The sequence below is a fragment of the Serratia sp. CY32780 genome (assembly GCF_052169135.1).
In the GTDB taxonomy this organism is placed as follows: Bacteria; Pseudomonadota; Gammaproteobacteria; order Enterobacterales; family Enterobacteriaceae; genus Serratia; species Serratia sarumanii.
Map to the genome: position 1 here is coordinate 513,708 of NZ_JBJNLI010000002.1, position 57,671 is coordinate 571,378.

Annotated in this window: 48 protein-coding genes and 4 tRNA genes (2 of these 52 cut by a window edge); 17 read left to right on the forward strand and 35 right to left on the reverse strand. The window is 61.7% G+C overall.

What is annotated here, in order from left to right:
• The 9 genes from hflC to nnr all read right to left on the reverse strand — a co-directional run.
• A protein-coding gene (gene hflC, locus ACJ8HH_RS15985) for a protease modulator HflC (RefSeq protein WP_033648702.1) crosses the window boundary here: on the reverse strand, nt 1–345 show its beginning. It extends 660 nt beyond the left edge of the window; only the first 345 of its 1,005 coding nucleotides appear in the window; it begins with the start codon at nt 343–345; its stop codon lies beyond the left edge, outside the window.
• A 3-nt stretch (nt 346–348) separates the two neighbouring features.
• Nucleotides 349–1,599 (reverse strand): FtsH protease activity modulator HflK, encoded by a 1,251-nt coding sequence (hflK, locus tag ACJ8HH_RS15990; protein ID WP_033636782.1) that lies wholly within the window; start codon nt 1,597–1,599, stop codon nt 349–351.
• Between the two features lie 68 nt (nt 1,600–1,667).
• The gene (hflX, locus tag ACJ8HH_RS15995) at nt 1,668–2,948 is read right to left on the reverse strand and encodes a ribosome rescue GTPase HflX (protein ID WP_004933675.1); all 1,281 of its coding nucleotides are present in this window, start codon (nt 2,946–2,948) and stop codon (nt 1,668–1,670) included.
• Between the two features lie 98 nt (nt 2,949–3,046).
• Entirely contained in the window at nt 3,047–3,355 is a 309-nt protein-coding gene (gene hfq / locus ACJ8HH_RS16000) for an RNA chaperone Hfq (RefSeq protein ID WP_004933678.1), read from the reverse strand.
• Nucleotides 3,356–3,469: 114 nt separating this feature from the next.
• Nucleotides 3,470–4,411, reverse strand: coding sequence for a tRNA (adenosine(37)-N6)-dimethylallyltransferase MiaA (gene miaA / locus ACJ8HH_RS16005; RefSeq protein WP_004933679.1), 942 nt, complete (start codon nt 4,409–4,411; stop codon nt 3,470–3,472).
• Nucleotides 4,404–6,287 (reverse strand): DNA mismatch repair endonuclease MutL, encoded by a 1,884-nt coding sequence (gene mutL / locus ACJ8HH_RS16010; RefSeq protein ID WP_048321234.1) that lies wholly within the window; start codon nt 6,285–6,287, stop codon nt 4,404–4,406. The genes miaA and mutL overlap by 8 nt, the downstream gene beginning before the upstream one ends.
• 22 nt (nt 6,288–6,309) lie before the next feature.
• Nucleotides 6,310–8,142 (reverse strand): N-acetylmuramoyl-L-alanine amidase AmiB, encoded by a 1,833-nt coding sequence (gene amiB / locus ACJ8HH_RS16015; protein ID WP_060428805.1) that lies wholly within the window; start codon nt 8,140–8,142, stop codon nt 6,310–6,312.
• Between the two features lie 7 nt (nt 8,143–8,149).
• The gene (gene tsaE / locus ACJ8HH_RS16020; RefSeq protein ID WP_033648706.1) at nt 8,150–8,620 is read right to left on the reverse strand and encodes a tRNA (adenosine(37)-N6)-threonylcarbamoyltransferase complex ATPase subunit type 1 TsaE; all 471 of its coding nucleotides are present in this window, start codon (nt 8,618–8,620) and stop codon (nt 8,150–8,152) included.
• Nucleotides 8,621–8,630: 10 nt separating this feature from the next.
• Nucleotides 8,631–10,145 (reverse strand): bifunctional ADP-dependent NAD(P)H-hydrate dehydratase/NAD(P)H-hydrate epimerase, encoded by a 1,515-nt coding sequence (gene nnr / locus ACJ8HH_RS16025; RefSeq protein ID WP_060451787.1) that lies wholly within the window; start codon nt 10,143–10,145, stop codon nt 8,631–8,633.
• On the opposite strand from nnr, the gene queG reads away from it, so the two are divergent.
• Nucleotides 10,144–11,283 (forward strand): tRNA epoxyqueuosine(34) reductase QueG, encoded by a 1,140-nt coding sequence (gene queG, locus ACJ8HH_RS16030; RefSeq protein ID WP_033648708.1) that lies wholly within the window; start codon nt 10,144–10,146, stop codon nt 11,281–11,283. The genes nnr and queG overlap by 2 nt on opposite strands.
• Before the next feature lie 311 nt (nt 11,284–11,594).
• On the opposite strand, the gene ACJ8HH_RS16035 is transcribed toward queG, so the two are convergent.
• The 4 genes from ACJ8HH_RS16035 to orn form a co-directional block, all read right to left on the reverse strand.
• A tRNA-Gly gene (locus tag ACJ8HH_RS16035) sits at nt 11,595–11,670 on the reverse strand.
• Nucleotides 11,671–11,724: 54 nt separating this feature from the next.
• Nucleotides 11,725–11,800, reverse strand: a tRNA-Gly gene (locus ACJ8HH_RS16040).
• Between the two features lie 66 nt (nt 11,801–11,866).
• A tRNA-Gly gene (locus ACJ8HH_RS16045) sits at nt 11,867–11,942 on the reverse strand.
• A gap of 189 nt (nt 11,943–12,131) precedes the next feature.
• Nucleotides 12,132–12,677, reverse strand: coding sequence for an oligoribonuclease (orn, locus tag ACJ8HH_RS16050; RefSeq protein WP_033636776.1), 546 nt, complete (start codon nt 12,675–12,677; stop codon nt 12,132–12,134).
• A gap of 240 nt (nt 12,678–12,917) precedes the next feature.
• Here orn and rsgA point away from each other — a divergent pair, with 240 nt between their 5' ends.
• The 3 genes from rsgA (at nt 12,918) to mscM (ending at nt 18,298) form a co-directional block, all read left to right on the forward strand.
• Nucleotides 12,918–13,967, forward strand: coding sequence for a small ribosomal subunit biogenesis GTPase RsgA (gene rsgA / locus ACJ8HH_RS16055; protein WP_033638924.1), 1,050 nt, complete (start codon nt 12,918–12,920; stop codon nt 13,965–13,967).
• A 76-nt stretch (nt 13,968–14,043) separates the two neighbouring features.
• A complete protein-coding gene (gene asd / locus ACJ8HH_RS16060; RefSeq protein ID WP_060451786.1) occupies nt 14,044–14,937 on the forward strand; it encodes an archaetidylserine decarboxylase in 894 nt (297 codons plus the stop codon).
• A gap of 13 nt (nt 14,938–14,950) precedes the next feature.
• Complete coding sequence (gene mscM / locus ACJ8HH_RS16065) at nt 14,951–18,298, forward strand: miniconductance mechanosensitive channel MscM (protein WP_060436724.1); 3,348 nt, start codon at nt 14,951–14,953, stop codon at nt 18,296–18,298.
• Nucleotides 18,299–18,365: 67 nt separating this feature from the next.
• Here mscM and epmA read toward each other — a convergent pair whose 3' ends face one another.
• Nucleotides 18,366–19,343, reverse strand: a complete 978-nt coding sequence (epmA, locus tag ACJ8HH_RS16070) for an elongation factor P--(R)-beta-lysine ligase (protein WP_060451785.1) — start codon at nt 19,341–19,343, stop codon at nt 18,366–18,368.
• Between the two features lie 385 nt (nt 19,344–19,728).
• Between epmA and frdA the strand changes: the two genes are divergently transcribed.
• From frdA to blc, 5 genes are all read left to right on the forward strand, one after another.
• Nucleotides 19,729–21,525, forward strand: coding sequence for a fumarate reductase (quinol) flavoprotein subunit (frdA, locus tag ACJ8HH_RS16075; protein ID WP_033638926.1), 1,797 nt, complete (start codon nt 19,729–19,731; stop codon nt 21,523–21,525).
• On the forward strand, nt 21,518–22,252 hold the full coding sequence (locus tag ACJ8HH_RS16080) for a succinate dehydrogenase/fumarate reductase iron-sulfur subunit (RefSeq protein WP_033648713.1): 735 nt from the start codon (nt 21,518–21,520) through the stop codon (nt 22,250–22,252). Before frdA ends, ACJ8HH_RS16080 begins: the two co-directional genes overlap by 8 nt.
• 14 nt (nt 22,253–22,266) lie before the next feature.
• Nucleotides 22,267–22,659, forward strand: a complete 393-nt coding sequence (gene frdC / locus ACJ8HH_RS16085) for a fumarate reductase subunit FrdC (protein WP_004929673.1) — start codon at nt 22,267–22,269, stop codon at nt 22,657–22,659.
• A 12-nt stretch (nt 22,660–22,671) separates the two neighbouring features.
• On the forward strand, nt 22,672–23,031 hold the full coding sequence (gene frdD, locus ACJ8HH_RS16090) for a fumarate reductase subunit FrdD (protein WP_004929672.1): 360 nt from the start codon (nt 22,672–22,674) through the stop codon (nt 23,029–23,031).
• Nucleotides 23,032–23,115: 84 nt separating this feature from the next.
• Nucleotides 23,116–23,649, forward strand: a complete 534-nt coding sequence (gene blc, locus ACJ8HH_RS16095) for an outer membrane lipoprotein Blc (protein WP_049211895.1) — start codon at nt 23,116–23,118, stop codon at nt 23,647–23,649.
• Here blc and sugE read toward each other — a convergent pair.
• From sugE to efp, 4 genes are all read right to left on the reverse strand, one after another.
• Nucleotides 23,643–23,960: a quaternary ammonium compound efflux SMR transporter SugE gene (gene sugE / locus ACJ8HH_RS16100; protein ID WP_004929669.1), complete on the reverse strand. Its 318-nt coding sequence runs from the start codon at nt 23,958–23,960 to the stop codon at nt 23,643–23,645. The genes blc and sugE overlap by 7 nt on opposite strands.
• 192 nt (nt 23,961–24,152) lie before the next feature.
• A complete protein-coding gene (locus ACJ8HH_RS16105; protein ID WP_033636766.1) occupies nt 24,153–24,284 on the reverse strand; it encodes an entericidin A/B family lipoprotein in 132 nt (43 codons plus the stop codon).
• A 121-nt stretch (nt 24,285–24,405) separates the two neighbouring features.
• On the reverse strand, nt 24,406–24,537 hold the full coding sequence (locus tag ACJ8HH_RS16110) for an entericidin A/B family lipoprotein (RefSeq protein WP_019453400.1): 132 nt from the start codon (nt 24,535–24,537) through the stop codon (nt 24,406–24,408).
• Between the two features lie 70 nt (nt 24,538–24,607).
• Nucleotides 24,608–25,174 (reverse strand): elongation factor P, encoded by a 567-nt coding sequence (gene efp, locus ACJ8HH_RS16115; RefSeq protein WP_004929666.1) that lies wholly within the window; start codon nt 25,172–25,174, stop codon nt 24,608–24,610.
• Between the two features lie 42 nt (nt 25,175–25,216).
• Here efp and epmB point away from each other — a divergent pair, with 42 nt between their 5' ends.
• Nucleotides 25,217–26,245, forward strand: coding sequence for an EF-P beta-lysylation protein EpmB (epmB, locus tag ACJ8HH_RS16120; RefSeq protein WP_033636765.1), 1,029 nt, complete (start codon nt 25,217–25,219; stop codon nt 26,243–26,245).
• Between the two features lie 82 nt (nt 26,246–26,327).
• On the opposite strand, the gene ACJ8HH_RS16125 is transcribed toward epmB, so the two are convergent.
• From ACJ8HH_RS16125 to ACJ8HH_RS16145, 5 genes are all read right to left on the reverse strand, one after another.
• Complete coding sequence (locus ACJ8HH_RS16125) at nt 26,328–26,672, reverse strand: DUF4156 domain-containing protein (RefSeq protein ID WP_025305007.1); 345 nt, start codon at nt 26,670–26,672, stop codon at nt 26,328–26,330.
• Nucleotides 26,673–26,850: 178 nt separating this feature from the next.
• Nucleotides 26,851–28,470 carry a methyl-accepting chemotaxis protein gene (locus ACJ8HH_RS16130; protein ID WP_060451783.1) on the reverse strand — a complete coding sequence of 540 codons (1,620 nt, stop codon included), beginning with the start codon at nt 28,468–28,470 and terminating at the stop codon, nt 26,851–26,853.
• A 225-nt stretch (nt 28,471–28,695) separates the two neighbouring features.
• Nucleotides 28,696–30,342: a chaperonin GroEL gene (groL, locus tag ACJ8HH_RS16135; RefSeq protein WP_004929662.1), complete on the reverse strand. Its 1,647-nt coding sequence runs from the start codon at nt 30,340–30,342 to the stop codon at nt 28,696–28,698.
• A 44-nt stretch (nt 30,343–30,386) separates the two neighbouring features.
• Nucleotides 30,387–30,680, reverse strand: a complete 294-nt coding sequence (locus ACJ8HH_RS16140; protein WP_004929661.1) for a co-chaperone GroES — start codon at nt 30,678–30,680, stop codon at nt 30,387–30,389.
• Nucleotides 30,681–30,869: 189 nt separating this feature from the next.
• Complete coding sequence (locus ACJ8HH_RS16145; RefSeq protein WP_033636764.1) at nt 30,870–31,358, reverse strand: FxsA family protein; 489 nt, start codon at nt 31,356–31,358, stop codon at nt 30,870–30,872.
• A gap of 369 nt (nt 31,359–31,727) precedes the next feature.
• Between ACJ8HH_RS16145 and aspA the strand changes: the two genes are divergently transcribed.
• The 6 genes from aspA (at nt 31,728) to ACJ8HH_RS16175 (ending at nt 37,699) form a co-directional block, all read left to right on the forward strand.
• Complete coding sequence (aspA, locus tag ACJ8HH_RS16150; RefSeq protein ID WP_004929659.1) at nt 31,728–33,164, forward strand: aspartate ammonia-lyase; 1,437 nt, start codon at nt 31,728–31,730, stop codon at nt 33,162–33,164.
• A gap of 249 nt (nt 33,165–33,413) precedes the next feature.
• Nucleotides 33,414–34,715, forward strand: a complete 1,302-nt coding sequence (locus ACJ8HH_RS16155) for an anaerobic C4-dicarboxylate transporter (protein WP_060451782.1) — start codon at nt 33,414–33,416, stop codon at nt 34,713–34,715.
• A 109-nt stretch (nt 34,716–34,824) separates the two neighbouring features.
• Nucleotides 34,825–35,148, forward strand: coding sequence for a divalent cation tolerance protein CutA (gene cutA, locus ACJ8HH_RS16160; protein WP_004929657.1), 324 nt, complete (start codon nt 34,825–34,827; stop codon nt 35,146–35,148).
• Nucleotides 35,124–36,848: a protein-disulfide reductase DsbD gene (locus ACJ8HH_RS16165; RefSeq protein ID WP_039567876.1), complete on the forward strand. Its 1,725-nt coding sequence runs from the start codon at nt 35,124–35,126 to the stop codon at nt 36,846–36,848. Before cutA ends, ACJ8HH_RS16165 begins: the two co-directional genes overlap by 25 nt.
• Nucleotides 36,849–36,887: 39 nt before the next feature.
• Entirely contained in the window at nt 36,888–37,463 is a 576-nt protein-coding gene (gene dicD, locus ACJ8HH_RS16170) for a division control transcriptional repressor DicD (RefSeq protein WP_033636761.1), read from the forward strand.
• Nucleotides 37,464–37,623: 160 nt separating this feature from the next.
• A tRNA-Phe gene (locus ACJ8HH_RS16175) sits at nt 37,624–37,699 on the forward strand.
• Between the two features lie 391 nt (nt 37,700–38,090).
• Here the strand turns inward: ACJ8HH_RS16175 and ACJ8HH_RS16180 are convergent.
• The 10 genes from ACJ8HH_RS16180 to fes all read right to left on the reverse strand — a co-directional run bounded on the left by ACJ8HH_RS16180 (nt 38,091) and on the right by fes (nt 51,384).
• On the reverse strand, nt 38,091–38,471 hold the full coding sequence (locus ACJ8HH_RS16180; protein WP_043148258.1) for a hypothetical protein: 381 nt from the start codon (nt 38,469–38,471) through the stop codon (nt 38,091–38,093).
• A 158-nt stretch (nt 38,472–38,629) separates the two neighbouring features.
• A complete protein-coding gene (locus ACJ8HH_RS16185; protein WP_033649958.1) occupies nt 38,630–39,250 on the reverse strand; it encodes a DUF2238 domain-containing protein in 621 nt (206 codons plus the stop codon).
• 121 nt (nt 39,251–39,371) lie between these two features.
• Nucleotides 39,372–40,391, reverse strand: coding sequence for a 7-bladed beta-propeller protein YncE (gene yncE, locus ACJ8HH_RS16190; protein WP_371929208.1), 1,020 nt, complete (start codon nt 40,389–40,391; stop codon nt 39,372–39,374).
• 105 nt (nt 40,392–40,496) lie between these two features.
• Nucleotides 40,497–41,357 (reverse strand): isochorismatase, encoded by an 861-nt coding sequence (locus tag ACJ8HH_RS16195; RefSeq protein WP_004930014.1) that lies wholly within the window; start codon nt 41,355–41,357, stop codon nt 40,497–40,499.
• Nucleotides 41,358–41,360: 3 nt separating this feature from the next.
• Complete coding sequence (locus ACJ8HH_RS16200; RefSeq protein WP_060417702.1) at nt 41,361–42,989, reverse strand: (2,3-dihydroxybenzoyl)adenylate synthase; 1,629 nt, start codon at nt 42,987–42,989, stop codon at nt 41,361–41,363.
• A 7-nt stretch (nt 42,990–42,996) separates the two neighbouring features.
• The gene (locus ACJ8HH_RS16205) at nt 42,997–44,202 is read right to left on the reverse strand and encodes an isochorismate synthase (protein ID WP_060426547.1); all 1,206 of its coding nucleotides are present in this window, start codon (nt 44,200–44,202) and stop codon (nt 42,997–42,999) included.
• A 211-nt stretch (nt 44,203–44,413) separates the two neighbouring features.
• Nucleotides 44,414–45,670: an enterobactin transporter EntS gene (gene entS, locus ACJ8HH_RS16210; RefSeq protein WP_033649954.1), complete on the reverse strand. Its 1,257-nt coding sequence runs from the start codon at nt 45,668–45,670 to the stop codon at nt 44,414–44,416.
• Nucleotides 45,671–45,846: 176 nt separating this feature from the next.
• Nucleotides 45,847–49,791 (reverse strand): enterobactin synthase subunit F, encoded by a 3,945-nt coding sequence (locus ACJ8HH_RS16215; RefSeq protein WP_060451781.1) that lies wholly within the window; start codon nt 49,789–49,791, stop codon nt 45,847–45,849.
• A gap of 32 nt (nt 49,792–49,823) precedes the next feature.
• Nucleotides 49,824–50,030: an MbtH family protein gene (locus tag ACJ8HH_RS16220; protein ID WP_033636748.1), complete on the reverse strand. Its 207-nt coding sequence runs from the start codon at nt 50,028–50,030 to the stop codon at nt 49,824–49,826.
• Entirely contained in the window at nt 50,005–51,384 is a 1,380-nt protein-coding gene (fes, locus tag ACJ8HH_RS16225) for an enterochelin esterase (protein WP_072265093.1), read from the reverse strand. Before fes ends, ACJ8HH_RS16220 begins: the two co-directional genes overlap by 26 nt.
• A 284-nt stretch (nt 51,385–51,668) precedes the next feature.
• On the opposite strand from fes, the gene ACJ8HH_RS16230 reads away from it, so the two are divergent.
• Nucleotides 51,669–53,951 carry a TonB-dependent siderophore receptor gene (locus ACJ8HH_RS16230; RefSeq protein WP_033636747.1) on the forward strand — a complete coding sequence of 761 codons (2,283 nt, stop codon included), beginning with the start codon at nt 51,669–51,671 and terminating at the stop codon, nt 53,949–53,951.
• Between the two features lie 58 nt (nt 53,952–54,009).
• Here ACJ8HH_RS16230 and ACJ8HH_RS16235 read toward each other — a convergent pair whose 3' ends face one another.
• Both ACJ8HH_RS16235 and ACJ8HH_RS16240 read right to left on the reverse strand, forming a co-directional pair.
• On the reverse strand, nt 54,010–55,242 hold the full coding sequence (locus ACJ8HH_RS16235) for a YncE family protein (protein WP_033636746.1): 1,233 nt from the start codon (nt 55,240–55,242) through the stop codon (nt 54,010–54,012).
• Nucleotides 55,243–55,289: 47 nt separating this feature from the next.
• Nucleotides 55,290–57,671 carry the 3' portion of a condensation domain-containing protein gene (locus tag ACJ8HH_RS16240; RefSeq protein WP_060451780.1) on the reverse strand. 528 nt of this gene lie beyond the right edge of the window, so 2,382 of the gene's 2,910 nt are visible here — the last part of the coding sequence; the start codon falls outside the window, past its right edge; its stop codon occupies nt 55,290–55,292.

The following is a 57,671-nucleotide window of genomic DNA, read 5'->3' on the forward strand; positions in this document are numbered from 1 at the left end:
GGCCTGGGAGACGTCGCCACCGCCGGTCGCCAGGTAGTAACGGCTGAAGTCGCTGATGCGCCACTTCAGATAGGAGTCGACGATCAGGTCTTTCTTCTCGCTGGTCACGAAACGATCGGCCTGGTTGTCCATGGTCTGGATGCGCGCATCCAGGTTCTTCACGGTCTCAATGAACGGGATCTTGAGGTGCAGACCCGGCGCATACACCAGCGGCTTGTTTTCGCCGTCGCGCAGAACCTTGCCGAAGCGCAGCACGATGCCGCGCTGGCCTTCCTGCACCACGAACAGCGAAGCGTACAGCACCACCAGCACCGCGAGGACAATAACTACAAAAGACTTACGCATTGATTACTCTCTCCCTACGCGAGTGGTGTCGTCACGCTGCGCATTCGCCCGGCGCTGATCCATAATCGAACCGCCGCTGGTGCGCGGGGCGCTGCTGTTGGCAGCCGGCGCAGGATTCGGATTGAGGCGAATCAGGCTGGTATCCTTGTTGCCGCTCTCCGGCGCCGCGCCTTGGCCGCGCAGCATCTGATCCAGCGGCAGCACCATCAGGTTGTTGCCTTTGTCGCTCACCAACACCTTACGGGTATGGCCCAGCACTTTTTCCATGGTTTCGATATACAGACGCTCGCGGGTGATCTGCGGTGCGGACTTGTATTCCGGCAACAGCTTGGCAAAACGCGCCACCTCACCCTGGGCTTCCAGGACGGTACGGTCCTTATAAGCCTTGGAGTCTTCCAGCAGACGCTGCGCCTGGCCGTTCGCACGCGGCTGAACTTCGTTGGCGTAAGCTTCCGCCTCACGGATGTATTGCTGCTCGTTTTCACGCGCGGCGATCGCATCGTCGAACGACGCCTTCACCTCTTCCGGCGGACGCGCCGCCTGGAAGTTGACGTCCAGCAGCGTGATGCCCATGTTGTAAGGACGGATGGTCTCTTCCAGCATGCGCTGCGTATCGTTACGCACCACGGTACGGCCTTCGGTCAGGATGCGGTCCATCGAGTATTTGCCGATCACGCCGCGCAGGGCGCTGTCGGTCGCCTGGCTCAGGCTGTCGTCGGCATTGACGACGCTGAACAGGTACGCTTCCGGGTTGGTCACGCGGTACTGCACGTTCATTTCCACGCGCACCACGTTTTCATCGGAGGTCAGCATCACGCCGGACGCCGCCAGCTCGCGCACGGATTCCACGTTCACCGGACGCACGTCGTCGATGAAGGTCGGCTTCCAGTTCAGGCCCGGCTGCACCAGGTGGCTGAACTTGCCGAAACGCGTCACGACGCCGCGCTCGGCTTCCTTGATGGTGTAGAAGCCGCTGGCGGCCCAAATCACCACCACGGCCACCGCCGCGATACCGATAATGCGGCCGCTGAAGCCTGGACCAGAGGTGCCGGTGCCGCCGCTATTGCTGTTGGAGCCTTTGCCCCCGCCGAAACCGCTCAATTTCTTGCTCAGTTTGCGGAAGATATCGTCCAAATCAGGTGGCCCTTGATCACGACCGCCTTTGTTGTTACCGCCAGAGTTGCCGCCATTGTTATTGCTGCTCCCCCACGGGTCGCGGTCCTGTCCGTTATTACCGGGCTGATTCCACGCCATGTTTTAGCTCCATATTCTGTGATTGGGTACTTCAGGCTTTCGCGAAGCATAAATGTAACAGGATATGATCATACGATAAAGTCAATCAGGTCCTGTTCTTGCTTGCAGAGACGACGCCATTCGACGATCGGCATTCGCACCACCACGCCAATGCTGCCGTCTTCTTCGTTCCACTCTTTTTCAATCGCCTGAAGCTGGTAAAAACGGCTGCGAAGACGGCCTGCCCGTGGCGGTAAGCGCAATTCGTAATGCGCGATCTCCCCCGATAAGCGCTCCGTCAACGCCTGATACAGCAACGGAATTCCCTCTCCGCTGGCGGCGGACAGCCACACCCGGATCGGCAGGTTTTCGTCGTTGCGGTCGATACGCGGCACAAAATCGTCCAGCATATCTATTTTGTTCATCACTAACAGTGTAGGGATTTCATCCGAGTCTATCTCCGCCAGCACGGTGTTCACCGCTTCGATGTTCTCATCGACGCGCGGATCTGCGGCATCGATGACGTGCAGCAGCAGAGATGCCTGGCGCGTTTCCTGCAGCGTCGCCTTGAAGGCGGCCACCAGATCGTGCGGCAGGTGCCGGATAAAGCCTACGGTATCCGCCAACACGGTATCCCCCACGTCCGGCACGTCAATGCGCCGCAACGTAGGATCCAGGGTGGCAAATAGCTGGTCCGCCGCATACACCTCGGCAGACGTTATTCGATTAAACAGGGTGGATTTGCCGGCGTTGGTGTAGCCCACCAGCGATACGGTCGGCACATCGGCGCGGGTCCGCGCGCGTCGGCCTTGTTCACGCTGCTTTTCTACCCGCTCCAGGCGGCGCAGAATCAAGCTGATGCGATCGCGCAACAGGCGACGGTCGGTCTCAAGCTGGGTTTCCCCCGGCCCGCGCAGGCCAATCCCCCCTTTTTGCCGCTCCAGGTGCGTCCAACCGCGTACCAGACGCGTGGCGATGTGACGCAACTGCGCCAGCTCCACCTGCAGCTTACCTTCATGGGTGCGGGCACGCTGGGCGAAGATGTCTAAAATCAGCCCGGTGCGATCGATCACCCGGCATTCGCACAGGCGCTCGAGGTTTCTTTCCTGCGCCGGGGAAAGGGAATGATCAAACAGGACAACAGACGCGCCGCTGGCTTTCACCGCATCTGCAATTTCTTCGGCCTTTCCTTCGCCGACAAAGTACTTCGGATGCGGGGCTTTGCGGCTACCGGTCACCACTTGCAAAGCTTCGACACCGGCTGAGGAAACCAACGATTCGAACTCGTTGAGGTCTTCCGTATCTTTGTCTTGCGAGAAATAGATATGAACCAGTACGGCCTGCTCACCGGCTTCATAACGGTCAAACAAGCGTGCAACCTCTCAAACGGACACTCACCGTGAGTTTGGGGGACATAAACAGCCCGCGGCTGCTTATGCTCCCCGTCATGGTTGACTTGCAACGCGCTTTATTCAGCGTCATCGCTTTCCTGCTGCGGCTGTTGCTGCGCAGACGGATTGTTGCCATGGTGATAGTTGCTTGAACCGCCGCTCGGGTTGTTGCTGTGATGCGAGACCGGGCGAGACGGGACAACGGTAGAGATAGCGTGCTTGTACACCATCTGGCTAACCGTGTTCTTCAACAGGATGACAAACTGGTCAAAAGACTCAATCTGGCCTTGCAGCTTAATACCATTCACCAAATAAATAGAAACCGGAACACGTTCACGACGCAATGCGTTCAGGAACGGATCTTGCAAAGATTGCCCCTTAGCCATTCTATCTTTTCCTTATTTGCTTGTTGTTTGTAACTAAGAACCTGTCGGCTCTAAAATAAACGACGTAAAAAATTTGCGCGCTGAATACTCAGCAATTGTACACAATCACCCAACCTATGCACTAACAACCTGTGTCACCGAGTCCAAAGCCTCTCCCGGCTTTTCACTGTCCAACCAATGGACCGACTCCCAACCCCGTAACCAGGTCATCTGGCGTTTAGCCAACTGACGTGTTGCGCAAATACCACGATAAACCATCTCATCGTAACTAATTTCACCAGACAAGTATGACCACATCTGGCGGTAACCGACACAGCGAATGGAGGGCAAGTCCGTATGCAAATCACCCCGTGCGAAAAGTGCACGCGCTTCCGTCTCAAAACCCGCCGCCAACATTTGATGGTACCGTAGCTCGATGCGTTGATGGATCAACTCACGGCTGGTCGGCGCTATCGCAAATTGGTGAACTTGATACGGCAACGATTCACCCGAAATTTTAGTCAGTTCCGTTAAAGTTTTACCCGAAATAAAAAAAACTTCCAGTGCTCTGGACAGTCTCTGCGGATCATTCGGATGAATTCTCAATGCCGCGACCGGATCGATCGCCTGCAACTGCCGATGCAACGCCTCCCAGCCCTGCTCCGCCGCTTGCCGTTCGATGCGCTCGCGCACCGCGGGATCGGCGGACGGCAGCGGCGACAATCCTTCCAGCAACGCCTTGAAATACAACATGGTGCCACCGACCAGCAGCGGAATGCGCCCGGCGGCGGTGATGTCGGCCATCTCCTTCAGCGCGTCGGCGCGAAACTCCGCGGCCGAGTAGGCTTCGGCGGGATCGCGGATATCGATCAGCCGATGCGGCGCCTGCGCCAATTCTTCGGCGCTCGGCTTGGCGGTGCCGATATCCATGCCGCGGTAAATCAGCGCGGAATCGACGCTGATCAGTTCCACCGGCAGGCGTTCGCGCAGCGCGATCGCCAGCGCGGTCTTGCCCGAGGCGGTCGGCCCCATGATGAAAATAGCCGGGGGACGTGGTGTCATTTCAGTGTCAGTCATGCTTGAGGGCCGCCAGTGCGGCCTGTAAATCAACGGGTTGTAAAAGTCCGCTCGGTGGCGATTTGACCAGCTGCGGGCAAAGTCGTTCAACGTCGGTCAACAATTGTATCGCTTGCGAGGTGTTCCACTGTTCATGTTCGCTGCCAAGACGGCGAGCGAGCCAGGTGGCCAGCACCGCGGGCGACATCTCCTGATGTTCGGCCAGATAGCCTAACAGTTCGGGTATCAGTTTTTGTAAATTTTGTTGGCGTAATGGTAAAGGCACTGCGCGCAGCGTCACACGGCCATGATCCGTCTGCAGATCCAGCCCCATCGCCACGAGCAGCGCCTGATGCCGTGCAATGGCCGCCGCTTCGCGCTTCTCCAACGTCAGCTTAATCGGGATCAGCAGCGGCTGCGGCCGCAGCCCTTCCGCCGGCGGGTTGAGCTGCGCCTGGCGCAGCCAGCGTTCGGCTACCGCCAGATTGAGCAACGCCGGCTGCTGGCGCTGCTCAATCAGCGCGTAGCACGGCGGATGGATCATCAACACCCGGCCAAAACTGTGTTGGCCGCCCGCCAACGGCGTTTCCGCTGCGGCTTTCGCCGGCGGGAACAGCGGCGGCTTGCTCGAAACTTCCGGCGCGGCATCGGCCTGCGGCTCGGCGGCGGGCTGCATCAGTTTACCGTACAGCTCGCCTTCGCGTTTCTGGTAACCGCCCGCCGTTTGCCAACCCGGCTGCGGCGCCCGCTCGCGGGCGGTGCCGGCCGGTGGCGGCGTTTCACGGCGCGGCGCAGGCTGAGAAAAATGGTTGCCGCCGGCGGCGATGCGGTTCTCCGGCTGCCAGACCGGCGCGGGCGCTTCGTCAGGCGTTTCCGCCAGCGGCAGCGGCGGCGTCTGACCGGCCTGCTGCAGCACGGTGGTTACCGCCTGGTAGATAAAATCGTGCACCAGCCGCGCCTGATGGAAACGCACCTCGTGCTTGGCGGGATGAACGTTGACGTCCACCTGGTGCGGATCGACCTCCAGATACAGCACGTAAGCGGGCTGCTGATCGTCCTTCAGCTGATCCTGATAGGCCTGACGAATAGCGTGATTGATCAAGCGATCGCGCATCATGCGGCAGTTGACGTAGCAATACTGCATTTCACCCAGCTGGCGCGCCCCGGCCGGATCCGCCACCCAACCGCGGATGCTCAAATCGCCGTGCTGCCAGTCGATGTTCAGCGCATGCTGCAAGAACGCCGGGCCGCAGATGCTGCCCAAACGGCGTTCGTGCTGGCTCTCTTCTTTCGCCGCCCGGTATTGGCGGATCGGTTTGCCGTTGTGGCTGAGGTTGATCGCCACATCGAAACGCGCCAGCGCAATGCGCCGCACCACTTCATCGATATGGCCGAATTCGGTTTTTTCGGTGCGCATGAACTTGCGGCGCGCCGGCGTATTGTAAAACAGATCCAGCACTTCCAGCGTGCTCCCGACCGGGTGCGCGGCGGGTTTGACGGTCACCGCCTGCTCGCGCCCTTCGGCATAGGCTTGCCACGCCTCGCTTTGCTCGGCGGTGCGCGACGTCAGGGTCAAACGGGAAACCGAGCTGATACTGGCCAGCGCTTCGCCGCGGAAACCGAGGCTGACGATAGCCTCCAGATCGTCGAGCGTGCTGATTTTACTGGTGGCGTGCCGCGCCAGCGCCAACGCCAGATCGTCCTTGCCGATGCCGCAGCCGTTGTCGCGAATGCGGATCAGCTTGGCACCGCCGCGTTCAATATCGATATCGATGCGCGTTGCGCCGGCGTCCAGGCTGTTTTCCACCAGCTCCTTGACGACCGACGCGGGGCGTTCAACCACCTCTCCGGCGGCAATCTGGTTGGCAAGCTGCGGCGGTAACACCTGGATAGGCATGCTGGCTCCTGTAGCGATGGCGCTAGGCCTGCGGAATGGTCAGCGTCCGATCCAGCGGCGCGACGTCCGACTTCAGATTATTGACCCGTTTCAGATCGCCGACGCTGACCCCGTAGCGAGAAGCGATGGAGGAGAGCGTATCCCCGCGGGCCACTTTATGTTTAGACGTTTTCTTCACCGGCGTTTTCGCCTTGGCGACGGTGGTGGTGACGGCGGCGGCTTTCCCCGCCGGCACCTTCAGACGTTGCCCTACCCACACGCCGTCTTTTTTCAGTTTGTTCAGATCCCGCAGCGCCGCCATGGTGGTGCCGTAGCTGTCGGCGATGCCGGACAGCGTTTCCGCACGCTTCACCACGTGGATCCGGGTCTTGCCGCTTACGCTGCGGCTCGCGCCGGCCGAGCTGACGATAGGCTCAGGCTGGCGCACGTCTGGTGTTGAGGTGTTAACCGCCGCTGCGACGTCCAGCGGTCGGTTTTCCACCTTTGGGTCGGCTTGCAGCGGATGCGCCAGGAAGTAGCTGCGCAGGCCGTTATGAATGGCTCTGGCAATCTTCTCCTGATACGCGCTACTGCCCAGCAGCCGCTCCTCCGTGCTATTGCTGATAAATCCGGTTTCCACCAGCAGCGAGGGAATATCCGGCGAACGCAGCACGCCCAGGCTGGCGTGTTCCGGCCGGCGTTTATGCAACGATCCGACACTCTGCAACTGCTGCAGCACTTTCACCGCCACGTCGTATCCCACGCGCTGCGAGTGGCCGAACTGCAGATCCAGCACTGCCTGGCTCAGGTAAGGGTCAGCCTGGCTGTTGGCCAGCAGATCGCCGGCGCCGCCGAGCAGCTCGGACTGTTTCTCATGCTGTTCGAGCCAGCCGGCCATTTCGCTGTTGGCGCGGCGATTGGACAGCACCCAGACGGAGGCCCCGCTGGCGCTGCGGTTTGGCGCGGCGTCGGCGTGGATAGAGACCAGCACGTTGGCGCCCTGTTTACGCGCCACATCGGAGCGCCCCATCACCGAGATGAAATAGTCGCCGGTACGGGTCAGCACCGGTTTGAACTGCGGATCGGCGTCCAGCATCGCCTGCAGGCGGCGCGCGATGGCGATGGTGACATTCTTTTCTTTCAGCCCGCTCGGGCCAATGGCGCCCGGGTCCTGGCCGCCGTGGCCGGCGTCGATCGCTACCACCACCCGATCGCCGGAACCGGCGGAAACGCGGCTGCTGCGCGGCGTGACCTCTGTGGCGGTGCCTGCGACCACGGTCTGTTTATTGGTGAAGGGATTCGATCCTGTCGGCGCTTTGCGCAGCGGCGGCTCCGGCGCTTCACGCACCGCGACCGGCGCCTGGCGCGGTGGCTGGCTGACCGTGACCGGCGCCTGACGCGGCGGTGGATTGACCGCAACCGGCGCAGGCGTTTGCACCGGCGCTTTACGCACCACGGTATTGGCGCCGCCTTCGGCCGTAATGGTGAACACCACGGTATGCACGCCGCCGTTCTGGCGGGTGGCGACGCGGGTTTTGGCGCGCTGGGTCAGATCAAACACCAGGCGCACGCTCTGCGCGTCTTTCGGCGCGCTGGAACGAATGCTTTTCACCAGGTTTTGCCCGCTGAAATTGAGCGGAAGACCGCCGACCTTGCCCTTCTGGTTAACGTCCAGCACCACGCGTTCCGGGCCGTGCAGCGGGAAAAACGCATAGTCCGGCGGGCCATTGAAGCTCACCGACACCGTCGCTTCGCGTTGGGCGTTGGACACTTTGATATCGGACAGCGAGGACGCCGCCAGCGCGTTCAGCGCGCCGAGCGGCCCCAGCACGGCGATCAGCATGATGACCGCAAATTTTTTCAACACGTGCGTCATTGCAGCATCATCCCTGTGATCCATGAATGCGGTCTAACAGCTGGCTGCCGTATGCGGAAATCGCCTCGATCTTCGCCTCTCGCCCCTCGCCCTGATAGCTAAGATGCAGCGCCAGATCCGGCTCCGGCAGCACGCCGGTGCCCTGCTGCGGCCATTCGACCAGGCAGATGGCGTCTTGCGCGAAGTAATCGCGAATACCCATGAATTCAAGCTCTTCCGGATCGGCCAGGCGATACAGATCGAAGTGATACACCGCCAGCGGCTGCAAGGCATAGGGTTCCACCAGCGTGTAGGTCGGGCTTTTGACGTTGCCCTGATGCCCTAACGCCTGCAGGAAACCACGGCTGAAGGTGGTTTTACCGGCGCCCAGGTCGCCGTAGAGATAGATGACGCTGGCGCGATCGCAGGCCTGGGCCAAAGTGGTGCCCAAAGCGACAGTCGCTGCCTCGTCCGGCAGAGGTAAAACGAGTTCTTTCATTCGATAAAGTCTATTTTGCCCACTCAGGGTTAACGAAATGAAGGATGTCCGGCAGTAAATCGGTCGCCAACATGCCTCTTGTTCCTTGTCTTTCCGCTACGCGATCGCCGGCCGCGCCGTGTACGACGCAGCCCGCACAGGCGGCATCATACAGCGAGAGCTTTTGCGCCAGCAAACCGCCGATGATGCCCGACAGCACATCGCCCATGCCGCCGGAGGCCATGCCGGCGTTGCCGACGTCGGCGATCGCCATCTGCCCCTGCTCATCGGCGATCAGCGTACCGGCGCCTTTCAGCACCGCCACGCCACCGTAGCGCGCCGTCAGCTTGCGCACGGCAAGTAAGCGATCACTCTCGATGTCGGCAGTGCTGCAGCTCAACAGCCGAGCAGCCTCTCCAGGATGCGGAGTCATCACGCGATTCTGCCGTTTCTCGGGATTTAATGCCAGCAAGTTCAGCGCATCGGCGTCCCACAAGGCCGGTTTATCGCTGGTTTGCAGCACGTTCAGGGCGTTTTTGCCCCACTCAGCCTGTCCCAGACCCGGGCCAATCACCAGCACATCCGCCCATTGCATCGCCTGCCGCAGCGTCGCCTCGTCCAGCGCCTGCGCCATCAGCTCAGGCCGGGCCGCCAACAGCGGCGCGACATGCTCCATGTGAGTAAGCACTCGCACCAACCCAGCCCCACTGCGCAGCGCCGCCTCTGCCGCCATGCGAATGGCGCCGCCGAACCCGCGATCGCCGCCCACCAACAGCAGGCGGCCATGCTCGCCCTTATGGGCGCAGGGACGGCGCGGATGCAGCCAACGCGGCAACACCTCGGCGGTAAGCCGCTGAATCTGCTCCGGTTGCTTCGCCAACCAACCCGATAAGCCTAGCGCATTCTGATGAAGTTGCCCGACCCAGTCGCGCGCCTGGCCGGTCAGCAACCCCGGTTTGAGGCCGATGAACGTGACGGTGTGAGCGGCACGCACGACCGCGCCCGGCGCCGCGCCGCTCTCCGCCAGCAGGCCGGACGGGATGTCAAGAGCCACCACCGGTGCCGAATGGCGGTTGGCGGCCTCGATCAGCGCCTCGTAGGGCGCACGCGGCGCACTGCCCAGGCCGGTACCTAACAGGCCGTCGATGATGAGAGAAACAGACGCCGGCCAGCGGCTGCTCGCCGGCAGAATGTCGCCGCCTGCGGCTTGCCAGGCCTCGCGGGCCGCTGCGGCCTCCGGTGGCAAAGGCCGTGCGCCGTCGCAGGCGATCAGCGTCACCTGCACGCCCGCCGCCTTCGCCAGGCGCGCCACCACATAGCCGTCGCCGCCGTTGTTGCCGTGGCCGCACAGCACCAGCCAGTGGTCGCGGGAGGGGTACGCGTTGCGCGCCAGCGCGTAGGCCGCCTGACCGGCGCGCTGCATCAAATCGTAAAGAGAAATACCGAGCGAGGCCGCCGCTGCAGGTTCCGAGCGACGGATCCAATCCGCAGGCCAGACAGAGTGTGGTAAACTGTCAGCGTATGCTTTTTCACTGTGGCCCGTCATGACGCACCCCCTCGATCTCCATCAACTCGCCCAACATATCAAGCAATGGGGGCAATCGCTAGGATTCCAGCAGGTTGGCATCTGCGATACCGATTTGAGCCTTGAAGAGCCGAAGCTGCAGGCCTGGCTCGACAAACAGTACCACGGCGAAATGGAATGGATGGCGCGCCACGGCATGCTGCGCGCACGCCCTCACGAACTGTTGCCGGGCACGCTGCGAGTGATCAGCGTACGCATGAACTACCTGCCGGCCAAGGCGGCATTTGCCAGCACCTTGCAAAATCCGCAGCTGGGCTACGTCAGCCGCTATGCGCTGGGGCGCGACTATCACAAGCTGTTGCGCCAGCGCCTGAAAAAGTTGGGCGATCAGATCCAGGCCTACTGCGGCGAGTTGAATTTCCGCCCCTTTGTCGATTCTGCGCCGGTGATGGAACGCGCACTGGCCGCCAAGGCGGGCATCGGCTGGGTTGGTAAACACTCACTAATTCTCAACCGTGAAGCCGGGTCGTGGTTTTTCCTCGGCGAATTGCTGATCGATCTGCCGCTGCCGGTAGACCAGCCGCAGGAAGAGCAGTGCGGCCGCTGCGTCGCCTGCATCACCACCTGCCCGACCGGCGCCATCGTCGCCCCCTATACCGTAGACGCCCGGCGCTGCATCTCCTACCTGACCATCGAGCTGGAAGGCGCGATCCCGGAGGAGTTCCGCCCGCTGCTCGGCAACCGCATCTACGGCTGCGACGACTGCCAGCTGATCTGCCCGTGGAACCGCTTTTCGCAGCTTACCGACGAAGACGATTTCAGCCCGCGCGCCGCGCTGCATGCGCCGCAGCTGATCGATCTGTTCAACTGGACGGAGGAAAAATTCCTGCGCATCACCGAAGGCTCGGCGATACGCCGCATCGGCCACCTGCGCTGGCTGCGCAATATCGCCGTGGCGCTGGGCAATGCGCCCTACGAGGACGGCATAGTGCTCGCACTGCGCACCCGTTTGGGCCAAAACGCCATGCTGGACGAACATATCCACTGGGCGCTGGCGCAACAGCTCGCCCGCCGCGAAGCGCAGGGCATCGAGGTGCAAACGGCGCAGAAAAAACGGCTGATACGGGCTGTGGAAAAAGGTTTGCCAAGGGATGCCTGACGGCGTGCGCCATTCGGACGTAGCGCCGGAAGACTCACTCTGTGGATTTGTGCATAAAAATAAAAACACGTTGTCTTTCAACTGCAACAAAAAGAGCAAGTGATCGGCATAACGTTTTGGGATAAATAAATAAACTTATAAATCAAATAGATAAATATTTAATTTGTATGACGTTGATTTTTCAGGCAGGCGAGTTTATGTGCAGAGGCTGTGGATAACTCTGTTCACAACATTTTTACCAGGCGTGTAAAACGGGACAAAAACCCGCGCCGGATAAGGCGTTGGATTTGAGTTTGAAACGAAGAGAAAATTGGAGCGGGAAACGAGACTCGAACTCGCGACCCCGACCTTGGCAAGGTCGTGCTCTACCAACTGAGCTATTCCCGCATTGAGATGCTTTTGGCATCCGGCCACCAAACACTGGCGTGACCTTTGAATTTTTGGAGCGGGAAACGAGGCTCGAACTCGCGACCTCAACCTTGGCAAGGTTGCGCTCTACCAACTGAGCTATTCCCGCGTCGCATAGGTACTGCTTGATACTGCTTTATTTATTCATCATGCCGCATCGCGACATTGTTGAATTTGGAGCGGGAAACGAGACTCGAACTCGCGACCCCGACCTTGGCAAGGTCGTGCTCTACCAACTGAGCTATTCCCGCCCGGCGTATCGATGGTGGAACGTTACGAAATTCTTCATCGGTACGGGGTGCGCATTATACGAGAAATCCTTTTTGCCGCAAGCCCCTGAAAGCAAAAAAACGCGATTTTTGTTTGATTGCCGATTAAAGCGCCAGATTGGCGAATTAAGCGGCTAAAACCGGCGTTTTCCCCGCAGAGGCCCTCGCACCTTAGAGCTGGATGAAATGTTCGCGGTAATACGCCAGTTCGGCCACCGACTCACGAATGTCGTCCAGCGCCTGATGGGTGCCCTGCTTTTTAAAGCCGGCGAGAATTTCCGGCTTCCAGCGGCGCGCCAGCTCCTTCAGCGTGCTGACGTCCAGGTAGCGGTAATGGAAGTAGGCCTCCAGCTCCGGCATATAGCGGAACAGGAAACGGCGATCCTGGCCCACGCTGTTGCCGCAGATCGGCGATTTGCCGGCCGGCACCCACTGCTGCAGGAAGGCTATCGTTTCCAGCTCGGCGGCGCGATCGTCCTGGCGGCTGGCTTTCACCCGCTCCACCAGCCCGCTGCCGGTATGGGTGCGCACGTTCCACTCGTCCATCAGCGCCAGCTGTTCGTCGGACTGATGCACGGCGATCACCGGCCCTTCCGCCAGGATGTTCAGGTTGGCGTCGGTGACCAGCGTGGCGATCTCGATAATACGGTCACGCTCGGGATCCAGCCCGGTCATCTCCAAATCGATCCAAATCAGGTTATTTTCGTTTCCTGTCATGATGTTTCCTGCCTAAAAGCCGAGAGAAAAACGCTGTGCGGACGAGACGGCGGTCGCCGCCGGTGGCGACGCGCCGCAGCCGACGGCTAACAACGGTTATTTAATATAAAATAGCGTGTATCATAGTCTTTTTGGTCGCCCTGGGCGACATATACCCCGACGGGTTCAAGGCTGCGGCCGGGGAAGGCCCCAACCGCCGCCGTACGTGTAAAGGTATAAAATCGAGTCAAGTGAGGCGCAGTGAGTAAGAACAAACTGTCCAAAGGTCAGCAACGCCGCGTGCAGGCGAACCATCAGCGCCGTCTGAAGCGCGCTGATAACAAACCGGAACCGGATGATTCCCAACTGGGCGAGCCGCAGGAAGGCGTCGTCATCAGCCGTTTCGGCATGCACGCCGACGTTGAGGCGCCGGATGGCACTCAGCACCGCTGCAATATCCGCCGCACGCTGCGTTCGCTGGTCACCGGCGATCGCGTGGTGTGGCGCCCCGGCCTGGGCGCCCATGAAGGGGTGAAAGGCATCGTGGAAGCGGTGCACGAACGCACCTCGGTGCTGACGCGCCCGGACTTCTACGACGGCGTGAAGCCGATCGCCGCCAATATCAATCAGATCGTCATCGTGTCGGCGATCCTGCCCGAGCTGTCGCTGAACATCATCGATCGCTATCTGGTGGCCTGCGAAACGCTCGAAGTCGAGCCGCTGATCGTGCTCAACAAAATCGACCTGCTGGACGCCGAAGCGCGCAAGCTGGTCGACGGCATGATGGATATCTATCGCAAGATTGGCTACCGGGTGCTGGAAGTCTCCAGCCAGACGCGGGAAGGCATGGCGGAGTTCGAACAGGCGCTGGCCGGGCGCATCAGCATCTTCGCCGGCCAGTCCGGCGTCGGCAAATCCAGCCTGCTGAATGCGCTGCTGCCGCCGTCCGAAGAGCAAATTCTGGTAAATCAGGTTTCCGACGTATCGGGCCTCGGGCAACATACCACCACCGCCGCGCGGCTGTACCATTTCCAGCACGGCGGCGACGTGATCGACTCCCCGGGGGTACGCGAGTTTGGCCTGTGGCACCTGGAGCCGGAACAAATCACCCGCGGATTTGTCGAATTCCGTGATTATTTAGGCGGTTGCAAATTCCGCGACTGCCGCCACGATACCGATCCCGGCTGCGCTATCCGCGCGGCGATGGAGAAAGGCGATATCGCGGAAGAGCGTTTCGACAACTATCACCGCATTCTGGAAAGCATGGCGCAGGTGAAGGTTCGCAAGAACTTCACGGACGCCGCAGACTGACACTGACGGGCGGGCATTGACGACGGCGAGGCCCTCGTTACAATGCGCGCCCTTTACCCTGATTCACGAGGTTAACGTGCTGGATAGCATCAAGATTAAATTGCAATATTGGCTACCGAAGCTGGCGCTGACCCGCCTGGCGGGCTGGGGCGCCGACAAACGGGCCGGCTGGCTGACCCAACTGGTGATCAAGGCCTTCGCCCGCTTCTACCGCGTGGACATGCAGGAAGCGCAAAATCCGGACCTGGCGTCTTACGCCACCTTCAACGACTTCTTCGTGCGCCCGCTGCGCGAAGGCGCACGCCCAATCATCGCCGACGCCAACTGGCTGGCGCTGCCCGCCGATGGCGCCATCAGCCAGCTCGGCCCGATCCGCGACGATCAAATCTTCCAGGCCAAAGGCCATCACTACAGCCTGGAAGCGCTGCTGGCCGGCAACTACCTGCTGGCCGAACCGTTCCGCAACGGCCTGTTCGCCACGACCTATCTGGCGCCGCGCGATTACCACCGCGTGCACATGCCATGCGCCGGCGTGCTGCGCGAAATGATCTATGTGCCGGGCGATCTGTTCTCGGTCAACCCGCTCACCGCCGCCAACGTGCCTAACCTGTTCGCGCGCAACGAGCGCGTGATCTGCGTGTTCGACACCGACATCGGGCCGATGGTGCAAATTCTGGTCGGCGCCACCATTGTCGGCAGCATCGAAACCGTTTGGGCCGGCACCGTCACGCCGCCGCGCGAAGGCATCATCAAACGCTGGACCTACCCGGCCGCCGGTGAAGAGAGCGCCATCGCGCTGGAAAAAGGCGCCGAGATGGGCCGCTTTAAGCTTGGCTCCACGGTGATCAATCTGTTTACCGCAGGTAGCGTGCAGCTCGCGCCGCAGTTGCAAAACGGCACCGTCACCCGCATGGGTGAGGCGTTCGCCGAAATACCGGCCGCCGCTGAAACACCACAGACCCCGCTCTAAAGGAATCGACGCCGTGCGCCTGATCATCACGCTTTTGCTCGGTTGCCTGCTGTGGCAACCGGCGCTGGCCGCTCCCCTGCCGACCGAGACCCAGCTCAAGCAAGAGCTGAAGCAGGCGGAAAGCAGCAAAAACGCGCCGAATCAGGCGGAGACCACCGAGGCGCTGCAAAGCGCACTCAACTGGCTGGCGGAGCGTAAAGAGTCGCAGACTCGCTCCGAGCAGTATCAGAGGGTGATCGACGATTTCCCGAAGATGACGCAGGAACTGCGCCGCCAGCTGGTGCTGGAAAGCAACAAGATCCTGCCGAACGGCGACGATCTGCCGGCCGCCGAGTTGGAACAGCAGATCCTGCAAACCAGCAGTCTGCTGCTGGAACAGGCGCGCCTGCTGCAGCAAGAGCAGGATCGCACACGGGAAATCAGCGATTCACTCGGCCAGCTGCCGCAGCAGCAGACCGACGCCCGCCGTGCGCTGACGGAAGTGCAGCGCCGCCTGCAGGCGCAGCCCGCCAACCCGACCACGCCGTACGCGCAGGCCGCCCTGGCCCTGCTGCAGACCGAAGCCGCGGCGCGCAAGGCCAAAGTGGACGAGCTGGAACTGGCGCAGCTGTCGGCCAACAACCGGCAGGAGCTGGCGCGCATGCGCGCCGAAGTCTATAAAAAGCGCCACGAGAAAATAGACGTTCAGCTGCAGGCGCTGCGCAACAACCTCAACGCCCAGCGCCAACGCGAAGCGGAACAGGCGCTGGAAAAAACCGAGCTGCTGGCCGAGCAGAACGGCGATTTGCCAAAAAGCATCAGCCAACAGCTGCAGATCAACCGCGAACTGTCCGCCGCGCTGAACAGCCAGGCGCAGCGCATGGATCTGATTTCATCGCAGCAACGGCAGGCGGCGGCGCAGACGCTGCAGGTGCGCCAGGCGCTGAGCACCATCATCGAGCAGGCCCAGTGGCTCGGTTCGTCGTCGGCGCTGGGGGAAACCCTGCGCGCCCAGGTGGCGACGCTGCCGGAAATGCCCAAGCCGCAACAGCTGGACGGCGACATGGCCCAGCTGCGCGTGCAGCGCCTGCAGTTTGAAACTCAGCTGGAAAAACTGTCGCAGCGCGAATTCAAGCGCGACGACGGCAGCGCGCTGACCAACCAGGAGCAGCGCATCGTCGATGCCCAGCTGCGCACCCAGCGCGAGCTGCTGAACTCGTTGTTGTCCGGTTGCGACACCCAAATCCTCGAGCTGACCAAGCTGAAGGTGGCCAACACTCAGTTGATCGAAGCGTTGAACGAAATTCGCGACGCCACCCACCGCTATCTGTTCTGGGTGCCGGACGTCAATCCGATCAACTTCTCTTATCCGCTCAACGTGGCGCACGATCTGACGCGCGTTCTGTCGCTGGACACGCTGTCGCAGCTCGGCGGCGCCTTCATGATGATGGTGACCAGCCGCGAAACGCTGATCCCGATCTTCGGCGCCCTGCTGCTGGTGATTTTCAGCATCAGTTCGCGCAAGCACTACCACGCCTTCCTCGAGCGCGCCAGCAGCCGCGTCGGCAAGGTGACGCAGGACGAATTCTTCCTGACGGTGCGCACCGTGTTCTGGTCGATTCTGGTGGCGATGCCGCTGCCGGTGCTGTGGGCCGCGCTCGGCTACGGCCTGCAGAGCGCCTGGAACTACCCGGTGGCGGAAGCGATCGGCAAAGGGGTGACCGCCACGCTGCCGATCCTGTGGATCTGCATGATCTGCGCCGCCTTCGCCCACCCGCAAGGGTTGTTCATCGTGCACTTCCGCTGGCCGGCGAAGCAGGTTTCGCGCGCCATGCGCTACTACAAGATGTCGATCTGGCTGATCGTGCCGCTGATCATGGCGCTGATCACCTTCGATAGCCTGAAAGAGCGCGAGTTCGCCAACACGCTGGGGCGGCTGTGCTTCATTCTGCTGTGTCTGGCGCTGGCGCTGGTCACCCACAGCCTCAAGCGCGCCGGCATCCCGCTGTATCTGGATAAAAACGGCTCCGGCGACAACATGCTCAACAGCGCCTTCTGGGGGCTGCTGCTGTCGGCGCCGCTGCTGGCGGCGCTGGCGTCGAGCGTCGGTTATCTCACCACCGCGCAGGCGCTGCTGGCGCGCCTGGAAACCTCGGTGGCGATCTGGTTCCTGCTGCTGGTCGTCTACCACATCATCCGCCGCTGGATGCTGATCCAACGGCGACGCATCGCCTTCGACCGCGCCAAACAGCGCCGCGCGGACATTCTGGCCCAGCGCGCCCGCGGCGAAGACGAAACCTCGCATACCCCGAACAGCACCGAAGGTTCGGTGGATATGGACTACTCAGAGATAGACCTGGATACCATCAGCGCCCAGTCGCTGCGGCTGGTGCGTTCGATCCTGACGCTGATCGCGCTGGTGTCGGTGATCGTTTTGTGGTCGGAGATCCACTCCGCCTTCAGCTTCCTGGAAAATATCTCGCTGTGGGACGTGACCTCGACGGTCAACGGCGTGGAAACCGCCCATCCGATCACCCTCGGAGCAGTGCTGATCGCCATTCTGGTATTGATCATCACCATGCAGCTGGTGCGCAACCTGCCGGCGCTGCTGGAACTGGCGGTGCTGCAGCACCTGGATCTGTCGCCGGGCACCGGTTACGCCATCACCACCATCACCAAATACCTGCTGTTGCTGTTCGGTGCCATTCTCAGCTTTTCCTGGATCGGCATCGAATGGTCGAAACTGCAGTGGGTGGTCACCGCGCTCAGCGTGGGTCTCGGCTTTGGCATGCAGGAGATTTTCTCCAACTTCATCTCCGGCCTGATCATCCTGTTCGAGAAGCCGATCCGCATCGGCGATACCGTAACGATCCGCAACCTGACCGGCACGATAACCAAGATCAATACCCGTGCGACCACCATCGCCGATTGGGACCGCAAAGAGATCATCGTGCCGAACAAGGCGTTCATCACCGAGCAGTTCGTCAACTGGTCGCTCTCGGACGCCATCACCCGCGTGGTGCTGACCGTGCCGGCCCCGGGCGAGGCCAATAGCGAAGAGGTGACCAAGATCCTGATGAACGCTGCCGAGCGCTGTTCGCTGGTGCTGGACAATCCGGTGCCGGAAGTCTACCTGGTCGATCTGCAACAGGGCATTCAGATCTTCGAGATGCGTATTTACGCCGCCGAGATGGGCCACCGCATGCCGCTGCGCCACGAGATCCACCAGTTGATCCTGGCGGGCTACCGCGAACACGGCATCACGCTGCCGTACCCGCCGTTCCAGGTGCGCACCGAGACGCTGTCGCGGCTGACCAATAACGGCCGTACGCCGCCGTCCACGCCGGCGCCGAACACCAAGCGCGACGCCGGGGGGCTGTAAGCGGTTCTCGCGATAAAAAAAGGGCCGGCAAATGCCGACCCTTTTGCTTTTCTCTGCGCCTGAAACGTCAGGCGATCCCAACCGGGAAGGCCAACACGTCGCTCAGGCTCTCGGCGCCCAGCGCCAGCATCACCAGGCGATCCACGCCCAGCGCCACGCCGGAACATTCCGGCATGCCGTGCTGCAACGCCGCCAGCAGGTTGTAGTCGATCGGCTGCTGCGGCAGGCCTCGCTCCGCGCGCTTGCGGTTGTCCTGCTCGAAGCGCTGCTGCTGTTCACGGCCGTCGGTCAGCTCGCGGAAACCGTTCGCCAGCTCAATGCCCTTGAAGTACACCTCAAAACGCTCCGCCACGCGGTGGTCTTCGGTGCTGATCTCCGCCAACGCCGCCTGGCTGGCCGGGAAGTGGTAAACGAACGCCGGCTTTTCACGGCCGATATGCGGCTCCACGCCCACGGTGAACAGCAGCTGCAGCAGCGTATCGCGATCTTCTTCGGTATCGGCGATGTTGCTCAAGTCGAGTTTGGCCGCCGCTTCGCGCAGCTGCGCCTTCTCCGCCGACAGCGGATCGATGTCCAGATGGCGCAGGAAGGCCTGCTGATAAGACAGGGGCTCCGCGCTCTCGCAGTCCAGCACCTGTTGCAGCAGATCGTCCACTTCGTTCATCAGGCGGTACATGTCGTAGTGCGGACGGTACCACTCCAGCATGGTGAATTCCGGGTTGTGATGCCGCCCGGCTTCTTCATTGCGGAAGCTGCGCCCCATTTGGTAGATCGGGCCGCTGCCCGCTGCCAGCAGGCGCTTCATGTGATATTCCGGGCTGGTCATCATGTATAGCGTCAGGCCCTCTGCCGCCCCCGGCCCGACGAAACGCGTCTCGAACGGGAACAGGTGAACGTCGGTGACCGTCGCCTGGCTCATGGTGGGCGTCTCAACTTCCAGCACGCCACGATCGGCGAAGAAACGCCGGATCTCAGCCAGAATCGCTGCGCGTTTCAACAAATTGGCGATGGGTGCACTAGGCTGCCAGCTTGCCGTTTCGCTCATGGTAATTAACTCCGAAATCAAACAGGGGATGCAGTCTACTCGCATCCTTGCAGCCAAACAAATTCTTCACGATGCACAACCGGCCATAACGCCAATTTCCGATAAATAGGCGACAAAAGCGCGTTAAAAAGGGTAAAGCACGCCGAACACGCGAAAAGGCAGGCAAGCCTGTTGGTCGAGCGTTAATCGACAAAACAATCGATCACATCAAATTTCGACTACTTAACTTTAGGTATAGTTAATTCCCCATTATTGGTGGGAGATATCTATCCTTAACCTTTAAGCAACATTAATCGGTTCAATTAGTTAGCACCCGAAGAGCTCGCTAAATTTTAAGCATAGATATTTAACTTGCCGTTCTTAACAAGAACATTGGAGGAATGCAGTGCAAACCTTTAACGCCGATCTTGCCATTATTGGGGCCGGGGGCGCTGGTTTACGTGCAGCAATAGCCGCAGCGGAAGCCAATCCCCAACTGAAAATCGCGCTGATCTCTAAGGTCTACCCGATGCGCAGCCATACGGTCGCCGCCGAGGGGGGCTCCGCCGCCGTCACCCAGGATCACGATACCTTCGACTACCACTTCCACGACACCGTCGCCGGCGGCGACTGGCTGTGCGAACAGGACGTGGTCGATCACTTCGTGCATCAGTGCCCGCGCGAGATGACCCAGCTCGAGCAGTGGGGTTGCCCGTGGAGCCGCAAACCGGATGGGTCGGTCAACGTGCGGCGCTTCGGCGGCATGAAGATCGAACGCACCTGGTTCGCCGCCGACAAGACCGGCTTCCACATGCTGCACACTCTGTTCCAGACCTCGCTGAAATACCCGCAGATCCAACGCTTCGACGAGCACTTCGTGCTGGATATCCTGGTGGATGACGGCCAGGCGCGCGGCCTGGTGGCGCTCAACATGATGGAAGGCACCCGCGTGCAGATCCGCGCCAACGCGGTGGTGATGGCCACCGGCGGCGCCGGGCGCGTCTACCGCTACAACACCAACGGCGGCATCGTTACCGGCGACGGCATGGGCATGGCGTTCCACCACGGCGTGCCGCTGCGCGACATGGAGTTCGTGCAGTATCACCCGACCGGCCTGCCCGGTTCCGGCATCCTGATGACCGAGGGCTGCCGCGGCGAAGGCGGCATCCTGGTGAACAAGGACGGCTACCGTTACCTGCAAGATTATGGCATGGGCCCGGAAACCCCGCTGGGCGAGCCGAAGAACAAATACATGGAGCTGGGCCCGCGCGACAAGGTGTCCCAGGCCTTCTGGCACGAATGGCGCGCCGGCCGCACCATCGCCACCCCGCGCGGCGACGTGGTCTACCTCGATCTGCGCCACCTGGGCGAGAAAAAGCTGCTGGAGCGGCTGCCGTTCATCTGCGAACTGGCCAAGGCCTACGTCGGCGTCGATCCGGTGAAAGATCCGATCCCGGTGCGCCCTACCGCGCACTACACCATGGGCGGCATTGAAACCGATCAGAATTGCGAAACCCGCATCAAGGGGCTGTTCGCGGTCGGCGAATGCTCCTCCGTCGGCCTGCACGGCGCCAACCGTCTCGGCTCCAACTCGCTGGCAGAACTGGTGGTGTTCGGCCGCGTCGCCGGTGAGCACGCGGCGCGTCGCGCGCTGGAAACCGCGCCGGCCAACGGCAGCGCGCTGGATGCGCAAACCCGCGATGTCGAAACCCGCCTGAGCAACCTGATGAAGCAGGAAGGCAACGAAAACTGGGCGAAGATCCGCGACGAAATGGGGCTGTCGATGGAAGAGGGCTGCGGCATCTACCGCACGCCGGAGCTGATGCAAAAAACCATCGATAAGCTGGCGGAGCTGAAAGAGCGCTTCAAGCGCGTCAACATCACCGACAACTCCAGCGTGTTCAACACCGATCTGCTGTACACCATCGAGCTGGGCTACGGCCTGGACGTCGCCGAATGTATGGCGCACTCCGCGTTTAACCGCAAAGAGTCGCGCGGCGCTCACCAGCGCCTGGACGAAGGCTGCACCGAGCGCGACGACGTCAACTTCCTCAAGCATACGCTGGCGTTCCATAACCCGCAGGGCGCGCCGCGTCTCGAATACAGCGACGTGAAAATCACCAAGCTGCCGCCGGCCAAACGCGTCTACGGCGCAGAAGCCGAAGCGCAGGAGAAAAAGAATAAGGAGCAGGCAAATGGCTGAGATGCAAACCCTGAAGATCGAAGTCATGCGCTATAACCCGGAAAGCGACGCCGAGCCGCATTTCGTCACCTACGCCGTGCCTTACGACGAACAGACCTCGCTGCTCGACGCGCTGGGCTACATCAAGGATAACCTGGCGCCGGATCTCTCCTACCGCTGGTCCTGCCGCATGGCGATCTGCGGCTCCTGCGGCATGATGGTCAACCGCGTGCCGAAGCTGGCGTGCAAAACCTTCCTGCGCGATTACGTCGGCGGCATGAAGGTCGAAGCGCTGGGCAACTTCCCGATCGAGCGCGATCTGGTGGTCGACATGACCCACTTCATCGAAAGCCTGGAGGCGATCAAACCTTACATCATCGGCAACGATCGCAAGCCGGAAGACGGCCCGAACGTGCAGACCCCGGCGCAGATGGCCAAGTATCACCAGTTCTCCGGCTGCATCAACTGCGGCCTGTGCTACGCCGCGTGCCCGCAGTTCGGCCTCAACCCCGAGTTTATCGGCCCGGCGGCGATCACGCTGGCGCACCGCTACAACCTGGACAACCGCGACCACGGCAAGAAACAGCGCATGCCGCAGCTTAACGGCCAAAACGGCGTCTGGAGCTGCACCTTCGTCGGCTATTGCTCCGAAGTCTGTCCGAAACACGTCGATCCCGCCGCCGCTATCCAGCAGGGCAAGGTGGAGAGCGCCAAAGACTTCATGATCGCCATGCTGAAGCCGCAATAAGGGAGAAAATTGCCATGACAACTCAACGTAAGCCCTATGTGCGCACCATGACGCCCACCTGGTGGCAAAAGCTCGGCTTTTACCGTTTCTATATGCTGCGCGAAGGCACCTCGGTGCTGGCGGTCTGGTTCAGCATCGTGCTGCTCTACGGCGTGTTCGCGCTGAAGGGCGGCGCCGAGAGCTGGGCCGGCTTCGTCGGCTTCTTGCAGAACCCGCTGGTGCTGTTGATCAACGTCGTCGCCCTGCTGGCGGCGGCGCTGCACACCAAAACCTGGTTCGATTTGGCGCCGAAGGCCGCCAATATCGTGGTCAACAGCGAGAAAATGGGACCGGGCCCCATCGTGAAAGGGCTGTGGGCCGTCACCATTGTCGTCAGCGTGGTCATCCTGGCCGTGGCCCTGATCTAATCCGGAGGAAACATGATAAATCAAGCACCTAAACGCTCCGACGAGCCGGTTTTCTGGGGATTGTTCGGCGCCGGCGGCATGTGGGGCGCGATCGTCGCACCGGCCATCGTGCTGCTGGTCGGTATTCTGCTGCCATTGGGGCTGTTCCCCGGTGAAGCACTAGGTTACGAGCGCGTGCTGGCGTTCTGCCAGAGCCTGATCGGCCGCCTGTTCCTGCTGCTGATGATCATTCTGCCACTGTGGTGCGGCCTGCACCGCATCCACCATGCGATGCACGATCTGAAGATCCACGTACCGGCCGGCAAATGGGTGTTCTACGGTCTGGCGGCGATCCTCAGCGTGGTCACCGTTATCGGCGTCGTCACCCTGTAAACTGCTCAGGCGGCCAACGCCCGTTGGCCGCCCTTTGCTCATCGGCTACACTGTCTACTCGCCCCCGGTAAACAGGAGTCACCGATGCGTTTATGGTCAAAGCTTAGCGTCATGCTTTCCGCCCTGCTCTCCGTCGCCTGCAGCGTCTCCCCGCCCAAAGACATCAAGATCGTGAACAATTTCGACAGCCAGCGCTATCTCGGCACCTGGTACGAAATCGCGCGTCTGGATCATCGTTTTGAACGCGGTTTGCAGCGGGTGACCGCCCACTACAGCCCACGCGCCGACGGCGGGTTGAAAGTCATCAATCGCGGCTTCAATCCGCAGAAACAGCAATGGCAAGAAAGCGAAGGCAAAGCCTACTTTATCGGTTCACCGCAGGTCGCGGCGCTGAAAGTGTCGTTTTTCGGCCCCTTCTACGGCGGCTATAACGTGATTGCCCTGGACCCGGACTACCGCTACGCGCTGGTTTGCGGCCCAAACCGCGACTATCTGTGGATCCTGTCGCGCACCCCGACGCTTGACGCCGGCGTGCGCGACAGCTTATTGCAGACGGCCAAGGGCTACGGTTTCGCCACCGATGCGCTGATCTGGGTGCAACAGTCCGCCGATCAGTGACTGCTGAACTTCAGCCCGAGGATGCCGACCACGATCAGGCACAGGCTGATGATACGCGCGATATTGGTCGACTCGCCCAACAGCACCATGCCCATGATGGCCGCGCCCACCGCGCCGATGCCGGTCCACACCGCATAGGCGGTGCCGGCGGGCAGCGTTTTCATGGCGTTGGCCAACAGCAACATGCTAACCACCATCGCGGCGATGGTGATGATGCTCGGCGTCAGCCGGGTAAAACCGTGGGTGTATTTCAGACCGATAGCCCAAACCACTTCGAGCAAACCGGCGATAAGCAGAATAATCCAGGCCATGAGACGGCCTCCCTACCACTGGGGTCGTCCCCGATATAATGACGCGTAAACGGGTCGTCCCGTTCAGCGGGGTGATGAACGGCGGGTAACCTCACCCGCACTGCGGCAGGATAGCAGCAGCGTTAACGCTCAGGCAAGAGGAGGAAATGCGGCGGCCCTCCGCACGCGGAACGCCGCCGGGTGGAGAACGGATTATTCCGCGCTGCGCTGAATGGCCTTGCCGCCGGCCTGAATGTCCTCACCCACGCCGCGGGTGGTATTACAGGCGGTCAACGAGGTCAAAATCATCAAAGAGAAGATCGCGATAATACTTTTCTTCAGCATAAGAAAGTCCTTATTTGTCGTTGATGAAAAAGTACGGCTTTCTAAGCTTAGTCAAAATTGGCGCAGGGAGTGGAATCACCACCGGCTTTGTGGCGCAAATACATCGGGTTAAAGGGCGGGATCAGCTGGCCGTGCGCGAAATGGCGCCGCCGAGATGCTGCACGTCTTCGCCGAAACCGCGAAACGTATTGCAACCGCTAAGGGAGAAAAGGAACAACAGGGAGAGCACGGCCAACAACGTTTTCTTGAACATGCGGGTTTTCTGCCAACGAACGGGGATGGGATAAAACAGAGGAACCGCGGGGGTTCCTCTGCTTTGAAACTTATTTAACGCGAGAGACGTATTCGCCAGAGCGAGTGTCAACTTTGATCACTTCGCCGATCTGGACGAACAACGGCACTTTAACCACGGCACCGGTGCTCAGGGTAGCCGGCTTGCCGCCAGTCCCTGCGGTATCGCCTTTCAGGCCAGGATCGGTATCGGTGATTTCCGCTTCGATGAAGTTCGGCGGCTGAACGGCGATTGGACGGCCATCCCACAGGGTGATGATGCACTCTGCGTTATCCTGCAGCCATTTGGCCGCGTCGCCGACGGTTTTGCCGTCAACCTGATGCTGTTCGAAAGACTCAGGGTGCATGAAGTGGTAGAACTCACCGTCGCTGTACAGGTAGTTCATGTTGGTGTCCATCACGTCTGCGCCTTCGCAAGAATCGGTAGACTTGAAGGTTTTTTCCACGCGGGTGCCGGTCAGCAGACGACGCATTTTCACGCGTGCAAACGCCTGGCCTTTGCCCGGCTTAACGAACTCACTGGCTTCGACGGCGTAAGGTTCGCCCTCGAACATGATTTTAAGACCCGGACGGAAATCGTTGCTAGAATAAGTCGCCATGATGGCCCTCTGAATATTTGAACTGGTAGCTTAGCCAAAAAAATGGCACACATTATAACCCAAAGTACGGCACATAGAGAAGATTGGTTGCATCAACTCGCCGATGTTATTACCGATCCTGATGAATTACTGCAGCTTTTGTCACTGAATACGCACCCGGAACTGCCGCAGGGGCGCGATGCCCGTCGGCTGTTCGCCCTGCGCGTGCCGCGCGCCTTCGCTGCGCGCATGCGCCCCGGCGATGCCAACGACCCGCTGCTGCGCCAGGTGCTGACCGCCAGAGAGGAGTTCATCAACGCCCCAGGGTTCACTACCGATCCGCTCGATGAGCAGCGCAGCGTGGTGCCGGGCCTGCTGCACAAATACCGCAATCGCGCACTGCTGCTGGTCAAGGGTGGCTGTGCGGTCAACTGCCGTTACTGCTTCCGCCGCCACTTCCCCTATCAGGATAATCAGGGCAATAAGAACAACTGGCGGCAGGCACTGGATTATATCCGCCAACACCCGGAACTGGACGAGATCATTTTTTCCGGCGGCGATCCGCTGATGGCCAAAGACAGCGAGCTGGAGTGGCTGGTCGGCGAGCTGGAGGCCATCCCGCACCTGAAACGCCTGCGCATTCACACCCGTCTGCCGGTGGTGATCCCGGCGCGCATCACGCCGGCGCTGTGCCGTCTGCTGTCAGCCTCGCGCCTGCAGGTGCTGATGGTCACGCACATCAACCACGCCAACGAAATTGACCGCGATCTGCAAAGCGCCATGGCGCAGCTGCGTCTCGCCGGCGTCACGCTGCTCAACCAGAGCGTGCTGCTGCGCGACGTCAACGACGATGCCGACACGCTGGCGGCGCTCAGCAACGCGCTGTTCGATGCCGGTATCCTGCCTTACTACATCCACGTGCTGGACAAGGTGCAGGGCGCGGCGCACTTCATGGTCAGCGACGATGAAGCGCGCGCCATCATGCAGGCGCTGCTGAGCAAGGTGTCCGGTTATCTGGTCCCGCGCCTGACGCGCGAAGTGGGCGGCGAACCGAGCAAAACGCCGATCGATCTGCGCCTGATGCAGGAGTGACGCGCGCCAAGTCCCCCAACGAAAAGAGGAATGCCGTGGCATTCCTCTTTTTTTACCTCTTTGCGGCTGCGACCTCAGCGCCTTACGGGCACTTGTAAACCTGGCCGACCATTTTGCTGTCCAGCGGTGCGAAGCTGGAGAGCAGATTCTGGCTCGGGCTGTTGGCGCCGTAGATCACGTTGCCGCCCATGGCCGCCGCCTTGTTGCGCAGATCGTTGGCCGCACCGCGCATGGAGCTGCCTTCACCGCCGTTGCCGGACAGCCAGTTGCTCTGGGTGCCGGTCACTTCCCCCAGCAGCTGGCATTCCGCCGCCGGCTTGCTGTCGGTGAACTTGATCTGCTGACCCGCAGCGGTCAGTTCATGAGTGGTGCTGCAACCCGCCAGCAGCATCGCTGCCGAGAGACCCAGTAAGGCTTTAATCCGCATCTTGTTCCCCATTCGATGTTGAGAATTACGCAAAAGCTTATCAGAAAGCGATGCCATCTCTTAAGCATCCGTTGCCACGCGAGCGGGCCAACGTCTTGAGCGACAGCTGATGACTTAACAGTTTACCAGCTAAATCGCCCCCGGCGGCAAAAATATCATCAAATACAGTGCGGCGGCGTTATGCCCAACCGGCAACGGCCGCCGATGCCTGCGCTTCGTCCTGGCGCGTTTCCCCCTCCGCCAGTTGGAATACCGCCACCGCCTGCGCCAGCAGAGCCGCCTGCTCCTCCACGCCGACGGCGGTGGTCGCCACCTCCTCCACCAGCGCGGCGTTCTGCTGCGTCACCTGATCCATCTGGGTCACCGCCACCCCGACCTGCTCAATGCCCTTGCTTTGCTCTTCCGACGCGTACGAGATGTTGTCCATCAGCGACGTCACCTGGTTCACCGAGCCAACGATGGCATTCATCGTCTCGCCTGCCTGTTCCACCAAGCGCACGCCGGCGGCGATATCGCCGGTTACGCCGTCGACCAAACTGCTGATCTCTTTGGCCGAAGTCGCGCAGCGCTGCGCCAGATTGCGCACCTCGCCGGCCACCACCGCAAAACCCCGCCCCTGTTCACCGGCCCGCGCGGCCTCCACGGCGGCGTTCAGCGCCAGGATATTGGTCTGGAAGGCGATGCCGTCGATCACGCTGGTAATATCCCCCACCTGGCGCGCGCTGTCGTTAATCGCCCGCATCTTGTCGACCGCGCTGGCCATCAGCGTTTCGCCGTTGCGGGCAATGCCGGCGGTCTGATTGACCATGCCGGCGGCCTGGTTGGCGTTATCGGCGTTTTGCCGCACCGTAGCGGTGATCTGTTCCATGCTGGCGGCGGTTTCCGTCAGCGCGCTGGCCTGTTCTTCCGTGCGGCTGGAAAGATCGGCGTTGCCGACGGCGATCTCGTGCGTTCCGTGATTGATCGACTCCACGCCGTCACGCACCTGCTGCACGGTGGCGCTCAGCTCCTGCTGCATCGTCCGCAGGCTGGCGAACAGCATGCCGATCTCATTGCTGTTGCGTACCGCGATCTCGCTGCGCAGATCGCCGCGCCCAACCTTTTGCAAGTGTTCGGCAATCTGGCGCAGCGGCAGGATCAAGCGCCGGCGGAAATCACGTTGCACGGCGACCAGCAGCAGCAGGATCGCCGCCAGGGTGCCACTCAGCAGGCGTGCAAAGACTTTTTGAGTCTGCACCGCCGCCTCCACCGCCAGACGATGAGCGGCCACCGTGGCCCGCATGTAGTCGGCAAACTGACTATCCAGCCGCTGGCGCACCTGGCGCTTCTCAGCGGCCATGGCGTGCAGCCGCTCGATCAGCGCCGCCTGCGGCGTGTCGGCCAACAGCGTCAGCTCTTGCTTCAGCACCGCCTGCTGCGCCAGATAGACCGTTTTCATCGCCTCGCCCAGATCCGGGCGCGATACCGTCAGGCCCGGCGTCTCCCAAAACAGGTTGAACGCAACGTCGGCGCTGCGCAGCTCGTTACGCGCCTCAGTGATGCCCTTACGGATATCGGCGGCGTCCGTCTGCGCCATGCGCTCGAACGCCATGTTGTCGATCAGCGTCTGCGTTTGCAGCAAAGCACGCCAACTGCGGTTCAGCGCCGCTTCCTCGTCGGAGAAAGTGCTCATCCTGCCGATGCTGTTGCCGTTTTGCTGCATGAAATAGAAGGCGATGGCGCCGGTTCCCATGGGCATCAAGCCCAACAGCAACAGCATCAACATCAGCCAGGTGGCTATTTTCATATTTTTCAGCATAAGTCGTCTCCGTTGACAGTCACACCGGCGAGGGAAAATTCCCCGCCCGGTAGGGGCTATATCGGTACGAAACGACAACGGTTTAGGGCAAAAGCAAAATAATGCAATAATTCATTCAGAAAACTAATAACAAGCTAAACAAACATTCTTTTTATTGATTTTTAAGATAAAAAAAACCCCGGTCGTTTGACCGGGGTTCTCAGCACACCAGCGTGTGGGGGATGATTACATCATGCCGCCCATACCGCCCATGCCGCCCATGCCGCCTGCTGCGCCCAGATCCGGTGCGTCAGCCTTCGGCAGGTCGGTAACCATGCATTCGGTGGTGATCATCAGGCCAGCCACGGAAGCCGCGTACTGCAGAGCAGAACGGGTCACTTTGGTTGGATCCAGGATACCCATCGCGATCATGTCGCCGTATTCTTCGGAGTAAGCGTTGTAGCCGTAGCTGCCTTCGCCCGCTTTCACCTGGTTGGCGATAACGGAAGCTTCTTCACCGGCGTTCACCACGATCTGACGCAGAGGGGCTTCCATTGCGCGCAGCGCAACTTTGATACCCACGTTCTGGTCTTCGTTGTCGCCTTTCAGCGCGGCGATTTTGCCTGCAACGCGGATCAGCGCTACGCCACCGCCGGCCACCACGCCTTCTTCCACTGCGGCGCGGGTCGCGTGCAGGGCGTCTTCAACGCGGGCTTTCTTCTCTTTCATTTCAACTTCAGTCGCTGCGCCAACCTTGATAACGGCAACGCCGCCGGCCAGTTTCGCTACGCGCTCCTGCAGTTTTTCACGATCGTAGTCAGAGGTCGCTTCTTCGATCTGCTGACGGATCTGAGCAACGCGGCCCTGGATGGTCGCTTCGTCGCCCACGCCATCGATGATGATGGTGGTGTCTTTGTTGATCACAACGCGTTTTGCCTGGCCCAGGTCTTCCAGGGTGGCTTTTTCCAGCTCCAGACCGATCTCTTCAGAGATAACGGTACCGGCAGTCAGGGTTGCGATGTCCTGCAGCATGGCTTTACGGCGGTCGCCGAAGCCAGGCGCCTTAACGGCAGCCACTTTCACGATGCCGCGCATGGTGTTGACCACCAGGGTCGCCAGCGCTTCGCCTTCAACGTCTTCAGCGATGATCAGCAGCGGCTTGCCTGCTTTGGCAACGGCTTCCAGCACCGGCAGCATTTCGCGGATGTTGGAGATCTTTTTGTCGGCCAGCAGGATGAACGGGCTTTCCAGCTCAACAGAACCGGTTTCCGGCTTGTTGATGAAGTATGGGGACAGGTAACCGCGGTCGAACTGCATACCTTCAACCACGTCCAGCTCGTCTTGCAGGCCGGTGCCTTCTTCAACGGTGATAACGCCTTCTTTGCCCACTTTCTCCATCGCTTCCGCGATCAGTTTACCCACGGTTTCGTCGGAGTTGGCGGAGATGGTGCCTACCTGAGCGATAGCTTTGGAATCGGAGCAAGGTACGGACAGTTTCTTCAGTTCTTCAACCGCAGCGACAACCGCTTTGTCGATGCCGCGCTTCAGATCCATCGGGTTCATGCCTGCAGCAACCGCTTTCAGGCCTTCGGTGATGATGGATTGAGCCAGTACGGTTGCAGTGGTGGTGCCGTCGCCCGCCGCGTCGTTCGCTTTGGAGGCCACTTCTTTCACCATCTGTGCGCCCATGTTCTCGAACTTGTCTTCCAGTTCGATTTCACGCGCAACGGAAACGCCGTCTTTGGTGATGGTCGGTGCGCCGAAAGATTTATCCAGCACTACGTTGCGGCCTTTCGGGCCCAGGGTCACTTTTACTGCATCAGCGAGAACATTCACGCCGCGGAGCATTTTCACGCGAGCGTCATTGCCGAATTTTACGTCTTTAGCTGCCATTGGTATTTCCCTTCAACTCGTTCAGTTCAGAAGATAAAGCGCAATTACGCTTCAACAATTGCCAGAATGTCGCTTTCGGACATGATCAACACTTCTTCATTGTCGATCTTCTCTGCTTTCACGCCGTAGCCGTCGTTGAAAATCACGATATCGCCAACTTTCACATCCAGCGGTTGGATGTTGCCGTTTTCCAGCACACGCCCTTTACCCACTGCAACCACTTCACCGCGAGTGGATTTACCCGCAGCAGAGCCAGTCAGGACGATGCCGCCAGCAGATTTTGATTCAACTTCTTTGCGCTTGACGATAACGCGGTCATGCAATGGACGAATACTCATTGAACGCTCTCCTGTAAGAAGGTCTCTATCAGATTTAGGGTTGTACACCGGATGGTTGTTATTACCGGCCTCGTGGCATTTGAGATGGGGGCGTTCCAGCCCCCTTCAAGGGGGCTAACGAAAAAAATTTCGCATTTTTGGCCGCGCGGGTGCTACAGAGAGAAAAAACGCGGCCTGAGCCGCGTTTGCTTAACGATCGTGAGGCTTGCGCTCCTCGTCCGGGCGGTGTTCCAGCACCGAGCGTTCGTCGTCCTTGCGCTGGAATTCACCGTCGAAGGTGTTGCCGTTGGCGGCGTCACCGCCCGTCCAACCGCCGGGGCGATAAACCGACAGATGCGGCATCAGCTTCAGCGTCAGCGTTTTTTGCACCGGCGGCAGCAGCAGCAACAGGCCGAGGAAGTCGGTGAAGAAACCCGGGATCAGCAGCAGGAAGCCCGCCAGCACCAGCGAAACGCTTTTCACCATTTCCGCCGCCGGGCTTTCGCCGGCCGCCAGTTTTTGCTGCATCTGCACGAAGGTTTTCATGCCCTGATTGCGCACCAGCGAAATGCCGACGCAGGAGCTGAACACCACCAGCAGCAGGGTGACAGCCACGCCGAGCACGGCGGCGACTTTGATAAAGATGGATATTTCTATGTAAGCCAGCAGAAATATCAGCAGTAGCGGTAACCAGCGCACCTGGTTCTCCTATCGGTAGGTAAAGCGCGGCCGCCACGGGGCGACGGCGCGAAAAAAGAGGCCGTAAACGGCCGACACCATTACAATGAGGGCATCCCCCCACCATTTCAACCGAGAGCCGGTTTTTATTGCTAAAGTTCACAAACGTGAAAGAAGTCACAGAACCGGAAAAGGGCATATCCTTAAACACCATAAGGTGATCTGGATTCAGTCATTTCTTACCAACCAGCATATGATCTGGGCAGCAACGGGCGATTTGGTTAATCGTTTCACGCCCCAAGCCTTCGGCAACATTAATTTAGGCTGTGCCCTTATTAGCCTTGACCTGACACATTATTAATTCGGCAGCAACACATAGAGAAGGTTCTCATGTCAAACAACATTCGTATCGAAGAAGACCTGTTAGGAACACGTGAAGTCCCCGCAGACGCTTACTACGGAGTCCACACTCTGCGTGCGATTGAAAACTTCTACATCAGCAACAGCAAAATCAGCGATGTCCCCGAGTTCGTTCGCGGCATGGTGATGGTGAAAAAGGCCGCGGCGATGGCCAACAAAGAACTCAAAACCATCCCGCGCAAAATCGCCGACGTGATCATCCAGGCCTGCGACGAGGTGCTGGATAAAGGCAAGTGCATGGATCAGTTCCCGGTGGACGTGTTCCAGGGCGGCGCAGGCACCTCGCTGAACATGAACACCAACGAAGTGCTGGCGAACATCGGCCTGGAGCTGATGGGCCACCAAAAAGGCGAATACCAGTACCTGAACCCGAACGATCACCTCAATAAGTGCCAGTCCACCAACGATGCCTACCCGACCGGGTTCCGCATCGCGGTGTACGCCTCCAACCAGAAGCTGATCGACGCCATCAACCAGCTGCGCGAAGGCTTCGACCGCAAGGCGAAAGAGTTCGAAACCATCCTGAAAATGGGCCGCACCCAGCTGCAGGACGCGGTACCGATGACCCTCGGCCAGGAGTTCCACGCCTTCAGCGTGTTGCTGAACGAAGAGACCCGCAACCTGCACCGCACCGCGGAGCTGCTGCTGGAAGTGAACCTGGGCGCCACCGCCATCGGCACCGCGCTCAACACCCCGGAAGGCTACCAGCCGCTGGCGGTGCAAAAACTGGCGGAAGTCAGCGGCCTGCCGGTGGTGCCGGCGGAAGACCTGATCGAGGCCACCTCCGACTGTGGCGCCTACGTGATGGTGCACAGCGCGCTCAAACGCCTGGCGGTGAAACTGTCCAAAATCTGCAACGACCTGCGCCTGCTCTCCTCCGGCCCGCGCGCCGGACTGAACGAAATCAACCTGCCGGAGCTGCAGGCGGGGTCGTCCATCATGCCGGCCAAAGTGAACCCGGTAGTGCCGGAAGTGGTCAATCAGGTGTGTTTCAAGGTGATTGGCAACGACACTTGCGTTACCATGGCGGCCGAAGCGGGCCAGCTGCAGCTGAACGTGATGGAGCCGGTGATCGGCCAGGCGATGTTCGAGTCGATCCACATCCTGACCAACGCCTGCTACAACCTGCTGGAAAAATGCATTAACGGCATCACCGCGAATAAAGAAGTCTGCGAACACTACGTCTTCAACTCGATCGGTATCGTCACCTATCTGAACCCGTTCATCGGCCACCATAACGGTGACATCGTCGGGAAGATCTGTGCCGAAACCGGCAAGAGCGTGCGTGAAGTGGTGCTGGAACGCGGACTGCTGACCGAAGCCGAGCTGGATGACATCTTCTCCGTGGAGAACCTGATGCACCCGGCCTATAAAGCCAAACGCTATACGGATGAAAATGAACAATAACAGACCTACCCGGTAGCCCTGAAAGGCACGCTAAATCCTCTGGATAGCGTGCCTTTTTACTTTCCGGCGCCCACAAAATTTTAACGTTTTATTTTCAATTTACACCCTAAATCATTGGGACTGCATCAAGGCGGCAAGCGCGCAAGTCCCCAGGAGCTTACTCAAGTAAGTGACTGGGGTGAGCGCTCGCAGCCAACACCGATGCAGTTTCAAGGATGACGGGAAATCTCATTTTAAGGAGTAAACACTATGTTAGCCTTGGAATTGGTTATCGTTCTGCTGGCCATCTTTTTAGGGGCCAGGTTGGGCGGTATCGGTATCGGGTTCGCGGGGGGATTGGGCGTTCTGGTCCTGGCGCTGATCGGCGTCAAGCCGGGCAGCATTCCCTTCGACGTGATTTCCATCATCATGGCGGTGATCGCGGCGATCTCCGCGATGCAGGTCGCCGGGGGGATGGATTACCTGGTGCAGCAGACCGAAAAGCTGCTGCGCAAGAACCCCAAGCACATCACCATTCTCGCCCCTATCGTCACCTACTTCCTGACCATCTTCGCCGGCACCGGCAACATCTCGCTCTCGGCGCTGCCGGTGATCGCCGAAGTGGCGAAAGAACAGGGCATCAAGCCTTGCCGGCCGCTGTCGACCGCCGTGGTGTCCGCCCAGATCGCCATCACCGCCTCGCCGATCTCCGCCGCGGTGGTGTACATGTCTTCGGTGATGGAAGGCCACGGCGTCAGCTACCTGCACCTGCTGATGGTGGTGATCCCGTCCACCTTCTGCGCCGTGCTGGTGATGTCGCTGCTGGTGACCTGGTTGTTCGACTCCAAACTGTCTAACGACCCGGTGTACCTGAAACGCCTGGAAGAAGGCCTAATCACCCTGCGCGGCAACAACGCGCTGGCGATCAAACCGCGCGCCAAAACCTCGGTGCTGCTGTTCCTGCTGGGCGTGCTGTGCGTGGTCGCCTACGCCATCATCAACAGCCCGGGTCTTGGCCTGGTGGCCAAGCCGCTGATGAACACCACCAACGCCATCCTGATCATCATGCTGAGCGTCGCCACGCTGACCACCCTGCTGTGCCGCGTCGACACCGACATGGTGCTGAACTCCAGCACCTTCAAGGCCGGCATGAGCGCCTGTATCTGTATCCTCGGCGTCGCCTGGCTGGGCGATACCTTCGTGCAGGCCAACATCGACTGGATCAAAGAGACGGCCGGCAGCGTCATTCAGGCGCACCCGTGGCTGCTGGCGGTGATCTTCTTCTTCTGCTCGGCGCTGCTGTACTCGCAGGCCGCTACCGCCAAGGCGCTGATGCCGATGGCGCTGGCGCTGAACGTATCGCCGCTGACCGCCGTCGCCTCCTTCGCCGCCGTCTCCGGCCTGTTCATCCTGCCGACCTACCCGACGCTGGTCGCCGCGGTGCAGATGGACGATACCGGCACCACGCGCATCGGCCGCTTCGTGTTCAACCACCCGTTCTTCATTCCCGGCACCATGGGCGTGATTTTCGCCGTGGTATTCGGCTTCCTGCTCGGCAGCATCATGCTGTAACGCTCCGACCGGGGCTGCGGCCCCGGTTTTCCTTCTGGCGATAAACTCGCCTTCTAGCCAATCCGCCTTCAGGGTATAGTGCCCATTCGAACCGATGAGAGGGCTGAAGATGTCTGATTGCGAAGCTGTCGTCATACTCTGTACCGCACCCGATGAAGCCAGCGCCCAGGAACTGGCGGCGCGGGTCTTGGGCGATAAGCTGGCGGCCTGCGCCACGCTGCTGCCCGGCGCTACCTCGCTGTATTACTGGGAAGGGAAACTGGAACAGGAATACGAAGTGCAGATGCTGTTCAAAAGCGATCGCCGCCGTCAGCAGGCCCTGCTCGACACCCTGAAACAACATCACCCTTACCAGACGCCCGAGCTGCTGGTGCTGCCGGTGATGGCCGGAGATAAAGACTACCTGTTATGGATCAACGCTTCCTTAAACTGATTTTGCTGCTGTGCAGCCTGTTCTTCCTGCCGCAGGCGGCGCAGGCTTCGCTGTTCGCGCCGAAGGGCGGCAGCCAGTTCGTGCCTGTCGATCAGGCCTTCGCCTTCGATTTCAAACAGCAAGGCAGCCAGGTGACGCTGAACTGGCAGATCCGCCCCGGCTACTACCTGTATCGCCAGCAGATCAAACTGGTGCCGCAGCAAGCGACGCTGGGCGCCTTTACCCTGCCCGAAGGGTTGAGCCACAAGGACGAGTTCTTCGGCGAAGTGGCGATTTTCAAACAGCAGCTGAATCTGCAGGTGCCGCTGCAACAGGCGGCGGCCAACGCCAGCCTCAGCGTCACCTATCAGGGCTGCGCCGAGGCCGGCTTCTGCTATCCGCCGGAAACCCGCGTCATTCCGCTGGATGCCGTCAGCGCCGGCGATGTCGCCCCGCTCCCGGCGGCTGCCCCTGCGCCAACCGAACAGCCCGCCGCACCGGCCAGCCTGCCTTTCTCGCCGCTGTGGGCATTGCTGATCGGCATCGGCATCGCCTTCACTCCGTGCGTGCTGCCGATGTACCCGCTGATCTCCGGCATCATCCTCGGCCGCGACCGGCCGCAAAGCAGCGGCCGCATTCTGGCGCTGGCGGTGGTTTACGTGCAGGGCATGGCACTCACCTACACCCTGCTGGGGCTGGTGGTGGCCGCCGCCGGCCTGCAGTTCCAGGCGGCGCTGCAGCATCCTTACGTCCTGATTGGCCTGTCGGTGCTGTTCATCGCGCTGGCGCTGTCGATGTTCGGCCTCTATTCCCTGCAGCTGCCCTCGGCGCTGCAAACCCGGCTGGCGAACTGGAGCAATACCCAGCGCAGCGGCTCGCTGACCGGCGTATTCCTGATGGGCGCCCTGGCCGGGCTGATTTGCTCGCCCTGTACCACCGCGCCGCTCAGCGCCATCCTGCTGTATATCGCCCAGAGCGGTAACCTCTGGGCCGGCGGCGGCACGCTGTACCTGTACGCGCTGGGGATGGGCATTCCGCTGGTGATCGTCACCCTGTTCGGCAACCGCCTGCTGCCGCGCAGCGGCCCGTGGATGCAGTACGTGAAAGAGGCCTTCGGCTTCGTCATCCTGGCGCTGCCGGTGTTCCTGCTGGAGCGGGTGATCGGCGATCTGTGGGGCCTGCGTCTGTGGAGCCTGCTCGGCCTGGCGTTCTTCGGCTGGGCCTTCGCTCTGAGCCTGAGAAGCGCGCGCGGCTGGGCGCGCGCCCTGCAGCTGCTTCTGCTGGCGGCGGCGGTGATCGCCGCGCGGCCGCTGCAGGACTGGGCCTTCGGCGCCGATCAGACGCAGCAGGCGGCTCAGCCGCACCTGACGTTTACCCGCATCAACAACGTCGAGCAGTTAGATCTGGCGCTGCAACAGGCGCGGGGCAAGCCGGTGATGCTGGACCTGTACGCCGACTGGTGCGTAGCCTGTAAAGAGTTCGAGAAATACACCTTCAGCGATGCGGCGGTGCAGGCGAGCCTGGCCAACGCGGTGCTGCTGCAGGCGGACGTCACCGCCAACGGCGCGGAACAGGCGGCGCTGCTGAAGCATTTGCAGGTACTGGGGTTACCCACGATCCTGTTCTTCGATCCGGCGGGCCAGGAGCTGACGGCCGAGCGGGTCACCGGTTTTATGAAGGCGGAAGCCTTCAACGCGCATTTGCAGAAAGTGATGCGATAACTGACACTGAAGATCGGAAGCGAATGGGAGGAAGCACAAGTGCAACGTGAACACGTCCTTGATACCGCGCTGGGCCTGTTGGAACAACAGGGCCTGGCGACCGCCACATTAGAGATGCTGGCGGAAAAACTCGACGTTCAGCCCGGCGATCTCAAACGGTTCTGGCCGGATCGCGAAGCGCTGCTGTACGACTGCCTGCGCTACCACGGCCAACAGATCGACACCTGGCGCCGCCAGCTGCTGTTGGACGAAAACCTGAGCCCGCAGCAAAAACTGCTGGCGCGCTATGACGTGCTGGCGGAATACGTGCAGCACGACCGCTATCCCGGCTGCCTGTTTATCGCCGCCTGCAGCTTCTTCCCGGAAACGGATCATCCGATCCACCAGCTGGCGGAGCAGCAAAAGCTGACCTCGCTGGAGCTGACCCGCGAACTGCTGCGCGAAATGGACGCCGACGACGCCGACATGGTGGCGCAGCAAATGGAATTGATTCAGGAAGGCTGCCTGAGCAAACTGCTGGTAAAACGCCAGCTCCAGGACGTATCGGTCGCCAAACGGCTGGCGGAAGACATCTTGCAGGTGGCGCAGTGCCGCCGCAACGGGGCGCTAAGCTAGGCGAGCCGCGCTTGCGGCGCCGCCAGCCCAAGGAGATAGCCTGAACAGGCGCAATTTTTGCGCCCTTTGCCTGAAAAGCCAGCAACCGGACGCGTTTTAACGCCTTTCATGCATAAAGCCGTTGACGGCCATCGGCCAATACGGTTTAATGCTGCCCGTTGCCCGGATAGCTCAGTCGGTAGAGCAGGGGATTGAAAATCCCCGTGTCCTTGGTTCGATTCCGAGTCCGGGCACCATATTTAGAGAACCCAGCCTATGGCTGGGTTTTTGCTTTTCAGGGACAGGACTCTCCATCGAACTGCGTTCGATTATTCGGCCTTAAGGCCTCACCCTGCGGGCCAGCGCTGAAGCGCTGTTCAACGCGGCGCAGACGCCGGTTGTCCGAGTCCGGTCGCCCTATTCAGAAGAACCCGCCTATGGCGGGTTTTTCGCTTTCTGGGTACGGACTCTTCATCGAACTGCGTTCGATTATTCGGCCAAAGGCCTCACCCTGCGGGCCAACGCTGAAGCGCTGTTCAACGCGGCGCAGACGCCGGTTGTCCGAGTCCGGTCGCCCTATTTAGAAGAACCCGCCTATGGCGGGTTTTTCGCTTTCTGGGTACGGACTCTTCATCGAACTGCGTTCGATTATTCGGCCTCTCGTTTCCTCGGCGGAACCAGCCCAATCAGTGCCAGTACGCAAGATTTAGCGACCAACACCAGATTGAGATGTCCGGGGAAAGCGACATTAACAAACCAAAAGACCAAGAAGACCGCCAGAGAAATCGGCCAAGCGAGCACAAAGAACCGGGTATCGCATAGCCGCCGGGCGCAAAACAACAGCGTCAACACGATCGCCAACAGCCCGAAAGGCAGATACAGAATCAGTCTCAGGTAAGAGGCGACGACATCGGCGAACGAGGTGTTATTGATGACGGAAATCGTTAACTTCTGAAAGAACAACGTGTCGTTGTTATAGAGATCCAAAAGATTTAGCCACGCAAAGCTGAGCACTATCGTTAACGACATCCATACTGCGTACGCTTTTCGGGATAAGGGGGTAATGATCAAACTCAGTCTCGCATTCAAACAGCCGCTCCGAACCAGTGATATAGCACAAATACGCTGAACCGGCGGTAAACGCGATTAAATGCAGCCCCCTCCAACCACGCCTTTGTTACCAAGATTTATCGACACAGGCGGCGAATTTGCCGGTCTTGCCAACCGGCGAACAGCAGCAAACCGCATAGCGCGCCGAGCAAGGCGCAGAACATGTCGGACTGGGTATCCCACGGGTCACCCTGGGTGCCGAGAAACTCGTCGGCGCCCTGGCCCAGCGCCAGCGCCGCCCACCACTCGATCAGCTCGTAAACGGCGCTGATGGCCAGCGCGATGCAGCACACCACAAAGCCCAGCATCTTGCGGCCCTGCACATAGCCGCCGCGCTGGAGGATCTCGCGCGCCACCAGCGCCGGCACCAATCCCTGGAAGAAATGCCCCAGTTTGTCGTATGGGTTGCGGCCAAGATCCAGCCACTGCTGCACCTCAAACCCCAGCGGTACGCGGGCGTAGCTGTACATGCCGCCGAAAATCAGGATCAGCGCATGAAATAAAATCAGCGTGTAGAGCAGCGGCGTCAGCGGATAGCGGCGATAAGTCAGCCACAGCAGCGGCAAAACTACCAATACCGGCGCCACCTCCATCAGCCAGGTGGTGCGATCGTAAGGGCGGATGCCGCTGTGGATCAGCGCGGCCAGCAGCAGCAGGGTGATAACGGACAATAACAGCGGGGTACGCGAGGCAGGCATAACCAACGTTCCTTCGGGTTAACGGATCAATACACTCTTTATACCGCAGATCCTTGGGCGAAAAAAAACAGGCGGAGCGTCGCCGCTTCGCCTGTTCGATATGCGCGTACCCTGAGCGGGATTATTTCAGCGCTACGCGGATCACGTCGTCCGGCGCGGTGGCTTCTTTCTCGCGGCTGGAAGCCTGCTTGATGCTGACGTACAGCGTCTGACCGTCCGGCGACAGCGCCAGGCTGTTCGGGTGGGTCGGCGTCTTGATGGTGTTCAGCACCTTGTAGCTCTTGGCGTCGATTACGCTCACTTCGCCCGCCTGGCGATGGGTGACGTAAACTTCATTGCGCGCCGGGTTGAACAGCACCGCCAGCGATTCCGGTACGTCGATCTTGCTCAGAATGTTGCCGTTGCGGGTATCCACCACCAGCACCTGCGGCTGCTTGGAGTCGGTGATGAACGCACGATGGGTAGCGGTATCCAGGCTGATGTTCAGGAAGAAGTGCTCTTTGGACTCATCCAGCTTCTTGCGCGACAGCACCTTGTTGGATTGGGTGTCGATGGTCACCAGCTCGCCGTCGGCGTTGGTGACATACAGACGTTTGGCGGCGGCGTCCAGCGCCAGGCCGGTGCCGTATTTGCCGGTGTCGGTCACGGTGGCGCGCAGGGTCAGATCCTTGCCGTCCACCACCCACACCACGCTGGATTCACCCAGCCCGGTGATGTACAGGGTATCGCTGTCGGCATCCGCCACCAGTTCGCGCGGCGCCAGCGGCTTGACGGTCTCGGAGCGCTTGCGCGCGTCCAGCACCAGGCGGCCTTTCACGTCGCCGGTCTTGGCGTCGATGGCGGTCACCGAGTTATTGACCGTGTTGCCGAAGAACAGCGTGCCGGTCTTGGCGTTGACGGCGGCGCCGAACGGTTTGATGTCATTATGAATAATCTGGGTCACGTCCAGCGTGGTCGGATCCAGACGATAAACGATGCCGCCCTTGTCCAGCTTGCGGCTCTGCGACGTCGCCAGATAGAGCGCGTTCTCGCTCGGGCTGTAGGCCATTTCATAGGCGCCCTTGCCAACCGGCTTGCGCAGCACTTCCGGCGCGGTCTGCGCCAGCAGCGTATTGGAGAACAGCAGCGTGGACAGCAGCATCAGCGGAAATGCCGCACGTTTTCCCTTGGTGATCAAAGCATTCATCGTAATCTCCTTATAGAACCAACGGGGCGGCCGAGCGGCCGCCCTCTCTCGTGATTAAAATCAGGCTTTCTCTTCGGAAAGCAGCGCCCACCAGCTGTCGATGGTCGGGTTGCGCGCCAGCGCGATAAAGTCGATATCGCCGCGGATCTTGCGCCAGCGGGTCGCCAGCTCCATGATGCGCACCGAATCCAGGCCGTAATCGATCAGGTTCTCATCGTTGCCCATGTCTTCGCTGTCCTCGTCCAACAGCGGCAGGATCTGCTGACGCAGCGCATCGATGCTGGCGATACCGGCAGCCGGCAACAGAGACGCGGTGGTCACCACCCGGCCGCAGCGGCCGGCGGTGTAGCGCAGCGCCATCAGGTGTTCGTCGCGCGAGAAATCCGCCAGGCCGTCGGCCACCATGAACGGCTGGATATTGCGCATGAAGGCGTCGATGGCGGTGGTCAGGCAGCCGATGTGCGCATACACGCCGCAGATAATCAGCTGATCGCGGCCGGACTCCTGCAGGATCTCCTGCAGCGGCGAGCGGTGGAAGGCGCTGTAGCGCCATTTCACCAGCACCGTGTCGTCTTCGTCCGGCGCCAGCGCGGCGGTCACCGCCTGCTGCTCGGGGTGTTTGTTCAGGCCCGGCCCCCACATGTCGTTCAACAGTGCGCGATCTTCATCGCTCTGCTGGTTCGGCTGCGCGGTATAGAACACCGGGATGCCCTGCTGTTTGCAGTAGCGGCGCAGGTTGGCGATGTTCTCCACCACCTGTTTAATCAGCGCACTGTCTTCGCCCCAGAAATTGAGGAAATACTGCTGCATGTCGTGGATCAGCAGCGCGGCGCGCTGCGGTTCTACCTGCCAGGTGACTTTATTTTGCGGCAGTTCGTCCGCCGTCGGCAGCGCGTAGTCATTAAGTTTTGGAATGGCCATCGATTAATCTCCCTGAGCCTGAGTCTGTAGTTGCGCGTCGAGCTGCTGGCGCAGCCGTTTTTTGTCCACTTTGCCGACCGGGGTCAGCGGCAGGCTGTCCACCTGAATAAAGCGATCCGGCAGTTTGAAGTCCGCCACGCCCTGCTCGCGCAGGTGGCGGCGCAGCACCACCGGCTTCAGCGGCGCGTTGGCGATGATATAGGCGCAGCTCTTCTCCCCCATCAGCGCGTCCGGCATCGACACCAGCGCGGCGTTGATCACGTCCGGATGACGCAGCAGCAGGTTCTCGATCTCCTCGGCGGCGATCTTCTCTCCGCCGCGGTTGATCTGATCTTTCTGCCGCCCCTGCACGGTGATGTAGCCGTCTTCGCTGATACTGATCAGATCGCCGGAGCAGTAGAAACCGTCGGCGTCGAAGGCGTCGGCGTTGTGCGCCGGGCTTTGGTAGTAACCGCGGAAGGTATAAGGCCCGCGCGTCATCAACCGGCCGACCTCGCCCGCCGGCAATGGATTGCCGTCGTCATCCGCCACCCACACCTCGTCGTCCGGCGACATTGGCCGCCCTTGCGTCGTCAGGATGTGGCGTTCGTCGTCGTCCAGCCGGGTGTAGTTCACCAGCCCTTCCGCCATGCCGAACACCTGCTGCAGTTGGCAGCCGATTTCGTTCTGAATGCGCGCCGCCAGCGTCTCGCCCAGCTTGGCGCCGCCCACCTGCAGCAGTTTCAGGCTGGCGAGCTGGGCATTGCCGCCCCACTCTTCGATCGCCTGCAGCCACAGCGTGACCGCCGGCGGCACCAGCGCCGTCACGTTGATTTGGTGCTGTTCGATCAGACGGAAGCACTGCCCGGCGTCCGGATCGGCGGCGAACACCACCAGCCCGGCGCCATAAAACACGCCCAGCACGCCCGGCGAACTCATCGGGTAGTTATGCGCCACCGGCAGCGCGCACAGGTAGCGGGTCTGCGCGTCGAAACGGCAGATCTCCACGCTGCGGCGAATGCTGTAGTAGTAATCATTGTGGGTGCGCGGGATCAGCTTCGGCGTGCCGGTGCTGCCGCCGGAAAGCTGGAAGAACGCCACCTGATCGGCCGCGGAAGGCTGCGCGACAAAACCGTCGCTCGCCTCGTCCAGCCAGGCGGCCAGCGCCAGCTCGCCCTCGGGCTGGCTGCGCAGCGCCACAACCCGCAGCGAAGGATGCGCATCGCGGAAGGCGTTCAGGAATTGATCGTCGGCAAACAGCGCGTGCTGGCGATCGGCGATCAGCAGCGCCGGTTTGATCTGCTCGGCATAGGCATTCAGCTCGCTGCGCTGATGGCTGAACAGCGCGTTGACCGGCGCCACGCCAATTTTCAGCAGCGCGAAGAACACGATATAGAACTCCGCCACGTTGCCCAGCTGAACCAACGCGGTGTCGCCGGATTTTACGCCGCGGCGCAGCAGAGCGGCCGCCAGGCGATCGGAGCGCTGCTGCAACTCGCGGTAGGTCAGGCTGCCCTGGGCGTCGATAATCGCCGGGGCGTCGTTGTTGGCCTGGCGGTCGAGGATCTCGGTCAGCGGCTTGTCAATCCAGTAGCCGCGCTCGCGATAGCGGCTGGCGAACTCCGCCGGCCAGGGGGTAAAGGCAATGCTCATCTTGTCGTTATCCTTGATTCATACCAAAGGCACGCAGAATGGTGCTGAGTTTGGTGCCTGTTTCATGCCATTCAGATTCGGGTGAAGAGTCTTCCACAATGCCGGCACCGGCGAACAGCCGCACCCGGTTGCCGTCAACGGTGCCGCAGCGGATAGTCACTACCCACTCGCCGTTGCCTTCGTCATCACACCAGCCGACGATGCCGCCAAACAGGCCGCGATCGAACGGCTCCAGCTTGCCGATCAGGGCGTGTGCCTGGGCCGTCGGCATGCCGCACAGCGCCGGCGTCGGGTGTAGCAGGCAGGCCAGCGACAGGGCATTTTCGTCTGGAGACGCCGCCTCGCCGTCGATCGGCGTGGAGAGATGCCACAGCGTGGTGGTGGTCAACAGTTCAGGGGTGTGCGGCACGTTCAGGTAGCGGCAGCGGCCGGCCAGCACGTCACGCATGCTTTCGGTGACGATGCGATGCTCGTGGCGATCTTTCGCCGAGGCCATCAGCCGCTCCCCCACTTCGCGATCGCGCTGCGGGTCGGCATCGCGCCGGGCGGAACCGGCCAGCGGGTTGGAGTAGAAACGGCCGCCGTCCTGGCGCAGCAGCAGCTCCGGGCTGGCGCCCAACAGCGCGCCCTGCTCCAGCGGCACGTGGAAGTGGAAACCGTGCGGGTTTTGGGCGATCACGCGCGCCATCAGCGCATGGCGATCCACCGGCCGGCGCGTTTCGATCTCCAGCAGGCGCGACAAGACCACTTTATCCAGCTCACCGGCCTTCATCGCGTCAACGGCATCGCTGACCATGTTCATGAACGGCTGCTGCGGCGGCAGCTCCGTTATGCCAGCCAGCTCCGGCCCCTCTGCCGCCGGCTGAACGCCGGCCATAAAAGCGGCGCGATCGAACCAGCGGCTCTGCTGCGGAATAAACAGCGCCGAAGGCTGCCGGGTATCGAACGGGATAGCGCCGCACAGCAGCGGATTTTTGATGCCGGCCTGACGAGCCTCGGCAAACGCCTGCCGCATGCTGCGCTGGAACTCGCCGTTCAGATCGGCGCCGTCCGCGGCCGGCAGGCGAATGCGGCTGAAACATCCGGTGGTGGTCAAGCTGCGGAAAGGGGAGGTAAAGAAGAAGCCCGACGCCGGAGAAAAATCAGCGGCGAACCGGTGTTCTTCGCGCTCCTGCATTTCCTTTCGATTGATGTCGTTCACGGCAGTATCCATCGCTTCGCCCTCAGATTTTGAAGTGATAACCAATATAATAATGATTATCATTTGAGTTAATTCCGCGCTAAATTACTCGCCGATATTTGCCATGTCAATAAACGTAAGCACTTCTTTCATTTCAAAATCATGACATAAACGCTGTGGGTTTTACGCATGCCGATGATAAGCATTGCTATTTGATCCCACAGCGTTGTCTTAACGCGTTCGACTACTTTTCTGTGGCGGGCTGCGGCTCCGGTTTGTGCAGCGTCACCTGGCGTAAACCGGTCATGGCGAACAGCAACAGGATGCCGAGCAGCGCCGCGCCGAAGCCGAAACCGCTGGCGCTCATCGCCGGCAGCATAAAGGCGCCCATCGCCCCCAGCAGCAGTGCGCCCAGCGCATCGCCCACCACGTTCTGCGCCGTCCACAGGCCGTTGATGCGGCCGAGGAAGTTGTCCGGCGTCAGGCTCTGGATCAGGCCGTACTGCAGCAGCGAGTTCAGCGCGCTCAGGTAGCCGAACGCCACCAGGCACAGCAACGCCAGGCTGTACCACGGCATCAGGCCGAACAGGCCAATGGCGGCGAACGCCGCGATCGCCGTCAGCAGCATCACCCAGCCGGGGCGCGCCACGTGCGCCACGCGACCGCTGGTGAACGCGCCGATGGCGGCGCCGAGCGGCACGGCGGCGTACATATAGCCGAGGTGGGCGGCGTCGATGTGCCAGCTTTCCGCCATCGCCGGGTACAGCACGCGCACCGCGCTGGCCATGGTCAGCAGCGCGCCGATCAGCGCCACCATGCCGATCACCTTGTTCTGGAACAGGAAGGCGAAACCGCCCGCCAGCGCGCGCAGCGGGTGTTCACGCGGCTGCGGCGGCGGCATCAGCTGCGGCAGGCTCAGCAGCGGCAGCAGCGTCAGCAGGGTGCCGAACGCCGCCAGGCCGTAGTTCCAGGCAATGCCCATATGGGCGATCACCAGGCCGCCGATCGCCGGAGAAAGGATCGAGCCGAAGCGCACCGTCAGCATGCTGATGGCGCCCGCCTGCACGATGTTTTCGCGGCCCACCAGCGCCGGCGTGGCCGCCAGCAGCGCCGTCACTCCCACCGCGCCGAAGAAGCCGTCCCACACCGCCAGCAGATAAATGGCCGCCAGCGAAGGCGACGGCAACAGGGCGTTGAGGCACAGGCCGACGAAGCCGATGCCGCAGGTGGAGCGCGCGAACAGGATCAGTCGGCGCCGCTCATAGCGATCGGCCAATACGCCCCCCATCAGCAGCCCGGCGAACATGCCGCCGCCGGCCAGCGTCACCGCCAGCCCGACCTGCAGGGTGGAACCGGTCAGCGCCTGGATCTGCACCGGGATGGCGATCGCCATCAGCCCCAGCGCCACAATGGAAATAAAGCGCGCGCAGAATACCGCGCGGAAAGCCCGGTTGGTTTTCAGCAGGCTAAAATCAAGCAGGATGGAGGGTTTGCTACTCATCGGTTTTTCACCACATCGTTAAACGGGGATTCTGCAGTTGCGGGGCGCTATGCTAGCACAGATGGCGAAATCAATAATGATAATAAAACTCATTGATATTCAACCGTGAGCAACCGCAAGAAACGCCGCCACACGCGGGGTCATCCCCGTGCCTGGCGGCGAGATGACGGACGCGATTACAGCGTGCGCAAGATCCGGTTCAGCAGCGGCCCCAGCACTTTGAACGACGCCGGCGAAACGATATCGACATGCGCACAGTCCAGCTCGTGCGCCTGCAGCGCATCGACGTACTGCGACCAGGTTTGCTGCACGTCCATCCCTTCCTGCAGCGTGCGTTTGGCGACGAACAGCGTCGCCTGGCCGTGGAAACGGGCAGTACGCGTGTGCGACAACAACCGCACCGAGTCGGCGTAGTTGGCTTCAATGTTGTCGAACATCGCGGTGCGCGTCTCGCCCAGCGCCGGATCGAGCGTATCCTGCGACACCGCCAGGAACTGCTCGCGCTCGCGCTGCACCTCCTTCAACACGTTGTCGTCCAGCATCACGTCCCAGTTTTGGGTCTCCGGCGGATAGGTATCCAGCAGGCCGAGGAACGCCACCTGCTCGCCGCGCGCCTGCAGCCGGGCGGCAATGCCCTGCGCCAGCGTGCCGCCCAGCGAATAGCCGATGAAGTGGTACGGCCCGTGCGGCTGTACCTGCAACACCGTCTGCAGGTGGGCATCCACCACCTGATCCATATCTTCGCTCAGTGCCAGCGGGCCGTCCGGCCGCGGCGACTGGATACCGACCAGCGACCAGTGCTGATCGAGATAGCGCGGCAATACGCTGAACTGCCAAGAGAAACCGGACGCCGGGTGCAGACAGAACAGCGTCGGCCCCTCGGTGACGCGCAGCGGCAATACGCTGTCGAAGCCGCTGCGATCGGCCTCTTCCTGCGTGCGATCTTCCGCTAACAAGACAGCCAGCTGCTCGACGCGCGACGCCACCATTACCTGGCCGACGGACACCGCCTTGCCCAGATCGCGGCGCAGCTCCGCCGCCAGCCGCATCGCCAGCAGCGAATGGCCGCCGAGCGCGAAGAAATCGTCATCGGCGAACACCTGCTCGCGCTGCAGCAATCGGGCAAATACCGCCGCGATCTCGCTTTCCAGCCCGGCCTGCGGCGGCCGTCCAGCCTTGCGCTCGCCGCCCTGCGGCTGCGGCAAGGCCTTGCGATCCAGCTTGCCGTTGGCGCTCAGCGGCAAATCGCTCATTTCCACCAGCGCCACCGGCACCATGTGCGGCGGCAGCCGGTCGGCCAGCGCCGCGCGCAGGGCTTCCGCATCCCAGCTCGCGCCAGGCTGCATCACCAGATAGCCCGCCAACTGGCGCGCATCGCCGCCAGCGTCCACCGGCGTGCCCTGCAACACCAGCGCGTGCGTCACCGCCTGGCGCACGCCCGGCAGCGACAGCAAGGCGTGGTCGATTTCGCTCAGCTCGATCCGCTGCCCACGGATCTTCAGCTGATCGTCGCTGCGGCCCAAATATTCCACCGCGCCGTCCGGCAGCCAGCGCGCCACGTCGCCGGTGCGGTACATGCGCCCGCCCTCGCCGAACGGATCGGCGACAAAGCGGCTGGCGGTCAGATCCGGCCGGCCAAGGTAGCCGTGCGCCAGCTGCACGCCGGTCAGATACAGATCGCCCGCCACGCCCGGCGGCACCGGCCGCAGGCGCGCGTCAAGAATGCGCAGCCCGGTGTTCCATACCGGCAGGCCGATCGGCACGTTGGCGCCGGTCACCTTCGCCAGCGCGTCGCCGTAGGCCGGATGCCAGGTCACGTCCACCGCCGCTTCGGTCGGGCCGTAGAGGTTGTGCAGCGGCACCGCCGTGCGGCTTTGCCACAGGCGGCACAGCTCCGCCGGCAGCGCTTCGCCGCTGCAGAACACCTGGCGCAGCGCGGCGCAGCTCGCCACCGCCGCGTCGTCGTCCAGGGCGGCAACGAAAGCCGCCAGCATCGACGGCACGAAGTGCAGCGTGGTAATGCGGTGCTGCGCGATCAGCTGTTGCAGCTGCTGCGGATCGCGGTGCGCCTCCGGCGGCGCCATCACCAGCCGGGCGCCGACCATCAGCGGCCAGAAGAATTCCCATACCGAGACGTCGAAACTGCACGGCGTTTTCTGCAGCACCGCGTCGTCCGCCCCCAGCGGATACTGGTGCTGCATCCACAGCAAGCGGTTGACGATCGCCTGATGGCCGACCAGCACGCCTTTCGGGCGCCCGGTGGAGCCGGAGGTAAAGATGATATAGGCCGCATGGTTCGGCGTCGGGCCCGCGATCGCCACCCCGGCGGCGTGATCGGCCGGCAGCGGCGCGTCATACAGCAAAATTTCGCCCTTGTCGGCGAACCGCGCCTGCTGCGCCGGGTTGGTGATGACCAGCCGGGGCGCGGCGTCTTCCAGCATCATCGCCAGCCGCTCGTCCGGATAACCGGTGTCCAGCGGCAGATAGGCGGCGCCCGCTTCCACGATCGCCATCAACGCCAGCGACAGGAACACCGAACGCGGCAGCGCCACCGCCACGATGTCGCCCGGCCGCACGCCCTGCGCAACCAGCTCGCGCGCCAGCGCCATGACCTGCTCGCGCGTTTCGCGGTAGGTGAAATTGAAATGCGCATCCGCCAGCGCCGGCGCGTCCGGCGTGGTTTGCGCCTGCTGCGCCAGCAGCTGGCTCAGCGTGGTCGCCGGCACCGGGTGCGCCGTGTCGTTGACCCGCGCCAGCAGCGCATGATCGTCGGCGGTCAGCATATCGGCTTCGCCGATCGGCAACGTTGCCTGCGCGGCGAACTGCGCCAGCAGCAGCGGCAGCCGCTGCAGGTGCGCCTGCAGTTCCTGGCGGCCGTAACGCTCGGCGTTGGCCAGCAGCTCCACCTTCAACTGATGGTGTTCGTCGATAAACAGCGCAATCTCCAGATCGCGCACCGGCCCGGAGGCCAGATCGTGAGTGATGCCTTCGATACCGGCGAAATCCAGCTGGTAATCGAACATTTTGAAGTTGAAGACCGTGCCGTACAGCGGTTCGCCGTCGCCGATGCGCCCCAGATCGCGCTGCACCTGCTCGGCGTCGTAGCGCTGATGGCGGCGCACCGTTTTCAGCTCGCGGCTGATGCGGGCGGCGGCCTCATACAGCGTGGCCTGCGGCTCGAGATGCATCTCCATCGGCAGCACGTTGATCACCGGCCCGGCGGCGCACAGGGCGGCCGATCCGGTACGGCGCATGAAGATAAAACCGGCGCTGAAACTCGGTTGGCCGCTCAGGCGCGATACCCACAGCGCCACCAGCGCCACCGCCATATCGGCGGCGTTCAGCTTCTGCTGCGCGCCGCATTGCACCAGTTCGGCGAAGGCCTGCGGATCGCAGCGCTGTTCCAATCGATGGATGCGCGGCGTGGGGGTTTGCCCGGCCAGCGGCTGTGGGCAGAGCGTGGCCGGCGGCGGCAACTGCCGCGCTTTTTCGAGCCAGAAATCGGCGTCGCGTTGCCAGGCCGGCGCCTCCCGGTAAGCCTGGTATTCCGCCACCACGTCGCTGAACGCCGTGAAAGGCGTCGGTTCCAGCGCGTCGCCGCGGCAAATATGGGTGTAAATCGCCGCCACGCGGCGAGCGATGGCGGTGAAGCTGAAACCGTCCACCAGCAGATGGTGATAGCGCTGATACCAGAACCAGCGGTTATCCGCCAGGCGCATCACCACATGGCGATACAGCGGCGCGCCGCTGCCGGCGCGCAGATCGCTCGCCAGATCGATGTCCATCAGCGCGCGCGCGGCGGCTTCGGGATCCGGCGACGTCGTCAGATCGACAAGTTCCGGCTCGTGCACCGCCAGCGCGTCATCCAGCCATTGCACCGGCACGCCGTCGCGTTCCGCAAAACGCAGGCGCAGCATGTCCACCTCGCCCAGGCCCTGGATGATGGCCTGCAGCAGAGGCTCCACGGCAATGGGGCCGTTGAGTTCGATGGCGTGGGCCACCGCGTAGGCATTGCGATGCGGGGAGATTTGATCGGCGACCCAGATGCCGGGTTGCGCCGCGACCAGCGGCCATTCGCCCGCAAGCGCCGGGCCGCTGAGAGAGTTAGGGGTGTGTGACACTGCTTATTGCTCCCGTGATTACCTGGCGCCGGTCACGCCTTGCTTGCTGCGACCGGCAGAATGTCTTGCCAATGCTGTTCCAGCCACTCGGTGCACGCGGTGCGCGCCGCCGGGCCGAAGACGATCGTCCAATCGGACGGAATGGCGCGGAAATCCGGCCACAAACTGTATTGTTGTTGTACGTTGCGCAGCACCAGGCTGCGCTGCTGTTGATCATCGAACGGATTCAGGCTTTCCATCATGTGTTCCTCGTGCCGTTGCCGTCGCCGATGCCGGATGAGCGGTGGCGAAAGCGGAGGCCCAGACCGCCTGCAGCCCGTCGGTCAGGCCGCTGCGCCAGCACAGCGCGTCGTGCCCGCCTTCCACCACCCGGTAGTGCACCCGATGGCCGGCGTCGCTCAGGCGCGCCGCCATTTCGCCGCTGACCCGGTGCACCAGCTTTTCCTGCGAACCGGCTTCCATAAATACCTTCAGCGCGCCGTGGTTGCCCAGGCCGTGTCGTTCCACCTGCTGCATCAGCCAGCAGGCGTCGTCGGGAATGCTCGGCAGCTGCAACATGTCGCGCCGCGGCCACCAGTAGGAACCGGACTGGGTAATTACCGCGCCGAAGCACTGCGGCCAGCGCAGCCCGGCATACAGGGAAGCCAGGCCGCCAAAGCTTTGCCCCGCCACCACCGTATCGGCCGGTTTGTCGCTGTGCGGCGCCCAGTCGGCCAGCTGCGGCATCAGTTCTTCCTGCACCGCCAGCCAGAAATCGTCCTTACAGGTTAATTCTCGCGCCCGGTGCGGCAGATCGATGATGTCGATCAACACATACACCGCTTCCGGCAACGCCCCCTCGCGGGTCAGCTGCATCAGCGGCTCCCAGACCGGCATCTGCTTCGCCCAGAACTGACCGTCGAGCAGGATAGCCAACGGACGCTCGGCCGGCTTGCTGTCGCCGGTGGTGTAGATCCAAACGTCGCGGCTGTTGCCCAGGCGCTCGCTCTGCCAGGTATGGCGCTGCAAACGCGCCGGCAGCGGCGGCGTGCAGCGCCCGCTGGCGATCTCATACTCGTCGAACGAACGCCATACCGGCTGCGGCGGCGCATCCGGCATGTGCAGGCCGGAGACGCTGTGGCCGCTGGCGCTTTGCCAGGAGCGATACGGGTTGAGCAGATCGGGGGTGGCGCTGGCGAACACCTGGTGCCACCAGTGGCGCAGGTTGTGCATGTTGGCGTGCGCATCGTCGCCGCTGAACGCCGGCGGCCGCTCGTCAAAGCAGGGAATAAAGCAGTAGCTGCCGCGCCAGGCGCCGCTCAGCTCGGTCTGCCAGTACCACACGTCGGTGCCGGCCAAACGCTGCAGGCTTTGCGGCGGATTCGGCTGGTGATGGTCGGTCAGGCAGTTGATGTTGATCCACACGCGGCGGTAGGCGGAGGTCAATTCGCATCCCTGAGGATCGCGCCAGAAAAAGGTGGTTCGCCAGCGGCCGTTACCCGCCGGTTCTACCCATGGCGTACCGCGCCGTGCCACCGTCAACCACCATCCTGGACTGCCCGCATTGCTGCTGGCCAATAATCTGCTGCTTTCTGACTGTAGTTCTGTATTCACAACGCCTACCCATTTTGTAGTTGGCGGCACCGGGAACGTCGACTTTTCCCTATCGCCGGCCACCGCCCGAACGCACTGTACGCCAAATACTATTGATAATAATTTGCATTTGCAATAGTGTGTAAGGCTTGGAGATCGTGCTGGTATTGCGCGCAACGGACAGGGATCGGGGATACATCAATGGCATCCCTTGCCGCAGCCGATTTTCTATTTCCGACTACACAAAAACTACAACCGCCCTTCCCCCCGTTCGGCGAGGGATGGCAGCAAGGTAGGACACTCAAATGAAAAGCAAGCTATCACGTTATTCTTTAGCCACTCTTATCGGCTTGGGATTGGGCGCGTCCGCGTTCGCCAACGCCGCGCAGCAGACCGACACCCCCACCACGGAAGAAAACAGCGGCGCAGCGGATAAAAAGCCGCGCGGCGAAGACACCATCGTCGTGACCGCCGCCCGGCAGAACCTGCAGGCGCCTGGGGTGTCCACCATCACCGCCGATGAGATCAAGAAACGCCCGCCGGCGCGCGACATCAGCGAACTGATCCGCACCATGCCCGGGGTTAACCTGACCGGCAACTCCACCAGCGGCCAGCGCGGCAACAACCGCCAGATCGATATCCGCGGCATGGGCCCGGAAAACACCCTGATTCTGATCGACGGCAAACCGGCCTCCAGCCGCAACTCGGTGCGTCAGGGCTGGCGCGGCGAGCGCGACTCGCGCGGCGATACCGCCTGGGTGCCGCCGGAAATGATCGAGCGCATCGAAGTGCTGCGCGGCCCTGCTGCGGCGCGCTACGGCAACGGCGCCGCGGGCGGCGTGGTCAACATCATCACCAAGAAGGCCGGCGATGCGCTGCACGGCTCGCTGAACGGCTACTTCAACGTGCCGCAACACAAGCAGGAGGGCGCCACCAAACGCACCGACTTCAGCCTGTCCGGCCCGCTGAGCGATTCCCTGAGCTTCCGTCTGTTCGGCGGCTACAGCAAAACGCAGGCCGACGCCTGGGACATTAACGAATCGCATAAGTCCGAACGCGTCGGCGCCTACGCCAACAGCGTCCCGGCCGGGCGTGAAGGGGTGGTCGATAAAAATATCGACGCCTTGCTGCACTGGGACTTCGCCCATCTGCAGTCGCTGGAGTTCGAGTACGCTTACGGCCGCCAGGGCAACCTGTACGCCGGCGATACCCAGAACACCAACACCAACGCCCTGGTGCAGAGCAACTACGGCGAAGAGACCAACCGCATCTACCGTGAAACCTTCGGCCTGACCCACCGCGGCGCCTGGGACAACGGCGTGAGCACCAACAACTACGTGCAGTTTGAGCGCACCCGCAACACCCGCCTGAACGAAGGGCTGGCCGGCGGCACCGAAGGCATCTTCGACACCAAAAACACCGGCTTCGGCACCACCAAGCTGGACGACTTCCTGGCGCACAGCGAAGTCAGCGTGCCGTTTGAACTGGGCGTTGCCCAGACCGCCACTCTGGGCACCGAGTGGACCCAGCAGCGGATGAAAGACGGCACGTCCACCAGCCAAACGCTGATGGGCGGCACCATTCCCGGCATGACTACCGGTACGCGCAGCCCTTATGCTTCCGCGCATATCTTCTCGCTGTTCGCCGAAGACAACATTGAACTGACCGACACCACCATGCTGACGCCGGGCCTGCGCTACGATCTGCATTCGGAATCCGGCAATAACTGGAGCCCGGCGCTGAACCTGTCGCAGGAACTGGGCGACTACTTCACGCTGAAGATGGGCATCGCGCGTTCCTACAAAGCGCCGACGCTGTTCCAGACCAACGGCAACTATCTGCTGTACAGCAAAGGTCAGGGATGTGCCGGCAGCGATACCAAAAACGGCTGCTACCTGCTGGGCAACGACGATCTGAAGGCGGAGACCAGCGTCAACAAAGAGATCGGGCTGGAATTCCATAACGAAGGCTGGCTGGCCGGCGTGACCTACTTCCGCAACGATTACCACAACAAGATTGAGGCGGGTAACTCTCGCATCGCCACCAGCAGCACCGGCACGGCGGTCTATCAGTGGGAAAACGTGCCGAAAGCGGTGGTGCAAGGGCTGGAAGGCTCGCTGAACGTGCCGGTCAGCGAGACCGTCACCTGGAGCAACAACGCCACCTACATGATCGAGAACAAGAACAAGACCACCGGCGATTACCTGTCGGTGATCCCGAAGTTCACCGTCAACTCGACCCTCAGCTGGCAGGCCACGCAGGATCTGTCGATGCAGTCCACCCTGACCTGGTACGGCCGTCAGAAGCCGAAGAAGTACAACTACCAGGGTAAACCGGCCACCGGCGGCGAAACCCGCGAGGTCAGCCCTTATGCCGTCGTCGGCGCCAGCGCGACCTATGACCTGACCAAAAACGTCAGCCTCACCGCCGGCATCGATAACCTGTTCGACAAACGCCAGTTCCGCGCCGGCAACGCGCAGAACGTGGGCGATCCGAACACCGGCGCGATCAACATCGCCGGTGCAGGCGCGGCCACCTACAACGAACCGGGCCGCACCTACTACATGAGCATCAACACCCACTTCTGATGACATGACCCAATGACAAAGGGGCGCCGCGGCGCCCCTTTTTTATATTTATATTCAGTTAGTTGGTGTGCAGCTGAATACGCACCACGCTTTCCGGCTTGCCGGCCTTGGTGGAAGCGCCGTCGTTTTTCACCGTCACGAACAGCGCGTCGCCTTTCGGATCCAACGCCAGACTGTTAGGGTGCGGCGGCAGATCTACGGTTTGCAGACGCTTAAGCGTCTTGGCGTCGAACACCGTCAGCGTCCCGGCGCCGTGATCCACGCGCACGCCTTTGCGGTTGGCGACGTACAGCCGCTGGCTGCGCTCGTCGAGCAGCAGGCCGATCGGCACCTCATCCGTCAGCTCGCTGGCCAGTACCTTGCCGCTGTCCGCATCCAGCGCGAATACCCGGTGGCCGCTGCTGCGCTTCACGTAGTCGTGCCCCAGATGATGATTGCGGTAGTTATCGCGATCGATACCCTGATCGACACCCAGCAGACGATTGCTCGCCGGATCATACACCAGATTCAGCAGCTGATCGGCCTGCACTTCGTGGGTGGCGGTGATCGCCAGCGTGTCGGCGTTCAGGGTGATCACCTGCCCCTGCATGTTGGAGACGAATACCCGGCGGCCCTTCTCATCCAATGTGATACCCACCGCGTTGTAGCCGAAGCCCGGGATCACTTTCTCCAGCTTGCCGGCCTTGGTATCGACCACGTATAACACGCTGTCGACGCCGAAGCCCAGCCCCGGCAGGAACAAGCGGCCGCTTTGCGCGTCATACTTGATCTCGCGAATGCGGTACAGGTAGTCCTCGGTGATTTTGAACTTCTTCAACTCCGCCAGCAGGAAGTCCAGGCGCTTGCCGCTGATGCCCGCCTGCTTGTAGGCCTGCTCCAGCACAGCTTTGTCCAGCAGCTTGATGCTGCCCAGCGCGTGGTTGGTGGTGGTGTCCACCACCCCGACTTCGCCGTTGAAGCCCTGAGTCAGGTACAGGCGATTGCCCGCATCGTTCAGCGCCACGCCGAAGCCTTTCACCTGCAGCGGGATCTCCGCCTTGATCGCCAGGGTGTTGGGATCCAGCCGCAGCACGCGGGAGCGCGCCTCTTCCTTCCAGTCCGGCGCGCTGACGAACAACGCCTGTTGCGAGGTGCTGTAGGCCATCTCCACCACCGCCGACGACAGCGCCTCGCGCTTGATGTCCTGCGGTTTGATGCCGGCATCGTCGGCCTGCGCAGCGCCGGCGACCACCAGAGAGGCCGCCACCAGCAGCGACAGTAACGCGCGCGGGGTTGCTAGGGTTCCAGACATCCTTTTATCTCCTTGAAAATCATGCTTTCGGTTAGAGTGAAACAACGTCATGCCTGCGGCCCGGGCGGCAGCGCCGCCAGAGCGATATCGCCAGCGATGTGCTGCGCAAACTGGGTAAAGACGTGCTGAACGCCGTCGGCGATCAGATTGGCCTGCTCCCGGCTGTAGTGATCCTGGCGGTAGGTCATCATCACCCGCAGGGATTTCGCCCCGGCCAGATCGTCTTCCATCACCTCAAACTGCAGGCCAAGCAGCGACTCGGCTTTTTCCGGCTCCACCTGGCGGTAGGCGATCGCGCTGCCGTCCTGCAGCCGGAACTCGCCGTTCAGCTTGATGCGGCTGTGGATCTGGATAAACACTTCGAACATGTGGTTCTTGCGGTCGGCGTCCACGCCGAACAGCCCTTCCTCCACCAGATCGATCGGAATATCGGTGTACGGCAGCGAGCCGTTGATGGTGTTTTTCACCTGGCTGACCAACCCGGCCACCGTCAGCCCCTCGTCGAAGCGCACGCGGTGCACCACCACGGTGGTGAAGTAGCCGACGGTATCGAAGAACTCGGCGTCGTTACGGCCGGAGGTCGAGGTGCCCACCAACAGATCCGCCGGGCCGCCAAGCAGGCGCAGCGCCGAGGTAATCCCGGCATACACCACGTTGAACAGCGAAGCGTTGTTGCGGCGGGCGAGCTGATACAGGCCTTCCGCCACGGCGGGATCGACCTCGAACTCCAGCCAGCCGCCGTTGACGTCCGCCGGTGCCGGCACCGCCGGGTGGGTGGATGGCTCTTGCCGGAAGATCGGCTGGCCGACCGGCGCGCCGCGCAGCGCGTCGAGCCAGTAGTCCAGATGTTGCTGCTGCACCCCGGAGGCCCGCTGCTGCCGGGCGAAGGTGTGGAACTGCGGCGGCTGCCCGCTCCACTGCGGCGCCTGGCCGACGACGCGATGGCGGTAGGCGACGCCCAATTCATCCATCATCAGGTTGAGCGACCATTCATCCAGCACCACATGGTGGAACAGCAGCGACAGCAGCTGCTGACCGTTGTCCGCATCGCGCAGCAGCGTGACGCGCAGCGGCAGCTCGGCGGCCAGATCGAACCGGTGCTGGCCAGCGTCGGCCAACAGGGCGGCGGCGTTGCCCGCCGGCGTCTCGTGGGAGAAGCGGAACCACTGGTACTCCGAAAGTTCGGCGGCCGGCACCACCACCTGCACCACCGCGCCCTGCTGCTCGACGAAGCGTGAACGCAGCACGGTATGGCGAGTCATGACGTCGATAAACGCCTGACGCAGCGCCGTTTCATCCACCGCATCGAAGAAGCGCAGAGAGAACGGCAGGTTGAAAATCTCGTCATGGCCGAAGGCTTCATACACCTTCCACAGCGATTCCTGCGCCAGCGACAGCGGTGCCTGCGCCCGATCATGATCGTCGGCGGTAGCCACCGCGGCATTCGGCTGCGCAACGTTCAGGCGTTTGGCATAGCCCGCCAACCCGAGCGCCGTCGGATGGCTGAACAGATCGTTAATGTTGATTTCGATCTGATGCAGGCTCAGCAAACGGCCGATCACCCGGGTGGCCACCAGCGAATGGCCGCCGCGATCGAAGAAGTCTTCATCCAGGGTCATTTCCGGCGCCACCAGCGCCTCACGGAACTCCTGCAAAATCAGCGGTGCAACGCTTTCGTCCGCGTCGCCGTTCGCCGCCGGCGCGGCCATCGCCGGGGAAACGGACTCAGCCGCCGGCAATGCGACGGCACTCCGCTGCCCGGCCAGGAAGGCGCTGAACTGCTCCAGCAGGAAAGGCGCCGCGTGCGGAGAGAGGCGCGGATCGGTGACCAGCTCGAGCGTCAGCGCTTCCTCCTCCGGCAACTCCAGCAGCAGCGCCAGCTCAAACGGCGTATGCAGCGGCGGCAGCAACAGGCGTTCGGCGTGAACGCCTTCCAGCCGCCACTCTGCGGCCAGATCGTCGCGCCAGGCCACCAGCAGCTGCGCCCGTTGCGGATCCGGCTGTTCAGCCACGGTTTGCGCCAGCAGCCGCTGCCCGGCGTCGCCCTCGCCATGCTGTACGGTCAGGCGCATCAGCGGCGGTGCCGTCAGGCCCAGCTCCAGGCCGACGCACTCCGCCGTATCCGCTGCCGGCACGCACAGCTGCACCGCTTGCCCGCCGGCCTGCGCGGCGACGAACTCGGCAAACCGCGCCGCCACCGCCGCCAGCAGCGCCCGCGGCGTGTCGTTGGCGGGCAACAGCGAGCGCGCAATGCGCGTGACCACGCGCGCGCCCACCGGCGGTAAGGCTTCAGCGCGCTGCGCCGGGCTGCGATAATCCTGCAGTGAGACCGCCTGGCGCACCCACGGCAACTGCGGCTCCGGAGTTTCCGCCAGCTCGACCGGCTCCGCCGCGAAAGGCAGAGGCATCGCGTCCCCGTTATAACAGGC

Bases quoted from the DNA above. Each gene is read 5' to 3' on its own strand.
- hflK (WP_033636782.1), bottom strand. From the start codon at position 1,599: ATGGCGTGGAATCAGCCCGGTAATAACGGACAGGACCGCGACCCGTGG.
- hfq (WP_004933678.1), bottom strand. From the start codon at position 3,355: ATGGCTAAGGGGCAATCTTTGCAAGATCCGTTCCTGAACGCATTGCGT.
- miaA (WP_004933679.1), bottom strand. From the start codon at position 4,411: ATGACTGACACTGAAATGACACCACGTCCCCCGGCTATTTTCATCATG.
- mutL (WP_048321234.1), bottom strand. From the start codon at position 6,287: ATGCCTATCCAGGTGTTACCGCCGCAGCTTGCCAACCAGATTGCCGCC.
- amiB (WP_060428805.1), bottom strand. From the start codon at position 8,142: ATGACGCACGTGTTGAAAAAATTTGCGGTCATCATGCTGATCGCCGTG.
- tsaE (WP_033648706.1), bottom strand. From the start codon at position 8,620: ATGAAAGAACTCGTTTTACCTCTGCCGGACGAGGCAGCGACTGTCGCT.
- queG (WP_033648708.1), top strand. From the start codon at position 10,144: ATGACGCACCCCCTCGATCTCCATCAACTCGCCCAACATATCAAGCAA.
- nnr (WP_060451787.1), bottom strand. From the start codon at position 10,145: ATGACGGGCCACAGTGAAAAAGCATACGCTGACAGTTTACCACACTCT.
- orn (WP_033636776.1), bottom strand. From the start codon at position 12,677: ATGACAGGAAACGAAAATAACCTGATTTGGATCGATTTGGAGATGACC.
- epmA (WP_060451785.1), bottom strand. From the start codon at position 19,343: ATGAGCGAAACGGCAAGCTGGCAGCCTAGTGCACCCATCGCCAATTTG.
- ACJ8HH_RS16080 (WP_033648713.1), top strand. From the start codon at position 21,518: ATGGCTGAGATGCAAACCCTGAAGATCGAAGTCATGCGCTATAACCCG.
- frdC (WP_004929673.1), top strand. From the start codon at position 22,267: ATGACAACTCAACGTAAGCCCTATGTGCGCACCATGACGCCCACCTGG.
- frdD (WP_004929672.1), top strand. From the start codon at position 22,672: ATGATAAATCAAGCACCTAAACGCTCCGACGAGCCGGTTTTCTGGGGA.
- blc (WP_049211895.1), top strand. From the start codon at position 23,116: ATGCGTTTATGGTCAAAGCTTAGCGTCATGCTTTCCGCCCTGCTCTCC.
- sugE (WP_004929669.1), bottom strand. From the start codon at position 23,960: ATGGCCTGGATTATTCTGCTTATCGCCGGTTTGCTCGAAGTGGTTTGG.
- ACJ8HH_RS16105 (WP_033636766.1), bottom strand. From the start codon at position 24,284: ATGCTGAAGAAAAGTATTATCGCGATCTTCTCTTTGATGATTTTGACC.
- ACJ8HH_RS16110 (WP_019453400.1), bottom strand. From the start codon at position 24,537: ATGTTCAAGAAAACGTTGTTGGCCGTGCTCTCCCTGTTGTTCCTTTTC.
- efp (WP_004929666.1), bottom strand. From the start codon at position 25,174: ATGGCGACTTATTCTAGCAACGATTTCCGTCCGGGTCTTAAAATCATG.
- epmB (WP_033636765.1), top strand. From the start codon at position 25,217: ATGGCACACATTATAACCCAAAGTACGGCACATAGAGAAGATTGGTTG.
- ACJ8HH_RS16125 (WP_025305007.1), bottom strand. From the start codon at position 26,672: ATGCGGATTAAAGCCTTACTGGGTCTCTCGGCAGCGATGCTGCTGGCG.
- ACJ8HH_RS16130 (WP_060451783.1), bottom strand. From the start codon at position 28,470: ATGCTGAAAAATATGAAAATAGCCACCTGGCTGATGTTGATGCTGTTG.
- groL (WP_004929662.1), bottom strand. From the start codon at position 30,342: ATGGCAGCTAAAGACGTAAAATTCGGCAATGACGCTCGCGTGAAAATG.
- ACJ8HH_RS16140 (WP_004929661.1), bottom strand. From the start codon at position 30,680: ATGAGTATTCGTCCATTGCATGACCGCGTTATCGTCAAGCGCAAAGAA.
- aspA (WP_004929659.1), top strand. From the start codon at position 31,728: ATGTCAAACAACATTCGTATCGAAGAAGACCTGTTAGGAACACGTGAA.
- ACJ8HH_RS16155 (WP_060451782.1), top strand. From the start codon at position 33,414: ATGTTAGCCTTGGAATTGGTTATCGTTCTGCTGGCCATCTTTTTAGGG.
- cutA (WP_004929657.1), top strand. From the start codon at position 34,825: ATGTCTGATTGCGAAGCTGTCGTCATACTCTGTACCGCACCCGATGAA.
- ACJ8HH_RS16165 (WP_039567876.1), top strand. From the start codon at position 35,124: ATGGATCAACGCTTCCTTAAACTGATTTTGCTGCTGTGCAGCCTGTTC.
- ACJ8HH_RS16180 (WP_043148258.1), bottom strand. From the start codon at position 38,471: ATGTCGTTAACGATAGTGCTCAGCTTTGCGTGGCTAAATCTTTTGGAT.
- ACJ8HH_RS16185 (WP_033649958.1), bottom strand. From the start codon at position 39,250: ATGCCTGCCTCGCGTACCCCGCTGTTATTGTCCGTTATCACCCTGCTG.
- yncE (WP_371929208.1), bottom strand. From the start codon at position 40,391: ATGCTGCTGTCCACGCTGCTGTTCTCCAATACGCTGCTGGCGCAGACC.
- ACJ8HH_RS16195 (WP_004930014.1), bottom strand. From the start codon at position 41,357: ATGGCCATTCCAAAACTTAATGACTACGCGCTGCCGACGGCGGACGAA.
- ACJ8HH_RS16200 (WP_060417702.1), bottom strand. From the start codon at position 42,989: ATGAGCATTGCCTTTACCCCCTGGCCGGCGGAGTTCGCCAGCCGCTAT.
- ACJ8HH_RS16205 (WP_060426547.1), bottom strand. From the start codon at position 44,202: ATGGATACTGCCGTGAACGACATCAATCGAAAGGAAATGCAGGAGCGC.
- entS (WP_033649954.1), bottom strand. From the start codon at position 45,670: ATGAGTAGCAAACCCTCCATCCTGCTTGATTTTAGCCTGCTGAAAACC.
- ACJ8HH_RS16220 (WP_033636748.1), bottom strand. From the start codon at position 50,030: ATGGAAAGCCTGAATCCGTTCGATGATCAACAGCAGCGCAGCCTGGTG.
- ACJ8HH_RS16230 (WP_033636747.1), top strand. From the start codon at position 51,669: ATGAAAAGCAAGCTATCACGTTATTCTTTAGCCACTCTTATCGGCTTG.
- ACJ8HH_RS16235 (WP_033636746.1), bottom strand. From the start codon at position 55,242: ATGTCTGGAACCCTAGCAACCCCGCGCGCGTTACTGTCGCTGCTGGTG.